The organism is Streptomyces sp. NPDC059355 (genome assembly GCF_042752335.1).
Classification (GTDB): Bacteria; Actinomycetota; Actinomycetes; order Streptomycetales; family Streptomycetaceae; genus Streptomyces.
Map to the genome: position 1 here is coordinate 1 of NZ_JBHYXN010000035.1, position 57671 is coordinate 57671.

Below are 57671 nucleotides of genomic sequence, written 5' to 3' on the forward strand. Positions count from 1 at the left end.
ATTTCGAACCCGGAAGCTAAGCCTTTCAGCGCCGATGGTACTGCAGGGGGGACCCTGTGGGAGAGTAGGACGCCGCCGAACAATCATTGTAGAAAAGCCCCGTACCGGGTATCCGGTACGGGGCTTTTCTGCGTTTAGGGGCCCGTTCGGCCTGGAAGTGATCCGGCTCCGCTTTCTTCACCAGTCGGCGGGGTAGCTCTTGAGGCTGATGGTGTCGAGCGTCCAGCGGCTGGTGGTGACGGTGTCCCCGAACGTGGCCTTCGGGGACTTTGGCCGAGCCCGTGAGCGGATCGCCCATGTTCGTGTCGTTGAGGGCCATGACCTCGGGTGTCTGGGCCATGCGGCGCAGCTGCTCGGGGGTGAGGCCGGCCATGGTGAATCGGGAGTCTAGAGGCGGCCGGCGGCCTTCAGGGACAGGTAGGCGTCGGCCAGGGCCGGGGCCAGGGCGTCCGGGGTGGCGTCGACGACGTGGACTCCGTGGCGGGACAGCTGGTCCGCGGTGCGGCGGCGGGTGGCCTGGGACTGGGTGCCGGCCGCGGCCTCGTAGACCGCGTCGAGCGTGCCGCGGGACCGGGTCATCTCCTCGACGCGGGGATCCGCCACCGAGGCCAGCAGGACCGTGTGGCGCTGGGTGAGGCGGGGGAGGAGCGGGAGCAGGCCTTCCTCTGTCGGGGCGGCGTCCAGGCTCGTCAGGAGGACCACCAGGGACCGGCGCGGGGCGTTGCGGAGGATGGTGGAGACCAGCGTGCGGGCGTCGGTTTCGACGAGTTCCGGTTCCAGCGTGGCCATGGCGTCGACGAAGGCGGGCAGGACGTCGCCGGCCGCGCGGCCCTGGACCTGCGCGCGGGTGCGGCGGTCGTGGGCCAGCAGGTCGACGCGGTCACCGGCGCGGGAGGCGAGGGCGGCCAGCAGCAGGGCCGCGTCCATGGCCGAGTCCAGGCGGGGGGCGTCGCCGACGCGGCCCGCCGACGTACGGCCGGTGTCCAGGCAGATCAGGATGTGCCGGTCGCGTTCCGGACGCCAGGTCCGTACGGCGACCTTGTGCCGGCGCGCGGTGGCCCGCCAGTCGATGGAGCGGGTGTCGTCGCCGGGGACGTAGTCGCGGAGGCTGTCGAACTCGGTGCCCTCGCCGCGGGTCAGGACGCTCGTACGGCCGTCCAGTTCGCGCAGGCGGGCCAGGCGCGAGGGGAGGTGCTTGCGGCTGGTGAAGGGCGGCAGGACCCGGACCGTCCAGGGGACGGTGTGCGTGCCCTGGCGGGCGAGCAGGCCGAGCGGCCCGTACGAGCGGACCGTCACGCGGTCGGCCCGCCGGTCCCCGCGGCGGGTGGGGAGCAGCCGGGTCGTGATCCGGCGGCGTTCCCCGGCCGGGATCGCGAGCGTGTGCCGGGAGGCGCCGGTCTCGGTGCCCGGGAGCCAGCTGCTGGGGGGCCAGGCGTCGCGGATCCGGGCGCGCAGTGGGCGGGTCCCCGGGTTGGCGACGGTGAGGTGGACCTCGGCGGGCTCGCCGAGGCGGACGGAGGTGTCACCCGAGCGGGTGAAGGTGAGGCTTCGGACCGGGGCCGCGAGGGCGTAGTCGACGGCGCAGGCCAGGGCGAGGGTGCCGTTGACGGCGAGCATCCCCGTCCAGCTCGGTTCGAGGATGCCGACGGGGAGGCTGCCGAGGGCCGCCAGCAGGGCGGCGCGTCCGGTGAGGGCCATCAGCGCGGGACGGGGACGTGGGACAGGATCGCGGTGATGACGGCGTCGGCCGTGACCCCTTCCATCTCGGCCTCCGGGCGGAGCTGGACGCGGTGGCGCAGGGTCGGCAGTGCGAGGGCCTTGACGTCGTCGGGGGTGACGTAGTCGCGGCCGGTGAGCCAGGCCCAGGCCCGGGCGGTGGCCAGCAGGGCGGTCGCGCCGCGCGGGGAGACGCCGAGGGTGAGGGAGGGCGATTCGCGGGTGGCGCGGCAGACGTCGACGACGTACCCGGCGATCTCCGGGGAGACGGACACCTTGGCGACGGCCTCGCGGGCGGCTTCGAGCTCGGCCGGGCCGGCGACGGGGCGCAGGCCCGCGGCGTGCAGGTCGCGGGGGTTGAAGCCGGCCGCGTGCCGGGTCAGTACGCCGATCTCGTCCTCGCGGGAGGGGAGGGGCACGGTGAGCTTGAGCAGAAAGCGGTCGAGCTGGGCCTCGGGGAGGGGGTAAGTGCCCTCGTACTCGACGGGGTTCATCGTGGCGGCGACGAGGAACGGCTCGGGCAGCTTGCGCGGGGTGCCGTCGACGGTGACCTGGCGCTCCTCCATGGCCTCGAGGAGGGAGGACTGGGTCTTGGGCGGGGTCCGGTTGATCTCGTCCGCGAGGAGGAGGTTGGTGAAGACCGGGCCGTTCTGGAAGGAGAACTCGGCGGTGCGGGCGTCGTAGACGAGCGAGCCGGTGACGTCGCTGGGCATCAGGTCCGGGGTGAACTGGACGCGCTTGGTGTCGAGTTCGAGGGAGGCGGCGAGGGCCCGTACGAGGAGGGTCTTGGCGACGCCGGGTACGCCTTCGAGGAGGACGTGGCCGCGGCACAGGAGTGCGACGACGAGACCGGTGACGGCCGAGTCCTGGCCGACGACGGCCTTTCCGATCTCGGTGCGGATCGCTTCCAGGGAGGAGCGGGCGCTGTCCGTGGTGGCCGTCATGAGGTGCGGACCTCTCTTTCGAGGACGTCGAGGTGGTCGGCGAGCGCGACGAGCGCCGCGTCGGTGGCGGGAGTGGTGCCGAAGAGGAGGGCGGTCAGGTCCTGCTGCCGATCCGTCAGGCGACCGGACACGGCGGGGAGCAGGGCCGCGGGGTCGTGGGCCTGGGCGGGCGGTACGCCGACCAGGGCGGCCAGGCGTTCACGGGCGGCGGCGCGCAGCACGGTGGCGGCGCGGTCGCGGGCGTCGGCCCTGCGGTAGAGGCGTGCGCGGCCCTCGGTGGTCTCGGAGGCGCGGATGGCGACGGGCAGCTTCTCGGTGACGAGGGGTCCGAGTCGGCGGGCGCGCCAGAGGGCGGCGAGGGCGGCGGCGACGAAGAGCTGGAGGAAGGCCCAGCTCCAGCTGTGGGGGAGGAGGTCGAGGAAGCTCTGCTCCCGGGCGGGGTCCTCGTCCTGGACGTCGGTGAGGGAGGGCAGGTACCAGACGAGGTCGGGGCGGGAGCCGAGGAGTTGGAGGGCGAGGGAGGCGTTGCCCTCGGAGGCGAGCTTCTTGTTGAGGAGGATCGTCTCGGAGCCGAGGAGGACGGTGTCGCCGCCGGTGGTGCCGGTGGGGAGGACGAGGAGGGTGGGGTGGCCGCCGCTGGGGTAGCAGGCGGTGCCGGTGGCTCCGTCGGTGGTGTAGCGGTGGTCGCCGCCGGTGCCGGCGCGGCCGGCCGAGACGGCGGCGGGCAGGGCGCAGCCGGGGTCGAGGTCCTGGTCGAAGGCGGTGCCCTTGGTGCGGGCGGCGGGGGCCAGGTCGGGGAGGCTGAGGCTGCCGGGGGCGAGCAGGACGGTGCGGCCGCCGGAGAGGTCGATGGCGGAGCGGATGGCGCGCAGCTGGCTCTCGCCGAGCCGGTCGGGGTCGGTGACCAGCAGGGTGGTGCCGGGGCCGGCCGCGGCGGCGGCTTCGCGGGCGGTGGTGACGACGCGGGTGGTGACTCCGCGGGCCTGGAGGAGCTCGGCCACGGCCCGGCTGCCGTCGGGGTCGGCGGAGCGCGGGTCGAGCCGGCCGTGCCGGCTGCCGGATGCGAGGGCGGCGAGCGTGACGGCGGCGACGAGCAGGACGCCGAGGCAGATCAGGAAGCCGCGGCCCCGGCGCCACAGGGCGCCGGGTGTGGTGCCCGTGGCTGCCGTCCGGGTGGCTCGGTCGGGGGCTGCGCCCGGGGGCGGGGTGTCGGCCGTGGGCGCGCCGCGGCGGGCGCCGGGCGGCGCGGGGGTGTTCGCGGCCGGGCCGGGTGCGACGTGGGCGGTGTCCGGGGTTCTCGGGTCGTGGGTGCTCGGGTCGGGGGCCGTCATGACGGGGTGCCCGTCAGGAGGGGCTTCGTCCGGGTCAGGGCGAGGTCCAGGGTGCGCAGGTGGGCGTACATCTCGGCGTTGGCGGTGCGGCCGCCGTACGTGACGTCGTCGAAGGTGCGGGCCGCCGTGCGGAGGGCTTCGGCGTGGTCCGGGAGGGAGGCGGCGGCTTCGGCGGCGGCCTCGTCGGCGGTACGGCCGGGGCGCGGGTCGAGCACGGTGCGCTCCTCCAGGGAGCGGACGACGGCCCGCATGCGTTCCTGGACGGCGGCGGTCCAGCGGCTCTCGGCGGCGTACGCCTCGGCGGCGGTGCGGTGGTCGGCGGCGCTGCGCAGGCCGTTGCCGAACAGGGCGGCCGTGCCGGTGGCGGTCCGGCGGGGGGAGCCGAGCCGCCACCACAGGGCGGCGATGCCGAGGGCGACCAGGGCGGCGATCGCGACCAGGCCCAGGGTGCCGCCGGGGGTGGCGCCCGAGGCGTGGTCGAAGAGGTTGCCGACCCACTCCCAGAACCGGTCCAGGGCGCGCTGGAGCAGCCCCGGGTCGTCCTGGTGGTACAGCGGCTTGGACAGCTCGCGTTCGGCCGCCTCGCGGGCGGGATCGCGCGGTGTCGTCACCGGTGGTTTCTCCGCGGTGGGCAGGAGCGCCGCGGAGCGTGTGATGAGGCCCCCCGTACTCATCATCGGCGCATCAGCCTCCGGTCGGCGGTGCGGCCGGGTGCGAGCCGTAGTTCTCCAGGCCCGCCGCCCGGGCGAGCTCCAGGTCGAGGGCTTCGCGGCGGATGCGCTGGTCGACGTACAGGAGGACGGTGACGCCCGACTGGATCGGCATGGTGATGGTCTGGGCGATGACGGCGCCGACCGACGAGAGGATGAGCGCGGCCCAGCCGGTGGCGGCGGTGCCGTTCTCCAGGCCCGTCACTCCGCCGTCGGCGAGGCCGATCGCGAGCCCGACGGCCGCCAGCGGCCAGACGATGATGGCGGAGACGAAGGTGGTGATGAGGCCGGTCAGGGCGGTGATGCCGAAGATGCGCCACCAGGAGCCCTGGACGAGCCGCGAGGAGCGGCGCAGCGAGGTGGCCACGCTGCTCTTCTCCAGCATCAGGGCGGGCGAGGCCAGGCTGAACTTGATCCCGAGCCAGAGGATGAGCGGGAGGGCGGCGACGCCTCCGAGGAGGCCGAGGCCGAGGCTGCCCAGGGCGATGCCGGGCAGGAGCAGGACGCCGACGAGGACGGCGCCGCCGATGCCGAGCAGGAGGGTCAGCCCGAGCAGGCGGAGCAGCTGGGGGCGGGCCTCGCGCCAGGCGGTGCCGATGGTGGAGCTGTGGCCGAGCACGGCCCGGCTGAAGATCATCGTGAGCATGGCGGTGGCCACGATGGTGCCGATGAGCTGGATGAACGCGTTCGCGACCAGGGTGAGCATGCTGCCGCTGAGGGTGTCGACGAGTTCGCGCAGGCTCGCCTCGTCGCCGGAGGTGACGGGCAGGTCGGAGAGCGTGTACTTCTGCACGACCATGCTGATGACCTGGACGACGGTGGCCACGACCAGGGTGATCGGCAGGACCGAGCGCCAGTGGCTGCGCATGGTGGCGACGGCGCCGTCGAGGATCTCGCCCAGGTCCAGGGGGCGCAGCGGGATCACGCCGGGCTTGGCGGCCGGGGGCTTGCCCCACTGGCCGGGGGCGCCGGGGTGGCCGTAGTGGCCGCCCTGCGGGCCCTGTGGGCCGCCGTACGATCCCCAGCCCGTGCCTGTGCCCGGCTGAGGCTGCTGGGGCTGCTGGGGCGGGGTCTGGGGTGCCCGGGGGCTGCCGGGGCTGGACCACTCGCCGGGCGGCGGCTGCTCGGCGGACCACTTCGGCCCGCCGGCGGGGGGCTGCTGCGCGGGCGCCTGCGCGCCCTCGGTGCCGCCCTGGCCGCCGGGTGTGCCCGGCTGCTCGCCGTCGGACGGGGAGGGTCCGGGCGCGGCCCAGCCCGGGGAGTCGTTCATCGTCGCTCCTTCACGTGCACTGCGGGGGCGGGGGCGCCAGGGGGTGTCTTGTGGGCCGGGCCGGGCCCGCGGCGTCCGGTGCCTCGCCTCGCCGCGTTCTCGTCGGTCGCCGACGCTCCGCGTCGACTCCCTCCTCCGCCTTGCGATCCACGACACCGGACGTTGCTCCCTGATCCGGCCCGACCCACAAGACACCCCCTGTTCGGCTGCCATCGTGCCACGTGGGAACGTTGAGCGGACCGGCTGTCCCCCCGGATCTCCGGCGGCCCGCGCCTTCAATTGTCGCCCGGATACGGGGCAGACTGGTTGCGCTGGTCGCCACGCAGGTCCGAGGGGCGATTTCCAGCCCTTTTGGCTGTGGGACAGCTCACCGCCGGGTAACGATTGGCTAATGGGATGATGTCAAGCATGAAGGGACGAGTCCTTGTCGTCGACGACGACACCGCGCTGGCCGAGATGCTCGGCATTGTGCTGCGTGGAGAAGGTTTTGAGCCGTCGTTCGTAGCGGACGGTGACAAGGCGCTGGCTGCCTTCCGGGAGGCGAAGCCGGATCTCGTGCTGCTCGACCTCATGCTGCCCGGACGGGACGGCATAGAGGTCTGCAGGCTGATCCGGGCCGAATCAGGCGTGCCGATCGTCATGCTCACCGCCAAGAGCGACACGGTGGACGTGGTCGTGGGCCTGGAGTCCGGGGCCGACGACTACATCGTCAAGCCGTTCAAGCCGAAGGAGCTGGTGGCCCGCATCCGGGCCCGCCTGCGCCGGTCGGAGGAGCCCGCGCCCGAGCAGCTGGCCATCGGTGACCTGGTCATCGACGTGGCCGGGCACTCGGTCAAGCGCGACGGCGCCTCGATCGCCCTGACCCCGCTCGAGTTCGACCTGCTGGTCGCCCTCGCGCGCAAGCCCTGGCAGGTGTTCACCCGCGAGGTGCTGCTGGAGCAGGTCTGGGGCTACCGGCACGCGGCGGACACCCGCCTGGTGAACGTGCATGTGCAGCGGTTGCGCTCCAAGGTCGAGAAGGACCCGGAGCGCCCCGAGATCGTCGTGACGGTGCGCGGTGTCGGCTACAAGGCCGGACCGAGCTGACGTGCCGCCCGGCAGGCCCCACAGCGGCTCCCGCCGAGGAGTCCTGAGGGGAGGCCGGCAGCTTCGTCAGATGGCCGACGGAGCGCCGGGCGGCCCGGTGCTGCGGTTGTTCGTACGCCTCGTACGACGACCGCTGCTTCCGGCTGTCCGGCTGTGGCGGCGCAACATCCAGCTGCGCGTGGTCGCCGCGACGCTCCTGATGTCGCTGGCCGTGGTCCTCGCGCTGGGTTTCGTCGTGATCGCCCAGGTCAGCAAGGGGCTCCTCGACGCCAAGGAGGAGGCCGCGCAGAGCCAGGCGGCGGGCGGTTTCGCCGTCGCGCAGGAGAAGGCCAACACGCCCTCGGCCGTGGACGGGCCCGACGCCACCGACAACAAGGTCGGGCGGGACGCCAGTACCTGGATGAACTCGCTGGTCAAGCAGCTCGCCAGTGGCGGCCAGACCGCCTTCGAGGTGGTCGCGCTCGGCGCCGGCCCCGACGCCGGCGGGCAGCCGAGCGGGCCGTTCGTCTCGGGCGTCAAGGGCGCCCGCGCCTCCGGGAACGTGGACCCGACGGCGAGCGTTCCCGCGGCGCTGCGCCGGGACGTCAACCACGCGACCGGCACCTTCAAGACCTTCTCGCAGATCCGGTACACCGCCGGGTCCGGGGACAAGGCGCCCGAGCCCGCGCTGGTCGTGGGCAAGCGGCTCACCGACATCAACGGGGACCCGTACGACCTGTACTACCTCTTCCCGCTCACGCAGGAGGAGGAGTCCCTCAACCTCATCAAGGTCACCATCGCCACCGCGGGCGTGTTCGTGGTCGTGCTGCTCGGTGCGATCGCCTGGCTCGTCGTACGGCAGGTCGTGACGCCCGTGCGGATGGCCGCCGGGATCGCCGAGCGGCTCTCGGCCGGGCGGCTCCAGGAGCGGATGAAGGTCACGGGCGAGGACGACATCGCCCGTCTGGGCGAGGCCTTCAACAAGATGGCGCAGAACCTCCAGCTCAAGATCCAGCAGCTGGAGGACCTGTCGCGGATGCAGCGCCGGTTCGTCTCCGACGTCTCGCACGAGCTGCGCACGCCGCTGACGACCGTACGGATGGCAGCGGATGTCATCCACGACGCCCGGGTCGACTTCGACCCGATCACCGCCCGCTCCGCCGAGCTCCTCGCGGGCCAGCTCGACCGCTTCGAGTCGCTGCTCGCGGACCTGCTGGAGATCAGCCGGTTCGACGCGGGCGCCGCGGCCCTGGAGGCGGAGCCGATCGACCTGCGGGACGTCGTACGCCGGGTCATCGACGGCGCCGAGCCGCTCGCCGAGCACAAGGGCACCCGGATCCGGGTGCTGGGCGACACCCAGCCCGTCATAGCGGAGGCCGACTCCCGGCGCGTGGAGCGGGTGCTGCGCAATCTCGTCGTCAACGCCGTGGAGCACGGCGAGGGCCGCGACGTGGTGGTCCGGCTCGCTTCGGCGGGCGGGGCCGTGGCCGTGGCGGTGCGGGACTACGGGGTCGGGCTCAAGCCCGGCGAGGCCACCCGCGTCTTCAACCGCTTCTGGCGGGCCGACCCGGCACGGGCGCGTACGACGGGCGGTACGGGCCTGGGCCTGTCCATCGCCGTCGAGGACGCGCGGCTGCACGGCGGCTGGCTGCAGGCGTGGGGCGAGCCGGGCGGCGGTTCGCAGTTCCGGCTGACCCTGCCGCGGACCGCCGACGAGCCGCTGCGCGGGTCCCCGATCCCGCTGGAGCCGGAGGACTCCCGGGCCAACCGGGCCAGGGCCGCTGCCGAGGCGGCGGGCTCGCAGGCCTCCCCGAAGGCGCAGCAGGGCCCGGGCCGCGGCGACCGGTCGCCGATACCGCCCCGGTCGGCGGTGGCCGGTGCGCTGCCGGTGCCCGCGGACCCGACGGCCCTGCCGGGCAGCGGGGCCCGGGTCGTGGCCCGCCCGGCCGATCCCGATCAGGCGGCGGCGGACCAGGTGGCGGGCGAGCGCGCCGCCGGCGCCGAGCAGTCAGCATCAGCACAGGAGGATGGCGCAGGTGGACGCTGAGCCCGCACGGGTGCGCAGGGACGGCCGCCGCCGCCGGTGGCGGACGGTGCGGGCGTACGCCTTCGGAGCGGCCGGGCTGCTGCTGGCGGGCTGCGCCTCCATGCCCGACCACGGCGAGATCCGCGAGGTGAAGGCCTCGCAGGGCGTCGACTCGCAGGTGCGGGTGTTCGGGGTGCCGCCGGCCGACAAGGCCGGTCCGGCCGACATCGTCGACGGCTTCCTGGAGGCCATGACCAGCGACGACCCGCAGCTGCAGACCGCCCGCAAGTACCTCACCGAGGAGGCGGCGAAGAACTGGAAGCCCGGTTCCGCCGTCACCGTGCTCTCCGCGGGCATCGACCGGTTCTCCGTGGGCAACGAGAAGGACGCGCCGGGCCCCCGCTGGAAGATGACCGGCAAGAAGCTCGCGACGGTGGACGAGCGCAGCGCCTACCAGCCGGAGCCCGCGGGCCGCCGCTACGAGGAGTACCTCCAGCTGGTCCAGGAGAACAAGCAGTGGCGGATCGCGACGCCGCCGAGCGGCCTCGTGCTCAGCGAGTCCGACTTCCAGCGCATCTACATGCCGGTCAACAAGTACTACTTCGCGGGCGGCGCCCTCGTCGCCGACCCGGTGTACGTGCGCCAGCGCAGCGACCCCGACTCGCGGATGGACCCGACCACGCAGACCGTGCAGTCGCTGCTGGCCGGCCCGTCCAAGTGGCTGGGGCCCGTGGTCACTTCGAGCTTCCCGACCGGCACCGAGCTGCGGGAGGGCACCAAGTCCCTGACGTACGACGGCCAGAACGTGCTGAAGGTGCCGCTCAACGACAAGGTCGACAACGTCGCGCAGCCGCAGTGCGAGAAGATGGCCGCGCAACTCATGTACACCGTGCAGGATCTGACGTCCTCCCGGATGGCGCGGGTCGAGCTGCTGCGCTCGGACCGTTCCTCGCTGTGCTCGGTGACCGAGCCGACCGCGGCGGGGATCGCCCACCGGCCGCAGGGGCCGGAGTACCAGTACTACGTCGACGGCGAGGGCCGGTTCGTCCGGATGAAGCTCGACGTCACCAGTGAGGACCAGCAGTACAAGCCGGAGCCGGTGCCGGGGCCGCTGTCGCCCAGCGCCGGGAACCCCGGGTCCAAGGTGGGCTCCGCGGCCGTCTCGTACGACGAGAAGCGCGCGGCCGTGGTCTCCGAGGACGGGCACGGGCTGTACCTGGTGAACCTGACGACGGCCGGGCCCATGCCGCAGCCGGTGCTGACCGGCAAGGGCGCCAAGCCGAACGGGCTGGGCACGCCGAGCTGGGACGCGGCGGGCGACGTGTGGATCGCGGACCAGGATCCGGCGGATCCGGCGCTGTACCGGGTGCCGGGCGGGACCGGGATCCCGCAGAAGATCGACGTGGCCGGGCTGGACGGTGGGCGGATCACCGCGCTGAAGGCTTCGCCGGACGGGGTGCGGATCGCGCTGCTGGTGCAGTCGGGGAACAGCAAGAACCTGTACATCGGGCGGATCGAGCGGCCCGAGGGCAAGGGGGACGCGGCGCCGGTGTCGGTGCGCGAGCTGCGCCCGGCGGCCCCGCAGATGGCGAGCGTGACGGCGCTGAGCTGGGCGCCGCGCGGCCGGCTGCTGGTGGTGGGCCGGGAGAACGGCGGGGTCGTGCAGGCCCGGTACATGCTGGCCGACGGCTCGATGGTCGCGGCGAGCCTGCCCGGGGCGACGGGGCTGGACGCGGTCGCGGCGACGGAGGACGAGAAGAAGCCGGTGGTCGCGCACTCGGACGAGGACGGGATCGTGTGGCTGCCGCCGGGGGCGCAGTGGCGCACGGTGGCGCCGGGCGGCCGGGCCCCGGTATACCCCGGCTGACCTGCCCTTTTCATCGCCGCTTTCGCGGTGCGCCGCACGTTGTCCACAGGGGTGGCGGGGTGCGCGGGCGGCCCGGCACAGTGGACGGATGCGGGGGTGGTGGCAGGAGCTCGCCGGGCTGGTCCTGCCGGCCGGCTGCGGAGGCTGCGGGGTTGCCCGGGTGCTGCTGTGCCCCGGCTGCGCGCAGGCGCTGAGCGGGGCCGCGGCGGGCCGTGTGCGGCCCTCTCCGCGGCCCGCGGGGCTGCCCGCGGTGTATGCGGCCGCCGCGTACGAGGGCGCGGTACGGGAGGTCGTACTGGCGCACAAGGAGCGCGGGGCGCTGCCGCTGGCCGGGCCGCTCGGCGCCGCCCTGGCGGTGGCCGTCGACAGGGCGGCCGGCGCGGGCGGGGGTGCCGTGGCGGCGGCGGAGGAGCTGGTCCTCGTCCCCGTGCCCTCGGCGCGCCGGCAGGTGCGGGCGCGCGGGCACGATCCGGCGCGCAGAACGGCTCTGGCGGCCGCGGCGCGGCTGCGGCGGGCCGGTGTCCCCGCGCGGGTGGCGTCCGTACTGCGCCAGCTCCGGCCGGTGGCCGACCAGGCGGGCCTGGGGGCCCGGGAGCGCCGGGAGAACCTCACAGGGGCGCTGGGGGTGCGCGGCGGGGGCTGGCAGCCGTTTCCGGCCACGGCGCGGATCGTGCTGGTGGACGACCTGATCACCACCGGAGCCACGCTCGCGGAGGCGGCCCGGGCGCTGCGGGCGGCGTCGGTCGGGCCGGTGGCGGGGGCGGCCGTGGTGGCCGCTCCGGCAGGATCCTTCGTAGGAAATCGGTCGACAACCCGTACAGAGCAACGCTCTTGTGAATAGATTTGGAACTGTTGGGGAAGGCGCATCGTTGCAGGTAGTAAGAGAGAACAGCCACCTGAACGGAGGTACGGTCCGGTAGCGGGTGCCGACAACCGGCATGGAGGGATATGTTCGGTTGTAAGGAACTGGCGAGTCCTGGTCACACGCACCGGATCGAGAGGTGAATGTCGCCAAGTCCGTGGCTCCGGTGTTCACCGGGGCCTGGTGCGAAAGGGAGACGCTTCGCCCCATGAGGCGGAGCTATCCGGGAACGGAGTTCTGCGTGGACATCGTCGTCAAGGGCCGCAAGACCGAGGTGCCCGAGCGGTTCCGCAAGCACGTGGCCGAGAAGCTGAATCCCGAGCGGATCCAGAAGCTCGACGCCAAGGTGATCAGCTTGGACGTCGAGGTGTCCAAGGAGCACAACCCGCGCCAGGCCGACCGTTCCGACCGCGTGGAGATCACCCTGCGTTCGCGGGGCCCCGTGGTCCGCGCCGAAGCCGCCGCCACCGACCCGTACGCGGCGCTCGACCTGGCACAGGAGAAGCTGGAGGCGCAGCTGCGCAAGCAGCACGACAAGCGCTACACCCGCCGCGGCAACGGCCGTCTCTCGGCGGCCGAGGTCGCCGACGCGGTTCCCGGCGTGGCCCGGCTCAACGGCAGCGGCCAGCCGGTCACGGAGGAGCCGGGGGACGCGATCCCGACCACTCGGATCGGATCGCTGGAAGTACAGGGCGAAGGCCCGCTCATCGTCCGCGAGAAGACGCACTCCGCGGCACCCATGCCGCTCGACCAGGCGCTGTACGAAATGGAACTGGTCGGCCATGACTTCTATCTGTTCGTCGACTCCGACACCAAGATGCCGAGCGTCGTCTACCGGCGCCACGGCTATGACTACGGCGTGATCCACCTCAATGCCGACGAGGCCTCCAGCTCGGCCGAGCCCGGTGCGGGCGCGGGCGGGGCGCTCGGCGGCTGATGCCGCGTCCTGATTTTCGGTGAAGTGCCCCCGGGGATGCCGCGGCGTCTCCGGGGGCCCCTGTATGACTCGTATGCGCCAGGTGGCCGTCGTGGGCTCCCCGGCGGGTGGCGCGGGCATGGAATCATGGCGGGCAGTCAACCGGCCGGAGTTCCGGTCCGGTTGACCCGGCAGCTCGGTACATGCAGGGGGAGGAACGATGGCGGACAGCTTCGGGTCGGTGCGCGGTGATGGCGGCGGCGAGCCGATCCGGGTGCTCGTCGTCGACGACCACGCCCTGTTCCGGCGCGGGCTGGAGATCGTCCTCGCGCAGGAGGAGGACATCCAGGTCGTCGGCGAGGCGGGGGACGGCGCGGAGGCGGTGGACAAGGCGGCGGACCTGCTGCCGGACATCGTGCTCATGGACGTGCGGATGCCCCGGCGCGGCGGGATCGAGGCGTGCACCTCGATCAAGGAGGTGGCCCCCTCCGCGAAGATCATCATGCTGACGATCAGCGACGAGGAGGCGGACCTCTACGACGCGATCAAGGCGGGCGCCACGGGGTACCTCCTGAAGGAGATCTCGACCGACGAGGTGGCGACGGCGATCCGCGCGGTGGCCGACGGGCAGTCGCAGATCAGCCCGTCGATGGCGTCGAAGCTCCTGACCGAGTTCAAGTCGATGATCCAGCGGACGGACGAGCGGCGGCTGGTGCCGGCGCCGCGTTTGACGGACCGCGAGCTGGAAGTCCTCAAGCTGGTGGCGACCGGGATGAACAACCGTGACATCGCCAAGCAGTTGTTCATCTCCGAGAACACCGTGAAGAACCACGTCCGCAACATCCTGGAGAAGCTCCAGCTGCACTCCAGGATGGAGGCCGTGGTCTACGCGATGCGGGAGAAGATCCTAGAGATCCGCTGAGGTCAGAGGGCCGCCAGCGCCGCCGTGACCGCGGCGGCCTCCTCGGGGGAGCCCGCGCGCTCGACGCGGACGGCGTCGCAGCCCACCCACTCCGCCGCCTCGCGCAGCGCCTGCGCCATCGGGCGTGCCGCCTTGGGGGTGGTCAGGGAGAGCTGCCGGGCCACCAGCGTCGTGCCCTCGCGGGCCGGGTCGACCCGGCCCTGCAGCCGCCCGCCCGCCAGCAGCGGCATCGCGAAGTACCCGTGTATCCGCTTGGGCTTGGGGACGTACGCCTCCAGCCGGTGCGTGAAGCCGAAGATCCGCTCCGTGCGCGGCCGGTCCCAGACCAGGGAGTCGAACGGGGAGAGCAGGGTGGTGCGGTGGCGGCCGCGGGGGGCCGTCGCCAGTGCGGACGGGTCGGCCCAGGCCGGCTTCGTCCAGCCCTCGACCTCGACGGGGACCAGCCCCGAGTCGGCGATCACCGCGTCGACCTGCTCGCCCTTGAGGCGGTGGTAGTCCGCGATGTCGGCGCGGGTGCCCACGCCCAGGCTCTGCCCGGCCAGCGTCACCAGGCGGCGCAGGCACTCGCGGTCGTCCAGGTCGTCGTGGAGCAGGGCGTCCGGTACCGCCCGCTCGGGCAGGTCGTAGACGCGCTTCCAGCCGCGGCGCTCGGCGCAGACCACCTCGCCGGTGTCCAGCAGCCACTCCACCGCGATCTTGGTCTCGGACCACTCGAACCACTCGCCGCCGTTCTTGGCGCCGCCCAGCTCGGTCGAGGTCAGCGGGCCGTCGGCCTTGAGGCGGTCCAGGACCGCCCGCGTCGAGCGCTCCTTGTCCTGCAGGATGTGCCACCGGTGGCCGCGGGCGCGGCGGGAGCGGCGCCGGAACGCGAAGTGCGGCCACTCCTCGATCGGCAGGATGCAGGCCGCGTGCGACCAGTACTCGAAGGCGTGGCCGCCCGACCAGTACGCCGACTCCACCGCCGGCCGGCCCACCGCGCCCAGGCGCGCGTACGGGATCAGCTCGTGCGAGCGGGCGAGTACGGAGATGGTGTCCAGCTGGACGGCGCCCAGGTGGCGCAGGACTCCCCGCACCCTCCCCCCGGCTCCGCCGGGGGTACCCCCGCCCCGGCGGTCGGGCGCCCCGAGGAAGCCCTGCGCGCGCAGGGCGATCCGGCGCGCTTCGTCGGCGGACAGGGACACGGAAGGTGCGAGCGTCATGCCCGCAGCCTAGGGGCGCCCACTGACAGCGGGCAGGTACGGCAGCGAGGGGGCCAGGCCCAGGTCCGCGGGCAGCAGGGCGCCGACCCAGGAGTCCCGCGCGGTGCCGCCGCGGAGCACCGCGGCCCGCAGTACGCCCTCGAAGCGGAAGCCGGTCTTCTCCGCGACGGCCCGGGAGCCCGTGTTGCCGACCTCGGCGCGCCATTCCAGCCGTACGGCGCCGACCTCGGTGAAGGCCCAGCGGGAGACTGCGGCGACGGCCTCGGCCATGTAGCCGCGGCCCCGGTGCTCCTTCGCCGCCCAGTAGCCGATCTCGTACGAGCCCTGCCCGCGCACGTGCACGCCGACCGCCGCGACCAGCGGGCCGTCCGCCCCGAGGCGGACCGCGAAGCTGTACGCGGTGTCCTCGCGCCAGCCGGCGGGGACGGTCTCCAGGACGAAGCCGCGCGCGTGCTCGCGCGAGTAGGGGGAGGGGACCATCGTCCAGCGCTGGATCTCCGGGTCCTGCACCGCGGTGTACACCTCCTCCTCGTCCGCGGGGACGAAGGGGCGCAAACTCAGCCGGGCCGTGTTCAGTGTCGTGGGCTCCATGTACGGATTCTGCGGGGCCGGGGCGGGTCGGGCGAGCAGTTTTCGGGCAAGACGTGTCGGGGACACCGGCACCTTCCGGGTACCTCGTACGTTCTCCTTCTGGGCGCCCGTGCCCTGCGGGATGCGGCGGGCCTCCCGGCGCGGCCGCGTCCTCGCTTACGATGGCCGTTGCGGTGGGGCCCACCCTCCGTGCCCGTGTACGAACCAGTGCCCAGGCCCGACCGGCAAGGAGACAAACCTCGGTGTCCGTCTTCAACAAGCTCATGCGTGCAGGCGAAGGCAAGATCCTGCGCAAACTGCACCGCATCGCGGACCAGGTCAACTCCATCGAAGAGGACTTCGTCAACCTCTCCGACGCCGAGTTGCGGGCGCTCACGGACGAGTACAAGCAGCGCTACCAGGACGGCGAGAGCCTGGACGACCTGCTGCCCGAGGCGTTCGCGACCGTCCGCGAGGCCGCCAAGCGCGTCCTCGGCCAGCGGCACTACGACGTCCAGATCATGGGCGGTGCCGCGCTGCACCTCGGTTACGTCGCCGAGATGAAGACCGGTGAGGGCAAGACCCTCGTCGGCACGCTCCCCGCATACCTGAACGCTCTGTCCGGCAAGGGCGTCCACCTGATCACGGTGAACGACTACCTGGCCGAGCGCGACTCCGAGATGATGGGCCGGGTGCACAAGTTCCTCGGTCTCGAGGTCGGCTGCATCCTGGCGAACATGTCCCCGGCCCAGCGCCGGGAGCAGTACAGCAACGACATCACGTACGGCACGAACAACGAGTTCGGCTTCGACTACCTGCGCGACAACATGGCGTGGTCGCAGGACGAGCTCGTCCAGCGCGGCCACAACTTCGCCGTGGTCGACGAGGTCGACTCGATCCTCGTCGACGAGGCCCGCACCCCGCTGATCATCTCCGGCCCGGCCGACCAGGCCACGAAGTGGTACGCCGACTTCGCGAAGCTGGTCACCCGCCTGAAGAAGGGCGAGCCCGGCGAGCCCCTCAAGGGCATCGAGGAGACCGGCGACTACGAGGTCGACGAGAAGAAGCGCACCGTCGCCATCCACGAGGCCGGCGTCGCCAAGGTCGAGGACTGGCTCGGCATCGAGAACCTCTACGAGTCGGTGAACACCCCGCTCGTCGGCTACCTGAACAACGCCATCAAGGCGAAGGAACTGTTCAAGAAGGACAAGGACTACGTCGTCATCGACGGCGAAGTCATGATCGTCGACGAGCACACCGGCCGTATCCTCGCCGGCCGCCGCTACAACGAGGGCATGCACCAGGCGATCGAGGCGAAGGAAGGGGTGGACATCAAGGACGAGAACCAGACCCTCGCCACGATCACCCTCCAGAACTTCTTCCGCCTCTACTCCAAGCTGTCGGGCATGACCGGTACGGCCATGACCGAGGCCGCGGAGTTCCATCAGATCTACAAGCTCGGCGTCGTCCCGATCCCGACCAACCGCGACATGGTCCGCAAGGACCAGCCGGACCTGATCTACCGGACCGAGGTCGCGAAGTTCGCCGCCGTCGTCGACGACATCGCGGAGAAGCACGAGAAGGGCCAGCCGATCCTCGTCGGCACCACCTCGGTCGAGAAGTCCGAGTACCTCTCGCAGCAGCTCTCCAAGCGGGGCATCCCGCACGAGGTGCTCAACGCGAAGCAGCACGAGCGCGAGGCCTCGATCGTCGCCCAGGCCGGCCGCCGCGGCGCCGTCACGGTCGCCACGAACATGGCCGGCCGCGGTACCGACATCAAGCTCGGCGGCAACCCGGACGACCTCGCCGAGGCCGAGCTGCGCCAGCAGGGCCTGGACCCGGAAGAGCACATCGAGCAGTGGGCGCACGCGCTGCCCTCCGCGCTCGAGCGCGCCGAGGCGGCCGTGAAGGCCGAGTTCGAAGAGGTCAAGTCCCTCGGCGGGCTGTACGTGCTGGGCACCGAGCGGCACGAGTCGCGCCGTATCGACAACCAGCTGCGCGGCCGCTCCGGCCGTCAGGGCGACCCGGGCGAGTCCCGGTTCTACCTGTCGCTGGGCGACGACCTGATGCGCCTGTTCAAGGCGCAGATGGTGGAGCGCGTCATGTCGATGGCGAACGTGCCGGACGACGTGCCGATCGAGAACAAGATGGTGACGCGCGCGATCGCGTCGGCCCAGTCGCAGGTCGAGACCCAGAACTTCGAGACGCGCAAGAACGTCCTGAAGTACGACGAGGTCCTCAACAGCCAGCGCGAGGTCATCTACGGCGAGCGCCGCCGCGTCCTGGAGGGCGAGGACCTGCACGAGCAGGTGCGCTTCTTCATGGACGACACGATCGACGCGTACATCGCGGCCGAGACGGTCGAGGGCTTCGCCGAGGAGTGGGACCTGGACCGGCTGTGGGGCGCCTTCAAGCAGCTCTACCCGCTCAAGGTCACCGTCGCCGAGCTGGAGGACGCGGCGGGCGACCGCGCGGGCATCACCGCCGAGTTCATCGCGGAGTCCGTCAAGGACGACATCCACGAGCAGTACGAGGCGCGCGAGAAGGCCCTCGGCTCCGACATCATGCGCGAGCTGGAGCGGCGCGTGGTCCTGTCGGTGCTGGACCGCAAGTGGCGCGAGCACCTGTACGAGATGGACTACCTGCAGGAGGGCATCGGCCTGCGGGCGATGGCCCAGAAGGACCCGTTGGTCGAGTACCAGCGCGAGGGCTTCGACATGTTCAACGCCATGATGGAGGGCATCAAGGAGGAGTCCGTCGGCTACCTGTTCAACCTGGAGGTCCAGGTCGAGCAGCAGGTCGAGGAGGTTCCGGTGCAGGACGCGGCGCCCTCGCTGACCAAGGAGCCGGCGGGCGCGCGGCCGGAGATCCGGGCCAAGGGCCTGGACGCCCCGCAGCGGCCGGACCGGCTGCACTTCTCGGCCCCGACGGTGGACGGGGAGGGCGGGGTCGTCGAGGGCGACTTCGACGCCGACGAGGCGGGTGACGGCATGACGCGTGCCGAGCGCCGCAAGGCGCAGAAGGCCGCCGGCGGCCGTCGCCGCAAGAAGTAAACCCCGCCCGTACGGGCACCCCCGCCGGGGCCGGACACCACACGGTGTCCGGCCCCGGCGCCGTTTTACGGGGCCGGACGGGCCGGGTGCGTACCGTGCGGACCGTCCCCCGGGCGCCGTCGCTGTGCACATCGTCAAAGTTCACCCCCTGCTTTTGTACAGATCCGGCCCGAGCCAAGCGGGCTGTCGCCGGTGCTTGACTGGAGCCATGGACAAGCGAGTTGAGAGCAGGCGGCAGCAGCCGCAGTTCGAGCTGCGGTGGGGCGGGCTGCACGTGATCATCCACCGCGTGCCCGTCTGGCTCGTCACGCTGGCGACCACGGCCGCCGGCTCCGGGGCCGCTGCCTGGTGGACCGGCCGGTAGGGCCCCCTCACGCCAGTGGGGCCATTTCGATGGCCGCGCAGCGCCAGCGGAGGTCCGGGCCCTGTTCCAGGCGGAAGGCCATCGCCGAGACGCGGTCGCCCGTCGTGATGCGGGCGAAGGCCTCGATGACGCCCGGGCCGGGGTGGAAGCGGCCGCACCGGCGCAGGACCGGGCGCAGGCGGTCGCGCAGGGGGCCCGCCGGGGCCAGCGTGACCAGCTGGTCGTAGGCCGGGCCGACGGTGTGGCCCAGCAGCGAGTGGACGGGGCGCTGGCCGCTGACCACCGCGAGCAGCCGTTCCGCGAACCAGTCGTGCGGGCCGCGCGGGGTGCGGTCGGTGTGGGGGCGGCACTGGTCGTGGCGGCCGGGGGGCCGGCTGGTGTTCCTGGTCCTGGTCATGGCGGTCGTCCCCGAGGAAGTCCGGGCCCGGAGCGGTACCGGGCGGTAACTTGGTAGGGGACTTCTACGGTCCGCGGATACCCTCCGCAAGCATCCGCCCGGGCGCGGGAGGGGTGGCCGCGTCTTCACCTATCCGGGTGGGTGGCCGCGTGCGCCCCGGCCGCTCCCGCGGCGCGCGGCGGCGCGCCGTGGACGGAATCCGGCCGGCGGCCGGCGGTCCGAAGGGGGACCGCAGCCGTCACCCGGCGCAGTCCCGTCAAGTCGTATCCTGAGGGCGTTTCCGACTACCGAAAGCAGCCGGCCATGCGCGTGTACGTCCCCCTGACCCTCCCCGGGCTCGCCGAGGCGCACAAGGCGGGTGAGCTGGGCCCCGCTCCGCTGCGGGCGTACGCCGTCACCCCCGGGCTGCGGGAGTGGTACGTGTCGGACGACCTGGAGGAGCTGGAGTACGCCGCCCTCGGGCGGGCCGCGGCCGCCTCCCTGCGGATGCTCGCCGCCGACGCGGGCGCCCCGCGCAAGCGCGTGGTCGTCGCCGTCGACGTGGACGACAAGGCCGCCGTCGCGACCCCCGGGGCCGACGAGGCCACGCTCGGCCTGGTGACCCTCGCCGCGGCCGTACGGCTGGCCGTGGCCGCCGCGGTGCACGTGGACGCCGACGGCGCCCTGCAGGACGTGACGGCCGCCGCCGCTGCCCTGGAGGCCGCCGACGCCGGGGACGACGACGCGCAGTTCACCGTGGACGGTGCCGAGGACCACGAGCTGCTGTGGTTCGGCGTCCAGGAGATCCCGGGGCTGCTGAAGTGAGCATTCCCCTCGTCCCCGGCGCCCCTGCCGCCGCCCCCCTCCACATAGTGTGGGACTGGAACGGCACCCTCCTGCACGACATCGACGCCGTCATCGCCGCCACCAACGCCTCCTTCGCCGAGTTCGGCTTCGCGCCGATCACGCTGGAGCGCTACCGCGAGCTGTACGTCGTACCGGTGCCGAAGTTCTACGAGCGTCTGATGGGCCGGCTGCCCACCGACGCCGAGTGGGAGGTCATGGACGAGACCTTCCACCGCCACTACTGGGCAGCGGCCGACGCCGCCGGGCTCACCGCCGGGGCCCGCGAGCTGCTGCGCGACTGGCAGGCGGACGGGCTCACGCAGTCGCTGCTCTCCCTCGCGCCCCACGAGAAGCTCGTGCCCCTCGTGCAGGCACACGGGATCGACCGCCACTTCCTGCGCGTCGACGGGCGGATCGGGCCCTCGCACACGAGCAAGGTCGGACATCTTGTACGCCATATGGCGGCCCTGGAGCAGACGGGTGTCACCGCTGCCCGTACGGTGCTGGTGGGGGATGCCGTGGACGACGCCCTGGCCGCACAGCACGTCGGTGCGAGAGCCGTCCTCTATACGGGTGGTTCGCACAGCCGGCGCAGTCTGGAATCGGCAGGGGTCGAAGTCGTCGACACCCTGGCAGAGGCCGTATCCGCTGCTCGCCGCATGGCCGAATAAGTACGCCCAGAATATGCCCCCGTCACTGCGCACATCGTCAAAGTTCGCGACCTGCTTTTGTACAGATCCGGCCCGTGACGGACAGGGGGTCCGGCGAGATAGCCTGGTACCCGTGATCAGCGCGATAGTCATCGGGGGCGCCGCAGCCTCCGGCCTGCGCCCGGCGCACGACCGTGCCCGGGCCTTCGCTGATCCCTGCCGCCGGGAGCCCCAGCCGATCATGGCCAGTTCCCTCCCGGCCGGCTCTCACCACGGCACAGCGCCGATCCCCAGCGGTCACCCCGCGTCGCGGCGCCACGCCATTCCTTCCTTCACCTACGTCACGCAATGGCGCGCGACAGGAGCCAGAGGACATGCAGACCAAGCTGGACGAAGCAAAGGCCGAGCTGCTCGCGCGGGCGGCCCGGGTAGCTGAGCACAGCCCGGCCGGGGGGCTACTTCCGACTGGGTCCGAGCAGGCGGAGCGTCCCGACCGGGACACCACTCTCGCCTACCTCCAGCGCTACTACCTGCACACCGCCCCAGAGGACCTCCTGGACCGGGACCCGGTCGACGTGTTCGGGGCCGCCCTCTCCCACTACCGGCTCGCCGAGACCCGGCCGCAGGGCACCGCGAACGTGCGCGTGCACACCCCGACGGTCGAGGAGAACGGGTGGACCTCCAGCCACTCGGTCGTCGAGGTCGTCACCGACGACATGCCGTTCCTCGTCGACTCCGTGACGAACGAGCTGTCCCGCCAGAACCGCGGCATCCACGTCGTGATCCACCCGCAGGTCGTCGTCCGCCGTGACGTCACCGGCAAGCTGATCGAGATCCTCGGTCCCGACTGCGACGCGCACGGCCCCAAGACCGCGCGCCCCCACGACTCCCTCGTCGAGTCCTGGATCCACGTCGAGACCGACCGCGAGACCGACCGCGCCGACCTCAAGCAGATCACCGACGACCTGCGCCGCGTCCTGTCCGACGTCCGCGAGTCCGTCGAGGACTGGGAGAAGATGCGCGACGCCGCTCTGCGCATCGCCGACGACCTCCCGAACGAGCCGACCGCCCCCGACCTGCGCGAGTACGAGCTCGAAGAGGCCCGCGAGCTGCTGCGCTGGCTCGCCGACGACCACTTCACCTTCCTCGGCTACCGCGAGTACAACCTCGTCGACGGCGACGCCCTGGCCGCCGTGCCCGGCACCGGCCTCGGCATCCTGCGCTCCGACCCGCACCACAGCGGCCAGGAGGACGCCCACCCCGTCTCGCCGTCCTTCAACCGGCTGCCGGCCGACGCCCGAGCCAAGGCCCGCGAGCACCGCCTGCTGGTGCTGACCAAGGCCAACAGCCGCGCCACCGTGCACCGCCCCTCGTACCTCGACTACGTCGGCGTCAAGAAGTTCGACGCCGACGGCAACGTCGTCGGCGAGCGCCGCTTCCTCGGCCTGTTCTCCTCCGCCGCGTACACCGAGTCGGTGCGCCGCGTCCCGGTCATCCGCCGCAAGGTCGCCGAGGTCCTCGACGGCGCCGGCTTCTCGCCGCACAGCCACGACGGCCGCGACCTGCTCCAGATCCTGGAGACCTACCCGCGCGACGAGCTGTTCCAGACCCCGGTGGACAAGCTCCGCGAGATCGCCACCTCCGTCCTGTACCTCCAGGAGCGCCGCCGGCTGCGGCTGTACCTGCGCCAGGACGAGTACGGGCGCTACTACTCGGCGCTCGTCTACCTGCCGCGCGACCGCTACACCACCGGCGTGCGGCTGCGCCTGATCGCGATCCTCCAGGAGGAGCTCGACGGCAGCAGCGTCGACTTCACCGCGTGGAACACCGAGTCGATCCTGGCCCGCATCCACTTCGTCATCCGCGTCCCGCAGGGCAAGGAGCTGCCCGTCCTGACGGACGGCGACGTCGAGCGCATCGAGGCCCGCCTCGTCGAGGCCGCCCGCTCCTGGGCCGACGGCTTCGCCGACGCCCTGGTCGCCGAGGTCGGCGAGGAGCGCGCCGCCGAGCTGCTGCGCAAGTACGGCACCTCCTTCCCCGAGGGCTACAAGGCCGACCACAAGCCGCGCGCGGCCGTGGCCGACCTCTGCCACCTGGAGCGGCTCTCCGCCAGCGACCGCGAGTTCGCGCTCTCGCTGTACGAGCCGGTCGGCGCGGGCCCCGGCGAGCGCCGGTTCAAGATCTACCGCACCGGTGAGCAGGTCTCGCTGTCCGCGGTCCTGCCCGTGCTCCAGCGCCTGGGCGTCGAGGTCACCGACGAGCGCCCGTACGAGCTGCGCTGCAGCGACCGCACCAACGCGTGGATCTACGACTTCGGCCTGCGGATGCCGCTGCCCGCCGGCAACGGCGACGCGCACCTCGGAGACGATGCCCGCGAGCGCTTCCAGGACGCCTTCGCCGCGGTCTGGCAGGGCGACGCCGAGAACGACAACTTCAACACCCTGGTGCTGTCCGCCGGGCTGACCTGGCGCCAGGCCGTCGTGCTGCGCGCGTACGCGAAGTACCTGCGCCAGGCGGGCGTGAACTTCAGCCAGGACTACATGGAGGACACCCTCCGCAACAACGTCCACACCACCCGGCTGCTGGTCTCGCTGTTCGAGGCCCGGATGTCGCCCGGCCGCCAGTCCGCCGGCACCGAGCTCATCGACGCCATGCTGGAGGAGCTGGCCGGGGCCCTGGACCAGGTCGCCTCGCTGGACGAGGACCGGATCCTGCGGTCGTTCCTCACGCTGATCAAGGCCACCCTGCGGACCAACTTCTTCCAGCTCAACGACGCGGGCGAGCAGCACGCCTACGTGTCGATGAAGTTCGACCCGCAGGCCATCCCGGAGCTCCCGGCGCCGCGCCCGGCGTACGAGATCTGGGTGTACTCCCCGCGCGTCGAGGGCGTCCACCTGCGCTTCGGCAAGGTCGCCCGAGGCGGCCTGCGCTGGTCCGACCGCCGTGAGGACTTCCGTACGGAGATCCTCGGCCTGGTCAAGGCGCAGATGGTCAAGAACACCGTCATCGTGCCGGTCGGCGCCAAGGGCGGCTTCGTCGCCAAGAACCTGCCGGACCCGTCGGTGGACCGCGACGCCTGGCTCGCCGAGGGCATCGCCTCGTACAAGATCTTCATCTCGGCGCTGCTCGACATCACCGACAACATGGTCGGCGGCGAGGTCGTGCCGCCGAACGGCGTGGTCCGCCACGACGAGGACGACACCTACCTCGTCGTCGCCGCCGACAAGGGCACCGCGACCTTCTCCGACATCGCCAACGGCGTCGCCGAGTCGTACGGCTTCTGGCTGGGCGACGCGTTCGCCTCGGGCGGCTCGGCCGGCTACGACCACAAGGGCATGGGCATCACCGCCCGCGGTGCGTGGGAGTCCGTCAAGCGGCACTTCCGCGAGCTGGGGCACGACACCCAGACCGAGGACTTCACGGTCGTCGGCGTCGGCGACATGTCCGGCGACGTGTTCGGCAACGGCATGCTGCTCTCCGAGCACATCCGCCTGGTCGCCGCCTTCGACCACCGGCACATCTTCATCGACCCGACCCCGGACGCGGCGACCTCGTACGCCGAGCGCCGGCGCCTGTTCGACCTGCCGCGCTCCTCGTGGGCCGACTACAGCGCCGAACTGCTCTCCGCGGGCGGCGGCGTGCACCCGCGCACGGCGAAGGCCATCCCGGTCAACGCGCAGATGCGCGCGGCCCTCGGCATCGACGCGGGCGTCACCAAGATGACCCCCGCCGAGCTGATGCAGACCATCCTCCAGGCCCCCGTGGACCTGCTGTGGAACGGCGGCATCGGCACGTACGTCAAGGCGTCGACCGAGACGCACACCGACGTCGGCGACAAGGCCAACGACGCCATCCGCGTCAACGGCGGGGACGTCCGGGCCAAGGTCATCGGCGAGGGCGGCAACCTGGGCCTGACCCAGCTCGGCCGCATCGAGTTCGCCCGGATCGGCGCCGGCGGCGAGGGCGGCAAGGTCAACACCGACGCCATCGACAACAGCGCGGGCGTGGACACCTCCGACCACGAGGTGAACATCAAGATCCTGCTGAACGCGGTCGTCGCGGACGGGGACATGACCGTCAAGCAGCGCAACAAGCTGCTGGCGGAGATGACCGACGAGGTCGGCCACCTGGTGCTGCGCAACAACTACGCGCAGAACGTGGCCCTCGCCAACGGCATCGCCCAGGCCCCCAGCCTGCTCCACGCCCAGCAGCGCTTCATGCGCCGCCTGGAGGCGGCCGGACGGCTGGACCGGAACATCGAGTTCCTGCCCACCGACCGGCAGATCCGCGAGCTGCTGGGCGCCGGCAGGGGCCTGACCCAGCCGGAGCTGGCCGTCCTGTTCGCCTACACCAAGATCACGGTGGCGGACGAGCTCATCGCCACCGAGCTGCCGGACGACCCGTACCTGCGCCGGCTGCTGCACGCGTACTTCCCGGCCGCCCTGCGCGCGAAGTTCCCGGAGCAGATCGGCACACACGCGCTGCACCGCGAGATCATCACGACGCTGCTGGTCAACGACACCGTCAACACCGGTGGTTCGACCTTCCTGCACCGCCTGCGCGAGGAGTCCGGAGCCTCCACGGAGGAGATCGTCCGGGCGCAGCTCGCGGCCCGCGAGATCTTCGGCCTGGCCGGGGTGTGGGACGCGGTCGAGTCGCTGGACAACAAGGTCGCGGCCGACGTGCAGACCCGGGTGCGGCTGCACTCGCGGCGCCTGGTCGAGCGCGCCACCCGCTGGCTGCTGAACAACCGGCCGCAGCCGCTCCAGATCACCGAGACGATCGAGCTGTTCTCCGACCGGGTGAGCGAGGTCTGGGCCGAGCTGCCCAAGCTGGTGCGCGGCGCGGACCTGGAGTGGTACCAGTCGATCATGGACGAGCTGATCGGCGAGGGCGTCCCGGAGGAGCTGGCGGCCAAGGTCGCCGGATTCTCCTCGGCCTTCCCGACGCTCGACATCGTCGCGATCTCGGACCGCACCGGCGTGAACCCGCTGGACGTCGCCGAGGTGTACTACGACCTCGCCGACCGCCTGGACATCACCCAGCTGATGGACCGGATCATCGAGCTGCCGCGGGCCGACCGCTGGCAGTCGATGGCCCGCGCCTCCATCCGCGAGGACCTGTTCGCGGCGCACGCGGCGCTGACCGCCGACGTGCTGGCGGTGGGCAACGGCGATTCGACTCCCGAGGACCGCTTCAAGGCGTGGGAGGACAAGAACGCGGCGATCATCAGCCGGGCCCGGACGACCCTGGACGAGATCCGCGGCTCGGACGACTTCGACCTGGCGAACCTGTCGGTCGCGATGCGGACGATGCGTTCGCTGCTGAGGGCGCACGTCTAGTCCTCGCGGAGCGGTGACGCAAGGGCGGCCCGGGCATGTGCCCGGGCCGCCCTTGCGCGTCCCGCCCCCGTACGTCCCGCTGGTCAGCGGCCCGAGGTGAACCTCTCGTACGCGTCGCAGACCTCGGAGGCCGGGCCGTCCATGCGCAGCACGCCGGACTCCAGCCAGATCGCCCGGTCGCAGGTCTCGCGGACCGTGCCGATGCTGTGGCTGACGAGGAAGACGGTGCCGGCCTGCTCGCGCAGCTCCTCGATGCGGGCCTGGCTGCGGCGCTGGAAGTCGGCGTCGCCGGTGGCCAGGGCCTCGTCGATCATGAGTACGTCGTGGTCCTTGGCGGCGGCGATGGAGAAGCGCAGCCGGGCCCCCATGCCGGAGGAGTACGTGCGCATGGGCAGGGAGATGAAGTCGCCCTTCTGGTTGATGCCGGAGAAGTCGACGATGCCCTGGTAGCGCTCGCGGATCTGTTCCTTGGACATGCCCATCGCGAGGCCGCCGAGGACCACGTTGCGCTCGCCGGTGAGGTCGTTCATCAGGGCCGCGTTCACGCCGAGGAGCGAGGGCTGGCCGTGCGAGTAGATCCGGCCGCGGGCCACGGGCTGGAGGCCGGCGATCGCGGCGAGCAGGGTGGACTTGCCGGAGCCGTTGGAGCCGATCAGGCCGATGGCCTCGCCCTTGTACGCGACGAAGGTGACGCCCTTGACGGCGTGCACCTCGCGCATGCCGGGGGCGGGCTTGCGGGAGAAGACCCGGCTGAGGGCGGCGGTGGCGCCGCCCTTGCGGCCGCCTGCGCCGTTCACCTTGTAGACGACGTGGACCCCGTCGGCGATGACGGTGGGGACTCGGGTGTCGCGCGGGTCGACGGCCGCCGCGGCCGGTGCGGCCGGTGCGGTCGCGGATGCGGGGGTGCCTGCGGGTGCGTTCTTGGTGTCAGCCACGGCCGTACTCCTCCTCAGCCTTCCAGAAGTAGATGAATCCGCCGGCGCCCGCGAGCAGGGCCCAGCCGACGGCGATCGCCCACACGTGGTGCGGGAGCGCGTGCGCGTTGAAGCTGTCGATCAGCGCGTAGCGCATGAGGTCGATGTAGACGGCCGCCGGGTTGGTCTTGAGCACGACGGTGACCCAGTACGCGAGGTGGTCCTTCGCGAGCATCGAGTCGATGGACCACATGACCCCGGACGAGTACATCCAGGTGCGCAGGATGAACGGCATCAGCTGGCTGATGTCCGGGCTCTTGCTGCCGATGCGGGCCATGACCATGGCGACGCCGGCGCAGAAGACGGCCATCAGGGCCAGCGCGGGCGCGGCCAGCAGCCACTTCACGGTCGGGGTCTGGCCGCAGGCGAACAGCAGCAGGACGAGCGCGCCCATGGTGACGAGCAGCTGCTGGAACAGCTGGACGACCGTGGACAGGGGCAGGCTGGCGCGCGGGAAGTGCAGGGCGCGGACCAGGCCGAGATTGCTGTGGATGGCGCGGGTGGAGGCGTTGATGGAGCTGCCGATGAAGTCCCAGACGAAGACGCCGGTGATCAGGAACGGGATGTAGTCCGTCACGCCGCGGCTGGCGTTCATGATCATGCCGAAGATGAAGTAGTAGACGGCCGCGTTGAGCAGCGGGGTCACCAGGTGCCAGACCTGGCCCAGCCTGGCCGTGCTGTACGTGGCGTGCATCCGTGCGGTGGCGTACGCGGTCACGAAGTGGCGGCGGCCCCAGAGCTGGCGCACGTAGCTCGGGAGCGAGGGGCGGGCGCCGCTGACGGTCAGGCCGTGTGCTGCCGCCAGATCGGCGAGCGTGGCCGGATGCGTGTCTGCGGGCACGGGGGTCACGGTGGTCACAAGGGTCGCTTTCGACGGGGTCAGGGCGTCGGCTGGCGATGGGACGGGTCCGTATCGTCGCTACGGCGAGACTAGGGGCCGACGCGACGGAACGCAACCGTATCGTCGTGACGAGTGGGTGACGGCGTGCGCGGCTATGCTCGGGGCATGACCTCTGACTCCGCCGCTCCCGCCGCCACCCGCCGTGCCCCCGCCGGGGCCGCCGTCCTGCGCGAGGACGTGACGGAGGCGATCCGGGCCGCGGTGCTGGAGGAACTGGCCGCGGTCGGGTTCTCGCGGATGTCGATCGAGGGGATCGCGCGGCGGGCGGGGGTCGGCAAGACGGCCGTGTACCGGCGCTGGAAGTCGAAGCTGCACCTGGTCCTGGACCTGGTGGGGGCCTTCGCCGTGGACGGCCTGCCGGTACCGGCGACGGGCTCGCTGTACGGGGACGTACGGGCCCTGCTGGAGGTGATGTCACATGTGCTGCGGCACCCGGTGGCCTCGGCGGTGATCCCGGACCTGCTGGTCGAGGCGGCGCGCAATCCGGAGATCGCGGACGCGGTGCGCGGCGCGCTGCTGGAGGGGGAGCGGCGCATGGCGGAGGGGATCGTCTCGGAGGCGGTGGCGCGGGGGGAGCTGGCCGAGGGGACGGACCCGGGGCGGGCGCTGGACCTGGCGATCGGGCCGCTCTACTGGCGGCAGGTGGTCGTACGGGACGCCGTCCCGGGTGCGTACCTCGACGACCTGGCCAGGTCGGTGGTGGCGGGGCTGACCGCCACGTCCGCCTGACCAGGTCGCCGCGCCGCTACGGCCGCAAGCTCGCGGTCAGGGTGGGTTCCCGGACCGGGGGCGGGGCCGCGGGGGTCGGGTGGCGGTCTTCCAGCGGGGTGATCGGGGGGATCGCCGTCGGCTGGTTCAGGAAGACCCGGCGGACCACGCGCTCCGCCGCGTGGCCGTCGTCGTACGAGCAGAAGCGCGAGCGGAACGCCGCGCGCAGCTGCGCCGAGCGCGAGCCCTTCCAATGGCCCGTCGTGAAGATGTCGACCAGCTCGTCCTGCGTGCGGGCGATCGCCCCGGGCGGGCAGGCCCGCAGGTCGAAGTACGTGCCGCGGGCGGCCTCGTAGGCCTCCCAGTCCTCCGCGTGGATCACGATCGGTCGGTCCAGCGCCGCGTAGTCGAACATCAGTGACGAGTAGTCGGTCACCAACGCGTCGGACGCCAGGCAGAGTTCCTCCACCGACGGGTACGCGGACACGTCGACCAGGCGCGGGTGGCGGAGCGGCTCGGCGGCCGCGTCCGCGTACGTCAGGTGCGCACGCGTCAGGATCGTGAAGCGCGGGCCCAGATCGCGCAGCACCCGCTCGAAGTCCAGGTGTTCGGGCCGGCTGCGCCGGTAGTCGCGGTGGGTCGGCGCGTACAGGATCGCCGTCGAGCCGGGCGGGATGCCGAGGCGCTCGCGCAGCGCCACCACCTCGTCCGCGGTGGCCCGGTGGAAGGCGTCGTTGCGCGGGTAGCCGTACTCCAGCGTCGTGTACGAGGACGGGACCGCCTTCTCCCACACCAGGGTGGAGTGGCGGTTCGCGGACAGCAGGTAGTCCCACTGGTCGGCGCCGCGCAGCAGGCCCGCGAAGTCCGTGGTCGGGGTGGCCGCCGGCCGGTCCTGCAGGTCCAGGCCGACCCGTTTGAGCGGGGTGCCGTGCTGGGTCTGGAGCAGGACCTGGCCCGGCCGCTTGACCAGGGCGCGCTCGAAGTTGACGTTCGTGGTGAGGTACGTGGCCCTGGCCAGCGCCGTCCAGTACGCCACCGAGCCCGGGCGGAGCACGGCCGTCTCCGCCGGGAGCGTCGCCGCGTGATGCGGGTCGCAGATCCACGCCGTCCGCATCCGGGGCGCGAGCTCGCGCAGCTTGGCCTCGATGGCCGCCGGATTGCAGGCGTATCCGCCGTGCCAGTACGCGGAGAAGACCGCCAGCTCCGGGCGCAGCGGCAGCAGCCGCTGGCCGCGGTAGTGCAGCCGCAGAGCGCTCTCGCGCAGGCCGTGCCACAGCGACGCCCCCGCGCGCCCGGCCGCCAGCCCGGCCGAGCGCAGCACCGACAGCGTGCGGTACGCACGGCGCGCGCCGAGCCGCATCAGCAGGTGCCGGATCCGGTCGGTGCGCGACAGCGACAGCGACAGCGACGGCGGCGGCGAGCCGGCGACCCGGTATCGGCGCAGCAGCGCGGAGGCCCGCTGGAAGAACTCGGCCCGGCAGGCGCGCGGGAGGCGGCGCGGGTCGGCGTACAGGGCGCAGAAGTGCTCGGCCATCCGCCGGTGCACGGCGGCGCGCCAGCGCTCCAGCTCGGGGCGGGCGGCGAGGTGGCCGAAGACCCGGTCGTACTGGTCGAAGATGTCCAGGTGGCGGCGGCTGGTGGTGGTCAGGATCGAGCCGGTGCGCCGCTGGCGGTAGTGCACGCAGACCCGGTCCAGTACGGCGACGGATTCGGCGGCCAGCAGCGCCGGGTAGGTCCAGGGGGCGTCCTCGTAGAAGCCGGGCGGGAACTCCAGGCCCTCGCGCTCCACGTACTCGCGGCGGTACGCCTTGTTCCACACGACCATCAGCATGCCGAGCAGGGCCGGGCGGTCGGCGAGCCGGAAGCTGGCCGGGCCCTCCTCCGACAGCCGGTGCGCGAGGCGGTTGCGCACGAGCTCCCCGGTCCAGAAGGTGCGCGCGTAGTCGTAGACGAGGACGTCCGGGGAACCGGTGTCCTTGAGCCGGTCGGTGATGGCCTGGAGGGCGCCCGGGGCGAGCGTGTCGTCGCCGTCGAGGAAGAGCAGGTAGTCGCCGCTCGCCCGGGCCAGACCCGCGTTGCGGGCCGGGCCCAGGCCGAGGTTGTGCGCCAGGTGCACGGCGGTCACCCGGGGGTCACGGGCCGCGTACCCGTCGATGATCGAACCGCAGGCGTCCGGGGAGGCGTCGTCGACCGCGATCAGTTCCAGATCCGTGAACGACTGGGACAGGACCGAGTCCAGACTCTCCTGGAGGTACGCCTGCACCTTGTACGCGGGCACGATGACGCTGAACCGGGGCACGGCACATCCATGGGTCGGCGCGGGCATATCACCCAGCAACCCCCGGCGTGGCGATCGGGTTACGCAGCGTGCGGCATTCGGGTTGCTCAGTGTCAACACCGCACGTCAACGGTGTGCGCCGGGCGGCCGTGTGCTACTTGACCGCTCCCGCCATCACCCCCGAGACGAACTGCCGCTGGAAGGCGAAGAAGACGACCAGCGGGACGACCATCGACAGGAACGCGCCGGGCGCCAGCACGTCGATGTTGTTGCCGAACTGCCGTACCTGCTGCTGGAGGGCGACCGTGATGGGCGGGTTCGCCGAGTCCGCGAACACCAGCGCGACCAGCATGTCGTTCCACACCCACAGGAACTGGAAGATGCCGAGCGAGGCGATCGCCGGCCCGCCCAGCGGCAGCACCACCCGGACGAACAGCCGCAGTTCACCCGCCCCGTCGAGCCGGGCCGCCTCCAGCAGCTCGCGCGGGATCTCCGCGAAGAAGTTCCGCAGCAGGAAGACGGCGAACGGCAGCCCGAACGCGGTGTGGAACAGGACAACCCCGGCCGTCGTCTCGAACAGCCCGATGGCGCCGAAGAGTTCCGAGACGGGGATCAGCGCCACCTGTACGGGGACGACGAGCAGCCCGACCACGATCAGGAACAGCCAGTCCCGGCCCGGGAACTCCAGCCAGGCGAAGGCGTATCCGGCGAGCGAGCCCAGGGCGACCACGAGCAGGGTCGCCGGGACCGCGATGGCCACCGTGCTGAGCAGGGCGCCGGTGATGGTGTCGTTGGCCAGCAGCCGCTCGTAGTTGTCGGCCGTCAGCCGGGTCGGGGCGGTCAGCGCCTGCCACCAGCCGCCCTTGTTCAGGTCGGTGGGCGAGAGGAAGGAGGAGATCAGCAGCCCGAGCGTGGGCATCAGCCAGAACAGCGCGGCCAGGACCAGGAACACGCGGACGGCCCCGGCCGCGGCCCCGGCGGCGAGCCGCCCGGCCCGGGCACCGGCGCGCGCGGCGGGGCGGGCACCGTTACGGGCCTGCTGGCGGGCCTGCGCGGCGGCGCTCATCGGGCCCCCTCCTTCCGCAGCCTGCGGATGTTGTAGAGCATGACCGGGAGCACCAGCACCAGCAGCAGCACCGCGATGGCGCTGCCCAGCCCCGGATCGGCGTCGGTGCCGAAGGAGGTCCGGTACAGCTGGAGGGCCAGGACGTTCGCGTCGTCCTGCACCGAGCCCGGCGCGATCACGAAGACCAGGTCGAAGATCTTCATCACGTTGATGACGAGGGTGACGAGCACCACCACCAGTAGGGGCGCCAGCAGCGGCACGGTGATCCGGCGGAACACCTGCCACTCGTTCGCCCCGTCCACCCGCGCCGCCTCCAGCAGCTCCCGCTGTACGGCGGCCAGCCCGGCCCCGATCAGCACCATCGCGAACCCGGCCCACATCCACACGTACGCCCCGATCACCGCCGGGGTCACCAGCGCCGGGCCGAGCCACTCCACCCCCGCGTACGCCTCGCGGAAGTTCGAGGCGGGCAGCCGCAGCCGCGCCCCGTCGGCCTTCGCGGACAGGGTGAAGGTGCCGTCGGCGCGGGCCGTCGCCGAGTCGACCACACGGCCGTCCTTGACCGCTTCGACCCGGATCCCGGCCAGCCCCGACTCGCTCGGGTCGACCGCGTTCGTACGGCCGCCCCCGCCCCGGGTGAAGTCCTGCCAGGCCGTTCCGGTGACCTTGCCGGGCTCGGCGACCGCGTCCCTCGCCGTACGGGTCCCCTCGGGCAGGTCCTCCGGGGCCACGCCGACCAGCGGGAGCAGCACGGGCACGCCCGCCCGTACGGGATCACGTGTCGTGTAGCCGCCCGCGTCGGCCCCGGCCGCCGGGACCAGCGGGGAGTCGCGGCCCGGGCGCGCCTTCGGGAAGGCCGAGGACTCCGCGAAGGTGTCGTGCACCCCGACCCAGACCGCGTTGGCGATGCCCCGGTCGGGGTCGTGGTCGTACACGAGCCGGAAGATGATGCCGGCCGCCAGCATCGAGATGGCCATCGGCATGAAGACGAGCAGCTTGAACGCCGTGCCCCAGCGCACGCGTTCGGTGAGCACCGCGAAGATCAGGCCGAGGGCGGTGGCCGTGGTCGGTGCCAGCACCACCCACAGCGCCGTGTTCTTCAGGGCCGTGCGGATCGTGTCGTCGTGCAGGATCTCGCCGTAGTTGCCAGCGCCCACGAAGGTGTCACCGGAGCGGTCGAAGAAGCTGCGGTAGAGGGAGTAGCCGATCGGATGGACGACGAGGGCGCCGAGCAGCACCAGGGCGGGCAGGAGGAACGCCGCCGCGACGAGGCGGCGGCGCCGGGTCTCGGCGGAGCGCCCCGTCGTGGTGGCCTTGGCTGCCACGGGATCAGTTCCCGTAGGCCTTGGCCGCGTCCGCCTCCAGTCTGGCCTGGGTGCCCGCCACGTCCGACGGGTTCGCCAGGAAGTCCTGGAGCGCCTTCCACTCGCCGGCCCCCGGGGTACCGCCGAAGGCCGCCGGGGCCTGGTCCGACATGTCGAAGCGGAAGTCGTCGCCCGCCGCGATCAGGGACTTGGCGATGTCCCGCTGGATGGGGTTCGGGTACGCGCCGGGATCGACCGACTTGTTCGGGGAGATGAACCCGCCCTCGCGGGCCTGGATCTCGCCGGCGTCCGGGGAGGCCAGGAAGGTCAGCAGCGCCTGCGCGCCCTTCGAGGGCTTCAGCGCGACCGCCACGTCACCGCCCGAGATGACGGGCGCCTTGGCGCCGACCGCAGGGAAGCCGAAGACGAGGGCGTCCTCGCCCACCTTCGCCTCCGTCTGGGCGATGTTCACCGCCACGAAATCACCCTCGTAGACCATCGCGGCCGCCGGGCGGTCACCGCCGGTGAAGGTCTGCGTCACCGACTTCGGGAACTCGGTGGCCAGCGCCCCGCTCGCCCCGCCCGCCAGGAAGTCCTTGCGCCCGAACAGCTCGCCGAGCGTGGTCAGGGCCTGCTTGACGCTGTCGTCCGTCCACTTGATCTCGTGTTTGGCCAGCTGGTCGTACTTCTGCGGACCCGCCTGGGAGAGGTAGACGTTCTCGAACCAGTCGGTGAGGGTCCAGCCGTCCGCGCCGGCGACGGAGACCGCCGGGGTGCCGGAGGCGGAGAGGGTGTCGGCCGCCTCCACCAGTTCCTTCCATGTCTTCGGGGGCTGTACGCCCGCCGCCTTGAAAGCCTTCGCGTTGTACCAGATCAGCGACTTGTTGGCCGCCTTGTAGTACACGCCGTACTGGGTGCCGTCGACCGCGCCCAGCTTCTTCCAGCCGTCCGCGTAGTTAGCGTCGAGCTGCGCCTTGGCCTCCGGGCCGACCGGCTGCACCCACTTGTTCTGCACGGCCGCGGTCAGCGCACCGACCTGCGGGAGCAGCGCCACGTCCGGCGGCTGGCCGCCCGCGATCTTCGTGCCGAGGAAGGTGACGATCGGGTCCTGGGCCGGGACGAAGGTGACCGTGGCACCCGTCCGCTTCTCGAACTCCTTGAGGACCTTCGTGAAGTTCGCCTGCTCCGGACCCGTCCAGACCGCCGCGACCTCCAGCTTCTCGCCGGTCAGCTTCGGTAATTCGACCGGCGGCCTGGCCTTCGGGGAGGACCCCCCGCCCTGCGGCGGATCGGCCTTCTCGTCCCCGCCGTCCCCGCATCCGCCGAGGGCCAGCGCGCCCGCGGCCGCGAGGGCCGTCCAGGCGGCGGCCCGGCTCCTTCTCCGGCTGCCCGTACGGCTACGGTCCTTCGTGCGGCTCGTTCCGTGCCTTCGCATGGCTCTGCCCCCGATGCCCGTGGTGTGCCCGTGGTGTGACTCGTCCCACAAGGTCTACGCCGAGCCGCGTACCCCCGCAATACCGCGTCGAACCGCGCCGCGGCGCTCCGGGACGGCTCAGGGCGCGGGCGGGAACAGCACGGGTATCGCCGAGACCAGGTGCGAGGCGCGGTCCAGGGCGCTCGCCAGCAGAGCCAGGTCGGTGGGGCCGTTGCCCAGCTCGCGCACGGGCCGGCGGGCCGGGGGATCACCCATCCGCTCCCACTCCACCGGCACCACCGTCGGCCGCTGTGTCGCCGTCCGCGGGATCCGGCCGGTCACCCGGCCGCCCTGGAACGGGACCGTGCGCCCGTCCGCGTAGCGCAGCCGACCGCGGCCGGGGCCCGGCTGGTCGGGGGCGTCCAGATCGATCCGGAGCGGGTTCGTCCGGGCCAGCTCGGTGTCGGCCGTACGGTCGGGGCGGGCGCTGGTGGCCACCAGGTGCACCCCGAGCAGGGCGCCGTCGCGGGCCACCGCGTCCAGCGCCCGTACGACGGATCCGGCGGCGGGGCGGCCCGTACTGCCGAGCCCCGGCGCGACCAGCGCGTCGAAGTCGTCCACCAGCACCACCAGACGGGGCAGCGGGCTCGGCCCGGCCGGGTCGGTGCGCACGGCGGAGGCGCGCAGCCGGAGCGTGCCGGTGCGCTGGGGATCGAGGTCGCCGAGGAGCTCGCCGGGACTGGGCTGGCGGGGCGTGACCATGCGGTCGGAGACCTCCCGCCGGGCGTGCCACTCGGCGAACGGCACCCCGTCCAGGAGCTCGGCCCGGCGTTTCAGCTCGGCGCCGAGGGCCTGGGCGAATTCCCGCATGCGGACGGGGTCGGAGGCGACGAGGTGTGCGGAGACGTGCGGGAGCTCGGTGCAGGGGTGGAGCCCGTCGCCGCGCTCGCCGCCGGCCCCGTCGAGGAGGACCAGCCCGAGCCGGTCGGGCCGGGCTGCCGCGGCGAGGGAGGCGGCCACCGAGCGCAGCAGCTCCGTGCGGCCGCTGCCCGCGGGCCCCTCGATGAGCAGGTGCGGGCCGTCCTGGACCAGCTCGGCGCCGACCGGGCCGCGCCGGCCGCTGCCGAGCACGAGCTCGGCGCGGCCGCCGACGCCCTGCCCCTGATCGGTGGCGGCGGCCCAACGGGCCATCAGGGAGGCCGGGGTGGCCCGGGCCAGGCCCAACTCGTCCAGGAGACGTGCGGTGTTCGGGAGTGCTGCGGCGACGGCCGGGCGGGGCCCGGCGGGGGAGGGCTCCGCGCGCAGCGGGGCCAGGGCGCGGGCGAAGCGCTCGGCCCAGGCGGCGGAGACGGCGTCGGCGGTGGCGGTGGTGCCGGGCGGCCACGGCTTGCCGCCGGACACCGTGAACGTCCGTACGGTGGTGGCCACATCACCGCTGAGCAGGGCGGCGGCGCCGCAGGTCCGGAACGCGGGGCCGCTCGCGCAGGCGGCCTCGTACGTCTCCGTGAGCGGGGAGGCCGGGGTGGCGGCCGGAGTCTCGGCGAGCACGAGGAGGTGGATCCCGGCGGCCGGGCCGTGCGGGGCGAGCCGGCCCGTGATGTCGCGCAGTGCGGCGGCGCCGGGGTCGCCGTCGACGACGAGGAGCGTGTACGGGCCCTGGTGGGCCTGGCCGAGGGGGCTCTCGTCGAGGCGGCGGGTCAGCTCGGCGGTGCGGGCGGCGGCCTGGTCGCGGTCGTAGGCGAGGAGCAGCCGGCAGTCCTGGCCGTGCGCGGGCCGTACGTGCGGCAGCCAGCCGAGCCAGCCCCAGTCGGCGCGCCGCTCGGGGAGGCCGCGGGTGCGGTCGGCGGCGAGGAGCACGATCTCCAGCTCGCCGGGCCCGTGCAGGGCGGCGAGCTGGGCGACGACGGAGCGGGCCACCCCGGTCAGCCGGGCGCGGGGCCCGGCGATGCCGAGCGCGCCGGCCTCCTGGAGCGCGACCCGGCTCCCGGCCCCGAGACCGACGTCGAGCCGGCCCCGGCCGCGGGACCACAGCCGCCGGGTGGGCCCCAGCGCGGCGAGCAGCAGGGCGGCCGGATCATCGGCATCGGGCACGGCGGCCGCGACGGCTGCGTCCACGACCCCGGCCTCGTCGAGGCCCTCCCCCCGGACCCACTTCCGGGCCCAGGCCCCGAGCCCCCGCTTCCGCGACCGCTGCCCGCCGCCGGGGCCGGCCGCGCCGCCCCAGGTTCCGCCGGAGGCGCCGGGCTCGGCCGTGGCCCGGCCCGTACCGGGCGCACCGATGCGCATGCCGGCGCCGGACCCGACCCCGGAGGCCCTGCCGGGCGCCGGGCCCGAGGCGGATGCGGGGTCGCCGCCCCACCCGGCGCCGGGGGCGCCGGGGCGGGACGGCGGAGCCGGGTCGGGGCGCAGCCCCGGGCGGTGCTCGTCATGGTCGGGGTGGGGGTGGGGGAACGATCCCCGCGGGCCGGCCGCACCGGGCCCGCTGCCGGTCCCGCCGGTCCCGCCGGTCCACCCGGGCCCGTCGGGGCCGTGCTCCGCGCCGCTCCACGCGTCGCCGGACGGCGCGGCGGGCGCTCGGCCGGAGCCGTCTTCGCCGCTCCACCCCGCGCCGGAGGCCTCGGGTGCGGCGTCGGGTGCGGCGTCGGGCCCGGCCGGGCCGGCCGGGAGGGACAGGTGGCCCTCCAGGTCCGCGACCACCTGGAGCGTGGCCGGGGTGCCGGCGGCCAGGCGGAGCGTCGATTCGCCGATGCGCAGCAGCGCCCCCGGCGCCAGCGACACCGGCCGCGCGCCGACCACCGCGCCGTCCACGGTCGTGCCGTTCGTCGAGTCCAGGTCGGCCACGGCCACCCGCCCGTCCGGCATCACCGTCACCGCGCAGTGCAGCCGCGACACGTCCGGATCGTCCAGCGGGACGTCGGCATCGGCCGCGCGCCCGATCCGGATCGCCCCCGGGTGCAGCAGGTGCACCCCGCCCGCGTCCGGCCCCGCCACCACGTGCAGCTGCGCGCCGTCCGTCCCGCCCGGCAGGACGTCCCCGTCCGGAAGGACACCCGGCACCGGTGCGTGCAGCCCCAGCACCGCACCGTCCACCAGCGGCGGCTCCCCGAGCACCCGCCGCTGGAGGTCGAGCCGCTCCGTACCGGCGTACAGCACGACCGTGCCGCCGGTGTCGGGCCCGCCGACGGTCGCCGCCAGCCCGGAGGCCACGGCGGCGAGCGCGGTGCCCACGGGCGCGGTGACGAGCACGTCACAGCCGGCGGGCGCGGTCTGGTGGCCGCTGCGCGACCCAAGGACGGTCAGCCGGATCTGCATCGCCGTCAGCGGTCCCTTCTGCGCGGTGCGCGGTGCGTGCGCCCGGCAGGGGTACGACGGGCACGGCTGCCCGATCAACCCCCCGCCCGGCACGGCGCGTCGTCCGGTCAGGTCTGCCCGGAACGCGGGCTCCCGTCCCGGCCGTTCCGTACGGGTGCATCCTCGCACCTGTCGCCGACAACACGCCCGGCACCCGGCAATAAATGATCTTGAATGATCACACCTCTGCGCGTGTCGCGTACACGCCCGCGCGTGGGGCCTGGCCGAAAAGTGGAGTGCAGCCGGGGAAAATCGCCCCTGGCATACCCCTCAAACCTCACCCTTCGTACAAATGTGCGGCAACCAACCTCCGGCGCCCCGCGTCTTCCCCGACGACACCCCCTAGAGTGGGCCGGAAAAAAGAAGCACGAAAACGAACCACAGCAGGACGACAGCAGGGAGCGCGAGACGTGCGGCCAGTCGGCAGCAAGTACCTGCTCGAGGAGCCGCTCGGACGCGGCGCCACGGGCACCGTCTGGCGTGCCCGCCAGAGGGAGACCGCCGGCGCGGAGGCAGCCGTCGCCGGGCAGCCCGGCGAGACCGTGGCCATCAAGGTCCTCAAGGAAGAGCTGGCCCAGGACGCGGACATCGTCATGCGCTTCCTGCGTGAGCGCTCGGTCCTGCTGCGCCTGACGCACCCCAACATCGTGCGCACCCGCGACCTCGTCGTCGAGGGTGATCTGCTCGCCCTGGTCATGGACCTGATCGACGGTCCGGACCTGCACAAGTACATCCGGCAGAACGGCCCCTTCACGCCGGTCGCCGCGAGCCTGCTGACCGCCCAGATCGCGGACGCGCTCGCCGCCAGCCACGCCGACGGCGTGGTCCACCGCGACCTGAAGCCGGCCAATGTCCTGCTCGACGAGCGCGGCGGCCAGATGAAGCCGATGCTCACCGACTTCGGCATCGCGCGCCTCGCCGACTCCCCGGGCCTGACGCGCACGCACGAGTTCGTCGGCACCCCCGCCTACGTGGCCCCCGAGTCCGCCGAGGGCCGCCCGCAGACCTCCGCCGTCGACATCTACGGCGCCGGCATCCTGCTCTACGAACTGGTCACCGGACGCCCGCCGTTCGCCGGCGGCACCGCACTCGAAGTCCTGCACCGCCACCTCAGCGAGGACCCGCAGCGGCCGCCGAACGTGCCCGAGCCGCTCTGGATCGTCATCGAGCGCTGCCTGCGCAAGGAGCCGAACGAGCGCCCCAGCGCCGAGAACCTGGCCCGCGGGCTGCGCGTGGTCGCCTCCGGCATCGGCGTGCACAGCGCCCCCTCCGAGGTGGAGGCCGCCCTCGGCGTCGGCGCGCTGCTCGCGCCCGACCCCTCGCCGGCGCCGGTCCCCGAGACGCCGGGAGCCGGCGGCGCCGCCGACCCGACCCAGGTGCTGCCGAGCCGCGCCGCGGCCGCTTCGCCGATGGGCGCGTACGACCCGAACGGCATGACCAGCGTGCTCCCGCCGGTCGGCGCGGCCGACGCCACCTCGGTGCTGCCCGCCACGGGCGGCCCGGGCGGTCCCGGCGCGGACCCGACCTCGGTCATGCCCCCGGTGCAGCAGCCGGACCAGCCGCACCCGTGGCAGTCGCAGATGCGGGCCGCGCGCGACCGCAACGAGCAGACGCAGATGCAGTACCTCGACCCGAGCGAGGACCCCCTGCGCCGGCGCCCGCAGCGGCAGGCGCCCCCGCCGCCTCAGCAGCGGCCCCAGCAGCCCCCGCAGTACCGTCAGGGCCCGCCGCCTCAGCAGTACCAGCAGCAGCCGCAGTACCAGCAGCCCCCGCAGCAGCCGTACTACCAGCAGCAGCCGCCGCCCCAGCAGTACCAGCAGCCGCAGCAGGCCCCGTACCAGCAGCAGCCCCAGCCCCAGCGGCAGCCCCAGCGGCAGGCGCCGCAGCAGCAGCCCCCGCAGGCTCCGCCGCCGCGCGCGCCCCGGGAGCCGCGCGAGCCGCGCCCGCGCAGCGCCAACCCGGTCAAGATCCCGGGCCTGGGCTGCCTCAAGGGCTGCCTGGTGATGATCCTGCTGTTCGTGGTGGCGGGCTGGCTGGTCTGGGAGCTCACCCCGCTCCAGGAGTGGGTCGGCACCGGCAAGGGCTGGTGGGACCAGCTGTGGACCTGGGGCTCCGACATCGTCGACTGGGTCACCGCGCTCGGCGATTCCGCCGGCAGCAGCGGCTCGGGCGGCGGCACGCCCTGAACCGGGGCCCCCTGGCGTCGACTTCGGGGGCTGGGTTGTGGATTTGTCGACTTCCGGGACGTGATTTCGCCCCCAGAAGTGAAGGTCGCCGTGTTCCGGGGCGTGCAACCCCCATCCGGCCGCGTAGCTTTGGTGCGTACGCCAGCCGCTGAGGGAGCAGTCGTGGCACGGAAGATCGGCAGCCGGTACACCGCGCACCAGATCCTGGGGCGCGGCAGCGCGGGCACGGTGTGGCTGGGCGAGGGGCCTGACGGGCCCGTCGCCGTCAAACTGCTGCGCGAGGACCTCGCGTCCGACCAGGAGCTGGTCGGACGCTTCGTCCAGGAGCGCAGTGCGCTGCTCGGCCTGGACCACCCGCACATCGTCTCCGTCCGCGACCTCGTCGTCGACGGCAACGACCTGGCCCTGGTCATGGACCTCGTACGCGGTACGGACCTGCGCACGCGCCTCGACCGGGAGCGGCGGCTCGCCCCCGAGGCGGCCGTGGCGATCGTCGCGGACGTCGCCGACGCGCTGGCGGCGGCGCACGCGGCGGGGGTCGTGCACCGGGACGTGAAGCCCGAGAACGTCCTGCTGGACATGCAGGGGCCGCTGGGTCCCGGCGGCTCGCATCCGGCGCTGCTGACCGACTTCGGCGTCGCCAAGCTGATCGACTCGCCGCGGCGGGCGGCGTCCGGGGCGCCGGGTACGCGGGCCTCGGCCCCGACGACCCGGATCATCGGCACGCCGGACTACCTGGCTCCGGAGATCGTGGAGGGCCTGCCGCCCAGAGCGGCAGTGGACATATACGCCCTGGCCACCGTGTTGTACGAGCTGCTGGCGGGCTTCACGCCGTTCGGCGGGGGCCACCCGGGCGCGGTGCTGCGCCGGCACGTGACGGAGACGGTGGTCCCGCTCCCCGGGATCCCGGACGAGCTGTGGCAGCTGATCGTGCAGTGCCTGGCGAAGGCGCCGGCCTCGCGGCTGAGGGCCTCGGAGCTCTCGCTCCGGCTGCGCGACCTGCTCCCCCTCCTGGCCGGGATGCCGCCGCTGGACGTGGACGAGCCGTACGAACCCGACCCGGATCCGGAGCCGGCGGAGCCGGTGGAGGCCGACGGGCCGGTCCGCCGACGGGGCGTGGTCCCGCTGGTGCCGGGGTCGGCGACCGACTCGAACCGGGACACGCACACCTCGATGCGGGTTCCGGGACCGGACGAGCTGGCCGGGGGCGCGCTGGGCACGGCGCGGGTCCCGCGCCCCGCGGGCGGCCACCGCCCGGGATCGGCCCGCCACCGGGCGGAGACGGCCCGCAAGCGGCGCCTGGCCCTGACGGCCGGGGCCGTGGCGCTGGCCGCCGCGCTCGGCGTGGGCACCTGGCTGGCCGCCTCCGGCGACGAGCCGCCGCCGCAGGACACGAAGCACTCCACCCCGGCCCGGCCCTGAAGAGCGTCTTGCCGATCAGGCCGGTCCCGGGAACCGGCCCCGGGACCGGTTCCCGGGCGGGCTACGCCTCGACGAGTTCCGGGTGCCAGCGGCGGGCCACCGCCGGGTGGGCCCGGGTCCAGCCCTTGAGCTCGTTGCGGCCGTACTCCGCGTGCAGCGGGTTCGACGCGTCGTGCGCGACGCCCGGCGCCGACCGCAGGTACTCGCCCGGCACCGTCTCGATCACCGCGTCCAGCCGCGGGTTGTAGAAGAACGGCACCGAGTACCGCTCCACCGCCCCGGGCGGGCTGACCACCCGGTGGTCCGTGGCCACCAGGTACCCCTCCGTCGCGATCTCCAGCAGCTCGCCCAGGTTGACCACGAACGCCCCCGGCAGCGGCGGGATGTCCAGGAACCCGTCCCCCTGCCGCACCTGCAGCCCGCCCACGCCGTCCTGCAGCAGCAGCGTCAGGAACCCGTAGTCCTTGTGCGCCCCGACCCCCTGGCCGGCCCCGGACGGGGCGGATCCCGGGTAGCGGATCAGCTTCGTGTGCAGGTGCGGCCGGTCCGCGAACGCCTCGTCGAAGAAGTCGGACGGCGCCCCGATCGCGATCAGCAGCTCCCGCAGCAGCCGGTGCGCCACGGCCGCCAGCCGGGCCTGCCAATCCAGCACCACCGGCCGCAGCTCCGGCAGCGCCTGCGGCCACTGGTTCGGGCCCTCCAGCCACAGGTACGCCGGGTCGTCCGGCCCCAGCTCCGGCGCGGGCCGCTCGGCGCCGACGTCCAGCTGGTCGCGCCAGTCGGAGGCCCCGCCGGTCAGCTCGTGCCCGATGCGGGTGTACCCGCGGAAGTGCGGCGAGTTCAGATTGCTCACGGCGAGCCGGTCGTCCTCCGGCAGGGCGAAGAAGGCCCTGGTCAGCTCAAGGATGCGGGCGGTCTCCGGCTCGGTGATCCCGTGCCCGGTGAGGTACAGGAAGCCGGTGTCCCGGGCCACGGCGTGCAGCTTCTTCAGGAAGTCGGGCCGCTGCACCGGGTCGTCGGCCTGGGACAGGTCGATGACGGGGAGGGCCGGAACTGCGGAAGCGGCGGAAAGATCGTTGTGCGCGGACGGCATGACGTCTCCGTTTCGGATGTCACGGGGTCCTGTTCCCCAGAGGTGTCGGGGCAGCGGATGGGGAGGGCCGCCGGCAGGGATGGCGCCGGAGCCGCTTGGGCCGCGTACAGGACCAAGTCGGATCGGGGTGGATCAGGCTTGGGGATGGTCCGGCGGCAGACAGCTCGTCGTCGTGACACGCATGTGGTCCACATGGCGGCGCTTGACGAGGAGCAGATTCATACCGTGAGCGTACGCCCGTTCCCGTGTTCATCAGAACGGGTGAATCGGCCTGGCCGGACAGTGCCGCCCGCGGACCGGCTACGCTGGACCCGTGGCAGTCGTCGATGTTTCCGAAGAGCTGAAGTCCCTCTCCTCGACCATGGGGTCGATCGAGGCCGTCCTGGACCTCGACAAGCTGAGGGCAGAAATCGCCGTGCTCGAGGAGCAGGCCGCCGCGCCGTCCCTGTGGGACGACCCGGAGGCCGCTCAGAAGATCACGAGCAAGCTTTCGCACCTCCAGGCCGAGGTCCGCAAGACCGAGACCCTGCGCGGCCGCATCGACGACCTCGCGGTGCTGTTCGACCTCGCCCAGGAGATGGACGACGCGGACACCCTCGCGGAGGCGGAGACCGAGCTGGTCTCCGTGCGCAAGGCGCTGGACGAGATGGAGGTCCGCACCCTGCTCTCCGGCGAGTACGCCGAGCGTGAGGCGCTGGTCAACATCCGCGCCGAGGCCGGCGGCGTCGACGCCTCCGACTTCGCCGAGCGCCTGCAGCGCATGTACCTGCGCTGGGCCGAGCGGCACGGCTACCCCACCGAGATCTACGAGACCTCGTACGCGGAAGAGGCCGGCATCAAGTCGACCACCTTCGTCGTCAAGGCCCCGTACGCCTACGGCACCCTCTCGGTCGAGCAGGGCACCCACCGCCTCGTGCGCATCTCCCCCTTCGACAACCAGGGCCGCCGCCAGACGTCCTTCGCGGGCGTCGAGGTGCTGCCGGTCGTCGAGACCAGCGACCACGTCGAGATCGACGAGACCGAGCTGCGCGTGGACGTGTACCGCGCCTCCGGCCCCGGCGGCCAGGGCGTCAACACGACCGACTCGGCCGTGCGCATCACGCACCTCCCGACCGGCATCGTCGTCTCCTGCCAGAACGAGCGCTCGCAGATCCAGAACAAGGCCAGCGCGATGAACGTGCTCCAGGCCAAGCTGCTGGAGCGGCGCCGCCAGGAGGAGAAGGACAAGATGGACGCCCTCAAGGACGGCGGCAGCTCCTGGGGCAACCAGATGCGGTCCTACGTCCTGCACCCGTACCAGATGGTCAAGGACCTGCGGACGGAGTTCGAGGTCGGCAACCCGCAGGCGGTGCTCGACGGCGAGATCGACGGCTTCCTCGAGGCCGGCATCCGCTGGCGCAAGCAGCAGGAGCAGACCGCGTAGCGAGAACCGGACGCGCACGCACGAAGGGCCCGGACACCTCAGGTGTCCGGGCCCTTCGTGCGTCTGCTGGCCGCGTCGGTGATCGGGACGCGGACGGGGGCTGCGCCGGGCTAGGCCGTCTGCTGGGCCAGGAGGGCCAGTGCCGCGACGAGGACCACCAGGAGCACGATGAGCGCCATCGGGTTCAGGCCGCCGAAGGGGCCCTCCTGCTGCTGGAGGCGCTCCCGGTTCGCCCGGCACACCGGGCAGCGGCCCTGGCTGACGGGCGCGGCGCAGTTCGCGCACACGAGCCGGTCATACGTCATGCGCTCTCCTCCTCTCGTCCCCTTGAACAACGAACAACGTGAACAACGCCTGAAGGAACGACTCCGTTCCCCTACCACTGTGCCAGCTCCGGCGACATTCGGCGCGGCCCGTCCGGGCAATCACGGACCATCCCGGAACGATCCCCTCCCGGACCAGGGGATATATCGGGCAACTCCGGACGCCGGGCCCCCACCCCCCGCCCGTTCGCGTATGGTCACGCACACCGACTCCGCACACCTACCGGCGACCGTGGTGCACCCGTGATCCGATTCGACAACGTCTCCAAGTCCTACCCGAAGCAGAACCGCCCCGCACTCAGAGATGTCTCCCTGGACATCGCGAAGGGCGAGTTCGTCTTCCTGGTCGGCTCCTCCGGCTCCGGCAAGTCCACCTTCCTGCGGCTGGTGCTGCGCGAGGAGCGGGCGAGCCACGGCCAGGTCCACGTCCTCGGCAAGGACCTCGCCAAGCTCTCCAACTGGAAGGTCCCGCAGATGCGGCGCCAGCTGGGGACCGTGTTCCAGGACTTCCGCCTGCTCCCCAACAAGACGGTGGCCGAGAACGTCGCCTTCGCCCAAGAGGTCATCGGCAAGCCGAGAGGCGAGATCCGCAAGGCCGTCCCGCAGGTCCTGGAGCTCGTGGGCCTCGGCGGCAAAGAGGACCGCATGCCCGGCGAGCTCTCCGGCGGTGAGCAGCAGCGCGTGGCCATCGCCCGCGCCTTCGTCAACCGGCCGGCGCTCCTCATCGCGGACGAGCCCACCGGCAACCTCGACCCGCAGACCTCGGTCGGCATCATGAAGCTGCTGGACCGGATCAACCGGACCGGCACCACCGTGATCATGGCCACGCACGACCAGCAGATCGTGGACCAGATGCGCAAGCGCGTCATCGAACTCGAACAGGGCCGACTCGTGCGCGACCAGTCGCGCGGCGTCTACGGCTACCAGCACTGAAAGGCCCTTGAGACGTCATGCGCGCCCAGTTCGTCATGTCGGAGATCGGCGTCGGCCTCCGCCGCAATCTCACCATGACCTTCGCGGTCATCATCTCCGTGGCCCTGTCGCTGGCCCTGTTCGGCGGTTCCCTGCTCATGCGCGACCAGGTGAGCAAGATGAAGGGCTACTGGTACGACAAGGTCAACGTCTCGATCTACCTCTGCAACAAGAGCGACGCGGAGGACAACAGCGAGAGCGGGAGCAAGGCCTGCGCCAAGGGTGCGGTCACTCCCGAGCAGAAGCAGCAGATCGAGACCGACCTGAAGAAGATGGACCTCGTCGAGACGGTCCACTACGAGTCCTCCGACGAGGCCTACAAGCACTACAAGGAGCGCTTCGGGCACACCGCGCTCGCCTCGGTGATCACCCCGGACCAGATGCCCGACTCCTTCCGGGTGAAGCTCAAGCAGCCCGAGAAGTACAAGGTCATCACGACGGCCTTCGCGGGCCGCGACGGCGTCCAGTCGGTCGCCGACCAGCACACCGAGCTCGACAACCTCTTCACGATGCTCGGCTACCTCAACTGGGCCGCCCTCGGCATCATGCTCATCATGCTGATCGTGGCCCTGCTGCTGATCGTCAACACGGTGCGCGTCTCCGCCTTCAGCCGACGGCGTGAGACGGGGATCATGCGGCTCGTGGGCGCCTCGAGCTTCTACATCCAGGTGCCGTTCATCATGGAGGCCGCCTTCGCGGGCCTCATCGGCGCCGTGTTCGCCTGCGGCATGCTCGGCGCCGGCCAGTACTTCGTCATCGACCACGGCGCCTCGCTGCGCACGAAGATGGAGCTGATCAACTTCATCGGCTGGGACTCCGTGTTGACGAAGCTGCCGTTGGTGCTGGTCATCGGGGTGCTGATGCCCTCGCTGGCCGCCTTCATCGCATTGCGCAAGTACCTGAAGGTGTGACAAGCGCCCCGTGTGAGGTGCGCCCAACCCGCCGTGCCTCCACGGGGCTTGTCCTAGACTCGGCGCCATGCCGGGACTGCCCGCCTTCTGTCTCCGGCCCCGCGACCTGCGTCGCGGGGCCGCTCTGACGTTGGCCTTCATCGCAGCCGTGGGCGCGGCGGCGGGCACCGGCTGCTGGGACCGCGCGGGCGCCGTCGGCGCCGCGGGCGCCGGGTTAGCGGCCGCCGGTACGCAGAACCCCGCGGCCGGATCCGAGGCTCCCCGGGAGACCAAGACCGGGGCCGGGACCGCAACGGCCGACCGCGAGGCCGTCGCCCGCGCCGCGGCCGAAGCCGCCGCCGAGGGCAAATCCGGCAAGAAGGCCGCCGAAGAGGTGGTCAGCCGCAGCGGCGACCGCTGGGGCATGGTCTACGACCAGGGCGAGTACGCCGCCTTCACCGACGACCTCGACGGCCGCTGGACCGGCGTCGGCCTCTGGATCGAGAGCCGCCGGGACGACCGCATCGCCGTCGAGAAGGTCCAGCCGGGCAGTCCCGCCGACCGGTCCGGCCTGCGCGCCGGGGACCGGCTGCTGAGCGTCGACGGCCACGCCGTCACCGGCCTGCGCGTCTGCGACGTGGTCGCCCTGCTGCGCGGCGGCGCCGGCACCCCGGTCGTCCTTCACCTCACCCGGGACGGCGCCGACCTCACCGAGACCCTGCGCCGCGAGCAGCTGCACACCGAGCCCGTGACCGTACGGGAGCTCCCGGGCGGGATCACCGTCATCAAGGTCGCCTCCTTCAGCCGCGGCTCGGGCGAACAGGTCCGGGCCGCCGTCCGTGCGGCCGGACCCGGCACCGGCTTCATGCTCGACCTGCGCGGCAACCCGGGCGGCCTCGTCACCGAGGCCGTGACGGCCGCCTCGGCGTTCCTGGACGGCGGGCTGGTGGCCACGTACGACGTACGGGGGGCCCAGCGCGCCCTGTACGCGAGCCCGGGCGGGGACACCGCGAGACCTCTGGTGACGCTGGTCGACGGCGGCACGATGAGCGCGGCGGAGCTGGTGACGGGCGCCCTCCAGGACCGCGGCCGCGCGGTGGCGGTGGGGACGAGGACCTTCGGCAAGGGCTCGGTGCAGATGCCGACGCCGCTCCCGGACGGATCGGTGGCGGAGCTGACGGTGGGCACGTACCGCACCCCGGCGGGCCGCAGCCTCGACGGCAGCGGCATCACCCCCGACCTGGTGGCGGGCGACGGGGCCGAGGAGCGGGCCCGCGCGGTATTGGGTGGCCTCGGGGTGGGTCCGTAGTGCGAAAATGACCGCACTATGGCTAAGGAAACAGGGCGCAAGCTGATCGCCCAGAACAAGAAGGCGCGCCACGACTACACGATCATCGACACCTACGAGTGCGGTCTCGTGCTCACGGGTACCGAGGTCAAGTCCCTGCGCCAGGGCCGGGCCTCGCTGGTGGACGGGTTCGTGTCGGTGGAGAGCGGCGAGGCCTGGCTCTACAACGTGCACGTGCCGGAGTACAGCCAGGGCACCTGGACCAACCACAGCGCCCGCCGCAAGCGCAAGCTCCTGCTGCACCGCGAGGAGATCGACAAGCTGGACTCGAAGACCGGCGAGACGGGCAACACGATCGTGCCGCTCTCGCTGTACTTCAAGGACGGCCGGGCGAAGGTCGAGATCGCGCTGGCGAAGGGCAAGAAGGAGTACGACAAGCGCCAGTCGCTGCGCGAGAAGCAGGACACGCGCGAGACGAACCGGGTGATCTCGGCCGTGAAGCGCAAGGAGCGCGGTCAGCTGTAATCTCCTGGCATCCCGTGGTCCACTTCGCGTACCATGGCGTCAGCACCCGCCGCTCGCGGTGGGAGCACTTTGTTAACAAAACATGGGGATGATCGGTTTCGACAGCGGATGTCGATGCAGGGGAAGCGAGCCGAGGAAGCGGCAATGATCTCGCTAACCACATGTCGCAAAAAATAATCGCCAACTCCAAGAGCGATAACTCCCGCTTCACCCTCGCTGCCTAATAACAGTGAGCTGAAGCCTCTGTGAGGAGCGTCAGCCCGGAAGTGGTCCCGGTCCGGATCCTGGCGTCAATTAGGGATCTAAACCTCTAGCCCCGGTCACGGGGGTTGGAGGGAAACCAAACAGTGACTGAGCCCGTCGGAGACTTGTCCGTGTGATCTCCGGGGCTGAGAAAAGCGCAGCGGACTGCGCTCGGAGAAGCCCTGCTTCTGCACCGTTGGACGCGGGTTCGATTCCCGCCATCTCCACTCATCCCATGTGGGCGAAGGCCCCGCAGCCACCAGGCTGCGGGGCCTTCGTCATGCCCGAAGCGTCCGCGGCATCAGTAGTGATAGCGCGCCTTGAGCACCTTCACTTCCTTCTCGTCCGCCCGGTACACGAGGCGGTGTTCGTCGTCGATGCGGCGAGACCAGTAGCCGGACAGTTCGCCCTTCAGTGGTTCGGGCTTGCCGATGCCGGTGAACGGGTCGCGCTGGATCTCGCCGATCAGACGGGTGATCCGGCGGGCCATCTTCAGGTCGGAGGAGAGCCAGAACAGGAAGTCCTCCCACGCGGCCGGGTCGAAGTGAACGCTCCTCACTCCTCCCCTCCGGCCAATTGCCGCAGCTCGTCCATGCTCTTGGCGACCGACGCCGCGCCCTCGCGGTCGCGCGCGACGGCTTCCATCAGCCGCTGGGCGTTGGCGGGGGAGCGCAGCAGGTAGACGGTCTCCTGCCAGGAGTCGTAGTCGTCGGCGGACATCAGAACGGCGTCACCGTTCTTGGAGGTGATGCGCACCGGGGCGTGATCGGTGTTGACGCGTTCGATCAGCGGGAACAGGGTCGCCCTGGCTTCACTGGCGCTTATGGACATGGCCGCTCCTCCGGTCGTGGTACGACTTCACGGTACCTGAGTCGTACCGGAAAGTCGTACCGTCTGGCAGATGAGGAGGGCCAGGGCGGCCGCTGCTGCCGGGAGGGCGTAGGGGGTCGTGGGGCCCAGGTGGTCGACCAGGGTGCCCGCCGCGGCCGCGCCCAGGGCTATGCCCGTCAGGATGGCCGTCACCGCCAGGGTCATCGACTCGTTGAGGCGGCCCTCGGGGGCGAGGGCGTGGACGCGGGACATCGCCGTGACCATCGTCGGGGCCGTGGCCATGCCGGCCAGGAGGAGGGCGGCGGCCAGCAGGGGGAGGGATCCGGTGGCCGCCGCCGCCCAGGGGAGGGTCAGGGCCGCGGTCAGGGTGATCAGGCAGGTCCGCAGGGACCGGGGGCGCAGGGTGCCGTAGAGCAGGCCGGCCGCGCAGGAGCCCGCCGCCTGGAGGGCCAGGACCAGGCCGGTGGCGCCCCCCAGGCCGCGGGCGTCGAGGTGGGCGATCGACGTCACCTCCATCGAGCCGAACAGCAGGCCCAGGGGAGCGAAGAGGGCCAGTACGGGCATCAGGGTGCGAAGCGGGGACCTGCCGGCGCGGGGCGGCGATGCCGGGGGCTGCGTGCTGCGCTGGGACGTGAAGAGGAGCATGCCCGCCAGGAGCAGGGCGGCCGCCGTGAGGGTGCCCGCCTCCGGGAAGGCGGCCGAGCAGAGGAACGCCGCCACCACCGGGCCGAGCATGTAGCACAGCTCGTCGGCGGCCTGCTCGAACGACATCGCCGTGTGGTGCGCGGCGGGGGAGCCGCGCAGCAGGTGGGTCCAGCGGGCCCGGGACATGCCGCCGATGTTGGGGGTGGTCGCGGTGGCGGCGTACGAGGCGAACAGGGTCCAGGCGGGGGCGTGCGCACGGACGGAGGCGACCAGCGCCACCGAGCCGAGCACCGCGATCAGCGTCGCCGGAACGGCGACCCGGGCCTGGCCGTACCGGTCGACCAGGCGGGCGGTCCACGGCGCGACCAGCGCGGTGGCGGCCATTCCGGTGGCGGTGACCGCACCGGCAAGGGCGTACGAGCCGCGCTGGCCGGCGATCATCATGACCGCACTGATGCCGAACATGCCCATGGGGAGGCGTGCCAGCAGGTTCCCGGCCGTGAAGGCCCGGGTCCCGGGGTGCGAGAAGAGGCGGGCGTACGGGCCCTGCGCCCGGGGGCGGCGGTGGTGGTGGTGCGGGGCGGGGGCTATCACGAGCGTCGAGCCCGTCACGGTCATCAGCGGCGGCATGATCCAAGGCTCCGGCGCGGGGTCCCCGGGCGTCCAACACCTGTTCAGGAGCCATTCACCCGGTTCCGTTGTTAGTCTCCCTGTGTGATACCCCGTGATGTGGAACCCCGGCTGCTGCGCGGGTTCGTCGCCGTGGCCGAGGAATTGCACTTCACCCGCGCCGCCGCCCGCCTGTACGTCGCCCAGCAGGCACTGAGCCGCGACGTACGGCGGCTGGAAACCGCCCTGGGCGCGGGGCTGTTCGTACGGACCACCCGCGCCGTCGAGCTGACCGCCGACGGCGAGCGGCTGCTGCCCCTGGCCCGGCGGGTGCTGGCCGCGCACGAGGCGCTCGCCGCCGCCTTCGCCGGCCCCCGGGCGCTGCTCGTCGACCTCAACACCGACGGGCCGAGCACCGCCCGCACCGTCCTGGAGCGGGCCCGCGAACTCGCCCCGGACTGCGAGCTGATGGCCCGTTTCGAGAGCGGGCTGACGTACGCCGCGGCCGAGGTCGCCGCCGGGCGCCTCGACGTGTCCTTCGGGTACGCCGACGGCCTGGATCCGAGGCTGCGGGCCCGCCTCGCGCACCGGCCCGTACGGTACGAGCCGCTCGCGGTGCTGCTCCCCGACGGGCACCCGCTGGCCGCGCGGGCCGACGTACCGCTGGACGCGCTGGCCGGGGAGAGCGTGTACGCCGGGGCCGGCAATCCGCGGACCCTGGAGTGGACCGGGCTCGCCCGCGAGCTGCTGGAGGGCCGCGGGATCGCGCTCGCGCCGCCCGCACCCGTGGCCATGGGGAAGGACGAGTTCGGCCGGGTCATGGCCAAGACGCGCAACCCGGTCCTGGTGACCGTGGACTTCCTCGACCTGCCCGGGTCCGTGAAGCGGCCGCTGGTCGATCCGGTGCCGCTGTCCCCGCTGTCGATGGTGTGGCGCAAGGGTTTCAGCCACCCCGGGCTCGACGCGCTGCACCGGGCCGCGGACCTCCTCGCCGCCGGACACGGCTGGCTGGAGGTGCCCCCGGCGAGCTGGCGCCCCGCCGCGCTCACAGGCGGCCCCGGCGGCGGGTGAGTGCAAGGTTTCCCACCGGTCATCCCGCGGGGACCGGGGCCGAAACGCGCCGTTCCTACGGTCGTCACCACGGACACGAGAGCTGTGGAGGCGTGTGATGACCGGTACGACCGCACCGCGCAAGGGGGGCCGCTGGATCGAGCGGTGGGAACCCGAGGACGAGACCTTCTGGAAGGAGTCCGGGGAGCGCATCGCCCGCCGGAACCTGCTCTACTCGGTGCTCTCCGAGCACATCGGCTTCTCCATCTGGACCCTGTGGTCGGTGATGGTGCTCTTCATGGGCCCCGCCTACGGGATCGACCCGGCCGGGAAGTTCTTCCTCATCGGGACGGCCACCTTCGTGGGCGCCCTCGTCCGGGTGCCGTACACCTTCGCCGTCGCCCGCTTCGGCGGCCGCAACTGGACCGTCGTCAGCGCCCTGCTGCTGCTCGCGCCGACCGGGGCCGCGCTGGTCGTCATGGAGCCGGGGACCTCGTACGGGACCTTCCTGGCGGTCGCCGCGCTGACCGGCGTGGGCGGCGGCAACTTCGCCTCCTCCATGACCAACATCAACGCCTTCTTCCCGCTGCGCAAGAAGGGCTGGGCGCTCGGCCTGAACGCGGGCGGCGGGAACATCGGCGTGCCCGTGGTGCAGCTCGTCGCCCTGCTGGTCATCGGGACCGCCGGGGCCGGGCACCCGAGGCTGCTGCTGGCCGTCTACCTGCCGCTGATCGTGGCCGCGGCGACGCTGGCCCTGCTGCGGATGGACAACCTGGCGCCCGTACGCAACGACACCGGAGCCGTCCGCGAGGCGGTCCGGGACGCCCACACCTGGATCATGGCTTTCCTCTACATCGGCACCTTCGGGTCCTTCATCGGCTACAGCTTCGCCTTCGGGCTCGTCCTCCAGACGCAGTTCGGCCGTACCCCGCTCCAGGCCGCCTCGCTCACCTTCGTCGGGCCGCTGCTCGGCTCGCTGATCCGGCCCGTCGGCGGCGCCCTCGCGGACCGGTTCGGGGGCGCCCGGATCACCCTCGCGACGTTCGTCGCCATGGCCGCCGCGACCGGGATCGTCGTCTACGCCTCGGGCGAGGACTCGCTGCCCGTCTTCCTCGTCGGGTTCGTGGCGCTGTTCGTGCTCAGCGGGCTCGGGAACGGCTCCACGTACAAGATGATCCCGGGCATCTTCCAGGCCAAGGCGCTGGCGCGGGGCATGGGCGTCGAGGCTGCGGCCGCGTACGGGCGCCGGCTGTCCGGGGCCGCCATGGGACTCATCGGCGCGGTCGGCGCACTCGGCGGCCTCGGGATCAACCTGGCCTTCCGGGAGGCGTTCTCGACCTCCGGGTCCGGGACGGCCGCCTTCGTCACCTTCCTCGGCTTCTACGCGGCGTGCTGCGCGGTGACGTGGGCGGTATACCTTCGCCGGCCCGCCCCCGCGGTACTCCCGGCGGCCGGGGCCGAGGCGAAGCCGCAGCTCACATCGGTGTAACGGCGGTTTACGGACACGAAATACGGCGGAACCGAGCCTGACACGCCGAGTTGACAAGCTCGGTTCCGTTCTCGCGACATGTGATCGCGCGACGTGATGACGACCCACTGGGCAAGGCAGGTCACCATGGACGACACCCGCACAGTCGCCACCCCTACGGCCGCCCCCGCGGCGGGCCCGCTCGCGGGGTTCACCGTGGGGGTCACCGCGGCCCGGCGGGCGGACGAGCTGATCGCGCTGCTGCGCCGGCGGGGGGCCACCGTCGTGCACGCCCCGGCCCTGCGGATCGTGCCGCTGGCCGACGACAGCGAACTGCTCGCCGCCACCAAGGAGCTGATCGCCTCCCCGCCGGACACGGTCGTCGCCACCACCGCGATCGGATTCCGCGGGTGGATCGAGGCCGCCGACGGGTGGGGGATCGGCGAGGAGCTGCTGGCGCGGCTGCGGGCCACCGAACTGCTGGCGCGCGGACCGAAGGTGAAGGGGGCCGTCCGGGCCGCCGCTCTGGTGGAGACGTGGTCCCCGCAGTCGGAATCCCTCGCGGAGGTGCTCGACCGGATGCTGGCCGCCGGGGTCGCCGGGCGGCGCATCGCGCTGCAGCTGCACGGGGAGCCGCTGCCCGGATTCGTCGAGGCGCTGCGCGCCGGCGGGGCCGAGGTGGTCGTGGTCCCGGTGTACCGGTGGATGGCGCCGGAGGACCTCGCGCCGATGGACCGGCTGCTGGACGCGGTGGCCGCCGGCGCCGGCGCGATCGACGCGGTGAGCTTCACCTCGGCTCCGGCGGCGGCGTCGCTGCTCGCGCGGGCGCGGGAGCGGGGGATGGACGAGGCGGTGCTCACGGCGCTGCGGGGGGACGTGCTGTCGGCGTGCGTGGGGCCGGTGACGGCGCTGCCGCTGCAGGCGCACGGGGTGGACACGGTGCAGCCGGAGCGGTTCCGGCTCGGGCCGCTGGTGCAGCTGCTGTGCCAGGAGCTGCCGGGGCGGGCGCGGGTCCTGCCGGTGGCGGGGCACCGGGTGGAGATCCGGGGGCACGCGGTGCTGCTCGACGCGGAGCTGCGGGCGGTGCCGCCCGCGGGGATGGCGCTGCTGCGGGCGCTGGCCCGGCGGCCGGGGTGGGTCGTGGGGCGGGCGGATCTGCTGCGGGCGCTGCCGGGGGCGGGGCGGGACGAGCACGCCGTGGAGACGGCGATGGCCCGGCTGCGGGGGGCGCTGGGGGTGCCGAACCTGATCCAGACGGTGGTGAAGAGGGGGTACCGGCTGGCGCTGGACGCGGGTGAATGCGCGCCGGTGGACTGACCGGTCCGCCGCCGGGGCGTGCGGGGGCGCCGGCCCCGTACCCCCGTACCCCCGCCCCTCGGACGCCGGCGGGGCTGGATGTGGCGGCCGGGGTTGGCTAGCGTGCCCTGGTGATCATTGACGGGGTGGAGATGCGGGGCGTCGAGGCCGGGGACGCCGCCGGGCTGGCCGACACGCTGACGCGGAACCGGGACTTCATGGCGCCCTTCGAACCGTGGCGGTCCGAGGTGTTCTTCACCGAGGCGGGGCAGGCCGCGCGGATCGAGGCGCTGCTCGCCGAGCGCGACGCCGGGCGCGCCGCCTCGTACGTGCTCGTCGAGGCCGCCTCCGGCGCGCCCGTCGGGATGATCAACCTCGGCAGCATCGTCCTCGGCCCCTTCCGCAGCGGCGGCATCGGCTACTGGGTCGACCGGGCCTGGCACGGCAAGGGGCTGGCCACCGCCGCCGCCCTGGAGGTCTGCCGGATCGCCCGCGACACGTACGGGCTGCACCGCGTCGAGGCCGGAACCCTGGTCGACAACCTGGCCTCCCAGCGGGTCCTGGCCAAGGCCGGGTTCGAGCAGTACGGGCTCGCCCCCCGCTACCTGCACATCAACGGCGCCTGGCGCGACCACCGCCTCTTCCAGCGCCTCCTCCACGACGACCCGCCCCTCTAGGGGGCGTCCCCCCTCTAGGGGGCGTCCCCCGGGGGAGCCCCCGTACGGGGGGTTCCGCATCGACCCGGCGCCCGGCACTCTGAGAAGCACGCGCACCCCTAGGCAAGAGGCGGTGACGGGCATGTGGTTCGACTCCGGGCGGGTGTGCCTGGACCTGGTGGCCACCTTCGCCGCCCCCGCGGGCGCCGAGGAGATCCAAGACGGCGACGAGCTGCGGTTGTGGCTGGCCGGAGCCGGACTCGTGCCCGACCGGACGCCGATCGCCCGGGTGGGCCCCGACTGGGTGGAGGCCTTCCGGGCGCTGCGCCGCGATGTGGGGAGCCTCGTACGGGCCGAGCTCGCCGGGGCCGGTCCCGACGAGGGCGCGCTGGCCCGGGTCAACGCGCTGGCCGCCGGTCCACCCCCGGGACTGTGTGCCGTACAGGACCAAGAGGGTCACCTCGTACGGGAGTTGTGCGGCGGTGTGGAATGCGGTGCGCTGCTCGCCGCCGTGGCCCGGGACGCCGTGGAACTGCTCACCGATCCCGGCGAACGGGACCTGCTGCGCTCCTGCGAAGGAGACGGCTGCACCCGCGTCTACCTGGACACTTCGCGCGGGCACCGGCGGCGCTGGTGTTCCAGCGAGCTGTGCGGCAACCGTGAGCGGGTCGCCCGGCACCGCCGCAGGGTGCTCGCGGCCCGTCCCGGGTAGGTATCGGGTGGCGACCGGACGGCGACCGGGCAGTGATCTTCGCCCGGTCACCGGAACGGGCGTGCGGACAGGGTGCAGCTTCGCGTACGGTTGACGGTCGCCCATGCACGTCAGAAGGGGGCCTTGGTGGCCGCGCAGAATGCCGCTGTCGACAGCACGGCGGATTCCGTCCGCGATCGGGAGATCGCGGTCGAGCAGACGCATCTGGACCAGGTGTACCGCCGCCTCGAGGAGAAGATCGACGAGGCCGAGTTCCTGATGAACGACGCGGCCAAACGCGGTCAGGTCGGTACGCCCGGCGCGCTCGCCGAACGCGACGCGCAGGTCTTCCGGGCGGGTATCCACCTGAACCGGCTGAACAACGAGTTCGAGGACTTCCTCTTCGGCCGGATCGATCTGGTCCTCGGCAAGGACGGGGAGCGCGGGCCCGACGGTGCGTACACCTCCGTCGCGCCGGCCGACGACGCGATCCGCGAGGACCTCACCGCCGACATCGCCGAGACGCTCCACATCGGGCGCATCGGCGTGCTCGACGCCGACTACGCGCCGCTGGTCATCGACTGGCGCGCGCCGGCCGCCGCGCCGTTCTACCGCTCCACGCCCAAGGACCCGGGCCGCGTCGTGCGGCGCCGCGTCATCCGCTCCAAGGGCCGCAAGGTGCTCGGCGTCGAGGACGACCTGATGCGCCCGGAGATCACCGCCTCCCTCGACGGCCGGGAGCTGCCCGCCATCGGCGACGGCGCCCTGATGGCCGCGCTCGGGCGGGCCCGTACGCACTCGATGCGGGACATCGTCTCCTCCATCCAGGCCGAGCAGGACATGGTGATCCGGGCCCCCGCCGCCTCGGTCGCCGAGGTCGCGGGCGGGCCCGGCACCGGCAAGACCGCCGTCGCCCTGCACCGCGCCGCCTACCTGCTCTACCAGGACCGGCGCCGCTACTCCGGCGGCATCCTGATCGTCTCGCCGACCCCGCTGCTCGTCGCGTACACCGAGGGCGTGCTGCCCTCGCTCGGCGAGGAGGGCCAGGTCGCCATCCGGGCGCTCGGCTCGCTGGTCGACGGCGCCGAGGCGACCACGTACGACGAACCGGCCGTGGCCCGTGTCAAGGGCTCCTCGCGCATGCGCAAGGTGCTCCACAAGGCCGTACGGGGCGCACTCGAACTCGGTGACGCCCCCGAGCGGCTGCGCGTCGTGGCCTTCGGGCGGCGCCAGGAGCTGGAGGCCGACGAGCTGAACCGGATCCGGCAGAACGTGCTCAGCGGCACCGCGCCCGTGAACCTGCTGCGCCCGCGCGCCCGCAAGCTGCTCCTCGACGCCCTGTACTCGAGATCCGGCGGGGCCGGCCGGCACAGCGATCCGGAGCTGGCGGCCGAGCTGCGCTCCGCGTTCGACGAGGACATCTCCACCGAGGACGCGTTCATCGACTTCCTCAATGCCTGGTGGCCCGAGCTGATCCCGCGCGCGGTGCTCGCCGCGATGGCCGACGAGCGCCGGCTCGGCCGCTGGTCGCGGCGGGTCCTGAACCCGCGCGAGACCCGCCAGCTGGCGCGCTCGCTGCGCCGGGTGGGCCCGGACGGCAAGGGTCCGCTGTCGGTGCACGACGTGGCGCTGCTGGACGAGCTCCAGCTGCTGCTCGGCGCCCCGGCACGGCCCAGGCGCAAGCGGCAGCTCGACCCGCTCGACCAGCTCAGCGGGCTGGAGGAGCTCATGCCGACCCGCGAGGAGACCCAGTGGGAGCGGGCGGAGCGGATCGCGGCGGAGCGCACCGAGTACGCGCACGTGATCGTCGACGAGGCGCAGGACCTGACGCCGATGCAGTGGCGGATGGTCGGCCGCCGGGGCCGGATGGGCACCTGGACGGTGGTCGGAGACCCGGCGCAGTCCTCGTGGACGGACCCGGAGGAGGCGGCCGCCGCGCGGGACGAGGCCCTGGGATCGCGGCCGCGCCGCCGGTTCACCCTCACGGTCAACTACCGCAACCCGGCGGAGGTCGCGGAGGTCGCGGCCCGGGTGC

General features: G+C 72.7%; 45 protein-coding genes, 1 rRNA gene and 1 other RNA gene (1 of these 47 running past the window's edge). 27 read left to right on the forward strand and 20 right to left on the reverse strand.

Features of this window, described 5'->3' with window-relative positions:
* Positions 1-81: ribosomal RNA gene (rrf, locus tag ACFXGI_RS27845) — 5S ribosomal RNA — on the forward strand; the annotation flags it as partial.
* 306 nt (positions 82-387) lie between these two features.
* Here rrf and ACFXGI_RS27850 read toward each other — a convergent pair.
* Genes ACFXGI_RS27850 through ACFXGI_RS27870 form a run of 5 tightly spaced genes read right to left on the reverse strand, consistent with a single transcriptional unit; the run spans position 388 to position 5971 of the window.
* Positions 388-1698 (reverse strand): DUF58 domain-containing protein, encoded by a 1311-nt coding sequence (locus ACFXGI_RS27850; RefSeq protein ID WP_384712144.1) that lies wholly within the window; start codon positions 1696-1698, stop codon positions 388-390.
* On the reverse strand, positions 1698-2660 hold the full coding sequence (locus tag ACFXGI_RS27855; protein ID WP_384712146.1) for an AAA family ATPase: 963 nt from the start codon (positions 2658-2660) through the stop codon (positions 1698-1700). The genes ACFXGI_RS27850 and ACFXGI_RS27855 overlap by 1 nt, the downstream gene beginning before the upstream one ends.
* Positions 2657-3991, reverse strand: coding sequence for a DUF4350 domain-containing protein (locus ACFXGI_RS27860; protein WP_384712149.1), 1335 nt, complete (start codon positions 3989-3991; stop codon positions 2657-2659). Before ACFXGI_RS27860 ends, ACFXGI_RS27855 begins: the two co-directional genes overlap by 4 nt.
* On the reverse strand, positions 3988-4668 hold the full coding sequence (locus ACFXGI_RS27865) for a DUF4129 domain-containing protein (protein WP_384712152.1): 681 nt from the start codon (positions 4666-4668) through the stop codon (positions 3988-3990). The genes ACFXGI_RS27860 and ACFXGI_RS27865 overlap by 4 nt, the downstream gene beginning before the upstream one ends.
* Before the next feature lie 7 nt (positions 4669-4675).
* Positions 4676-5971, reverse strand: coding sequence for a hypothetical protein (locus ACFXGI_RS27870; RefSeq protein WP_384712154.1), 1296 nt, complete (start codon positions 5969-5971; stop codon positions 4676-4678).
* 396 nt (positions 5972-6367) lie between these two features.
* Between ACFXGI_RS27870 and mtrA the strand changes: the two genes are divergently transcribed.
* The 6 genes from mtrA (at position 6368) to ACFXGI_RS27900 (ending at position 13629) form a co-directional block, all read left to right on the forward strand.
* Positions 6368-7057, forward strand: coding sequence for a two-component system response regulator MtrA (gene mtrA, locus ACFXGI_RS27875; RefSeq protein WP_189973359.1), 690 nt, complete (start codon positions 6368-6370; stop codon positions 7055-7057).
* Positions 7058-7127: 70 nt separating this feature from the next.
* Positions 7128-9083, forward strand: a complete 1956-nt coding sequence (gene mtrB / locus ACFXGI_RS27880; protein WP_384712158.1) for an MtrAB system histidine kinase MtrB — start codon at positions 7128-7130, stop codon at positions 9081-9083.
* Positions 9073-10929: an LpqB family beta-propeller domain-containing protein gene (locus ACFXGI_RS27885; RefSeq protein ID WP_384712161.1), complete on the forward strand. Its 1857-nt coding sequence runs from the start codon at positions 9073-9075 to the stop codon at positions 10927-10929. The genes mtrB and ACFXGI_RS27885 overlap by 11 nt, the downstream gene beginning before the upstream one ends.
* Positions 10930-11017: 88 nt before the next feature.
* Entirely contained in the window at positions 11018-11770 is a 753-nt protein-coding gene (locus ACFXGI_RS27890) for a ComF family protein (RefSeq protein WP_384712164.1), read from the forward strand.
* A 262-nt stretch (positions 11771-12032) separates the two neighbouring features.
* Positions 12033-12728 (forward strand): ribosome hibernation-promoting factor, HPF/YfiA family, encoded by a 696-nt coding sequence (gene hpf, locus ACFXGI_RS27895; protein WP_384712308.1) that lies wholly within the window; start codon positions 12033-12035, stop codon positions 12726-12728.
* A 199-nt stretch (positions 12729-12927) separates the two neighbouring features.
* Positions 12928-13629, forward strand: a complete 702-nt coding sequence (locus tag ACFXGI_RS27900) for a response regulator (RefSeq protein ID WP_384712167.1) — start codon at positions 12928-12930, stop codon at positions 13627-13629.
* Positions 13630-13631: 2 nt separating this feature from the next.
* Here ACFXGI_RS27900 and ACFXGI_RS27905 read toward each other — a convergent pair whose 3' ends face one another.
* Both ACFXGI_RS27905 and ACFXGI_RS27910 read right to left on the reverse strand, forming a co-directional pair.
* Entirely contained in the window at positions 13632-14828 is a 1197-nt protein-coding gene (locus ACFXGI_RS27905; RefSeq protein ID WP_384712169.1) for a winged helix-turn-helix domain-containing protein, read from the reverse strand.
* Positions 14829-14837: 9 nt separating this feature from the next.
* Positions 14838-15419 carry a GNAT family N-acetyltransferase gene (locus ACFXGI_RS27910; protein WP_384712172.1) on the reverse strand — a complete coding sequence of 194 codons (582 nt, stop codon included), beginning with the start codon at positions 15417-15419 and terminating at the stop codon, positions 14838-14840.
* A gap of 242 nt (positions 15420-15661) precedes the next feature.
* On the opposite strand from ACFXGI_RS27910, the gene secA reads away from it, so the two are divergent.
* Both secA and ACFXGI_RS27920 read left to right on the forward strand, forming a co-directional pair.
* On the forward strand, positions 15662-18451 hold the full coding sequence (secA, locus tag ACFXGI_RS27915; RefSeq protein WP_384712175.1) for a preprotein translocase subunit SecA: 2790 nt from the start codon (positions 15662-15664) through the stop codon (positions 18449-18451).
* Positions 18452-18659: 208 nt separating this feature from the next.
* Positions 18660-18815 carry a hypothetical protein gene (locus ACFXGI_RS27920; protein ID WP_384712178.1) on the forward strand — a complete coding sequence of 52 codons (156 nt, stop codon included), beginning with the start codon at positions 18660-18662 and terminating at the stop codon, positions 18813-18815.
* Between the two features lie 7 nt (positions 18816-18822).
* Here ACFXGI_RS27920 and ACFXGI_RS27925 read toward each other — a convergent pair whose 3' ends face one another.
* A complete protein-coding gene (locus ACFXGI_RS27925; protein WP_384712181.1) occupies positions 18823-19212 on the reverse strand; it encodes an Rv3235 family protein in 390 nt (129 codons plus the stop codon).
* A 303-nt stretch (positions 19213-19515) separates the two neighbouring features.
* On the opposite strand from ACFXGI_RS27925, the gene ACFXGI_RS27930 reads away from it, so the two are divergent.
* The 3 genes from ACFXGI_RS27930 to ACFXGI_RS27940 all read left to right on the forward strand — a co-directional run bounded on the left by ACFXGI_RS27930 (position 19516) and on the right by ACFXGI_RS27940 (position 26029).
* Positions 19516-20016: a DUF6912 family protein gene (locus tag ACFXGI_RS27930; RefSeq protein ID WP_384712183.1), complete on the forward strand. Its 501-nt coding sequence runs from the start codon at positions 19516-19518 to the stop codon at positions 20014-20016.
* The gene (locus ACFXGI_RS27935; RefSeq protein WP_384712186.1) at positions 20013-20708 is read left to right on the forward strand and encodes an HAD family hydrolase; all 696 of its coding nucleotides are present in this window, start codon (positions 20013-20015) and stop codon (positions 20706-20708) included. The genes ACFXGI_RS27930 and ACFXGI_RS27935 overlap by 4 nt, the downstream gene beginning before the upstream one ends.
* A 353-nt stretch (positions 20709-21061) precedes the next feature.
* Positions 21062-26029 (forward strand): NAD-glutamate dehydrogenase, encoded by a 4968-nt coding sequence (locus ACFXGI_RS27940; RefSeq protein ID WP_384712189.1) that lies wholly within the window; start codon positions 21062-21064, stop codon positions 26027-26029.
* 83 nt (positions 26030-26112) lie between these two features.
* Here ACFXGI_RS27940 and ACFXGI_RS27945 read toward each other — a convergent pair whose 3' ends face one another.
* Together ACFXGI_RS27945 and ACFXGI_RS27950 are read right to left on the reverse strand one after the other, a co-directional pair.
* Positions 26113-26856 carry an ABC transporter ATP-binding protein gene (locus ACFXGI_RS27945; protein WP_384712311.1) on the reverse strand — a complete coding sequence of 248 codons (744 nt, stop codon included), beginning with the start codon at positions 26854-26856 and terminating at the stop codon, positions 26113-26115.
* Between the two features lie 100 nt (positions 26857-26956).
* Positions 26957-27853 (reverse strand): ABC transporter permease, encoded by an 897-nt coding sequence (locus ACFXGI_RS27950; RefSeq protein ID WP_384712192.1) that lies wholly within the window; start codon positions 27851-27853, stop codon positions 26957-26959.
* A gap of 156 nt (positions 27854-28009) precedes the next feature.
* Between ACFXGI_RS27950 and ACFXGI_RS27955 the strand changes: the two genes are divergently transcribed.
* Positions 28010-28633 carry a TetR/AcrR family transcriptional regulator gene (locus ACFXGI_RS27955; protein WP_384712195.1) on the forward strand — a complete coding sequence of 208 codons (624 nt, stop codon included), beginning with the start codon at positions 28010-28012 and terminating at the stop codon, positions 28631-28633.
* A gap of 16 nt (positions 28634-28649) precedes the next feature.
* Here ACFXGI_RS27955 and ACFXGI_RS27960 read toward each other — a convergent pair whose 3' ends face one another.
* The 5 genes from ACFXGI_RS27960 to ACFXGI_RS27980 all read right to left on the reverse strand — a co-directional run bounded on the left by ACFXGI_RS27960 (position 28650) and on the right by ACFXGI_RS27980 (position 37986).
* A complete protein-coding gene (locus tag ACFXGI_RS27960) occupies positions 28650-30911 on the reverse strand; it encodes a CDP-glycerol glycerophosphotransferase family protein (RefSeq protein WP_384712198.1) in 2262 nt (753 codons plus the stop codon).
* Between the two features lie 133 nt (positions 30912-31044).
* Positions 31045-31956 carry a carbohydrate ABC transporter permease gene (locus ACFXGI_RS27965; protein WP_384712201.1) on the reverse strand — a complete coding sequence of 304 codons (912 nt, stop codon included), beginning with the start codon at positions 31954-31956 and terminating at the stop codon, positions 31045-31047.
* Positions 31953-33281 carry a carbohydrate ABC transporter permease gene (locus ACFXGI_RS27970; RefSeq protein ID WP_384712203.1) on the reverse strand — a complete coding sequence of 443 codons (1329 nt, stop codon included), beginning with the start codon at positions 33279-33281 and terminating at the stop codon, positions 31953-31955. The genes ACFXGI_RS27965 and ACFXGI_RS27970 overlap by 4 nt, the downstream gene beginning before the upstream one ends.
* A gap of 4 nt (positions 33282-33285) precedes the next feature.
* On the reverse strand, positions 33286-34695 hold the full coding sequence (locus ACFXGI_RS27975) for an ABC transporter substrate-binding protein (RefSeq protein ID WP_384712206.1): 1410 nt from the start codon (positions 34693-34695) through the stop codon (positions 33286-33288).
* Positions 34696-34812: 117 nt separating this feature from the next.
* Complete coding sequence (locus tag ACFXGI_RS27980; protein ID WP_384712209.1) at positions 34813-37986, reverse strand: FtsK/SpoIIIE domain-containing protein; 3174 nt, start codon at positions 37984-37986, stop codon at positions 34813-34815.
* 449 nt (positions 37987-38435) lie between these two features.
* Here ACFXGI_RS27980 and ACFXGI_RS27985 point away from each other — a divergent pair, with 449 nt between their 5' ends.
* On the forward strand, positions 38436-40211 hold the full coding sequence (locus ACFXGI_RS27985) for a serine/threonine-protein kinase (RefSeq protein WP_384712212.1): 1776 nt from the start codon (positions 38436-38438) through the stop codon (positions 40209-40211).
* Between the two features lie 162 nt (positions 40212-40373).
* Entirely contained in the window at positions 40374-41633 is a 1260-nt protein-coding gene (locus ACFXGI_RS27990) for a serine/threonine-protein kinase (protein WP_030866660.1), read from the forward strand.
* Positions 41634-41694: 61 nt separating this feature from the next.
* Here the strand turns inward: ACFXGI_RS27990 and ACFXGI_RS27995 are convergent, their stop codons facing one another.
* Positions 41695-42726 carry an isopenicillin N synthase family dioxygenase gene (locus ACFXGI_RS27995; RefSeq protein ID WP_384712215.1) on the reverse strand — a complete coding sequence of 344 codons (1032 nt, stop codon included), beginning with the start codon at positions 42724-42726 and terminating at the stop codon, positions 41695-41697.
* A 313-nt stretch (positions 42727-43039) separates the two neighbouring features.
* Between ACFXGI_RS27995 and prfB the strand changes: the two genes are divergently transcribed.
* Entirely contained in the window at positions 43040-44149 is a 1110-nt protein-coding gene (gene prfB, locus ACFXGI_RS28000) for a peptide chain release factor 2 (RefSeq protein WP_384712218.1), read from the forward strand.
* A gap of 110 nt (positions 44150-44259) precedes the next feature.
* On the opposite strand, the gene ACFXGI_RS28005 is transcribed toward prfB, so the two are convergent.
* Positions 44260-44454: a hypothetical protein gene (locus ACFXGI_RS28005; RefSeq protein WP_229339286.1), complete on the reverse strand. Its 195-nt coding sequence runs from the start codon at positions 44452-44454 to the stop codon at positions 44260-44262.
* Between the two features lie 261 nt (positions 44455-44715).
* On the opposite strand from ACFXGI_RS28005, the gene ftsE reads away from it, so the two are divergent.
* The 5 genes from ftsE to ssrA all read left to right on the forward strand — a co-directional run bounded on the left by ftsE (position 44716) and on the right by ssrA (position 48620).
* Entirely contained in the window at positions 44716-45405 is a 690-nt protein-coding gene (gene ftsE, locus ACFXGI_RS28010; RefSeq protein WP_030161344.1) for a cell division ATP-binding protein FtsE, read from the forward strand.
* 17 nt (positions 45406-45422) lie between these two features.
* Positions 45423-46355: a permease-like cell division protein FtsX gene (gene ftsX / locus ACFXGI_RS28015; RefSeq protein WP_384712222.1), complete on the forward strand. Its 933-nt coding sequence runs from the start codon at positions 45423-45425 to the stop codon at positions 46353-46355.
* Between the two features lie 67 nt (positions 46356-46422).
* Positions 46423-47643: a S41 family peptidase gene (locus tag ACFXGI_RS28020; protein WP_384712225.1), complete on the forward strand. Its 1221-nt coding sequence runs from the start codon at positions 46423-46425 to the stop codon at positions 47641-47643.
* Between the two features lie 18 nt (positions 47644-47661).
* The gene (smpB, locus tag ACFXGI_RS28025; protein ID WP_356413833.1) at positions 47662-48147 is read left to right on the forward strand and encodes an SsrA-binding protein SmpB; all 486 of its coding nucleotides are present in this window, start codon (positions 47662-47664) and stop codon (positions 48145-48147) included.
* Positions 48148-48231: 84 nt separating this feature from the next.
* Positions 48232-48620, forward strand: a transfer-messenger RNA (tmRNA) gene (ssrA, locus tag ACFXGI_RS28030).
* A gap of 71 nt (positions 48621-48691) precedes the next feature.
* Here the strand turns inward: ssrA and ACFXGI_RS28035 are convergent.
* Genes ACFXGI_RS28035 through ACFXGI_RS28045 form a run of 3 tightly spaced genes read right to left on the reverse strand, consistent with a single transcriptional unit; the run spans position 48692 to position 50496 of the window.
* Complete coding sequence (locus ACFXGI_RS28035; RefSeq protein WP_351778350.1) at positions 48692-48949, reverse strand: Txe/YoeB family addiction module toxin; 258 nt, start codon at positions 48947-48949, stop codon at positions 48692-48694.
* A complete protein-coding gene (locus tag ACFXGI_RS28040) occupies positions 48946-49221 on the reverse strand; it encodes a type II toxin-antitoxin system Phd/YefM family antitoxin (RefSeq protein WP_053784891.1) in 276 nt (91 codons plus the stop codon). The genes ACFXGI_RS28035 and ACFXGI_RS28040 overlap by 4 nt, the downstream gene beginning before the upstream one ends.
* 27 nt (positions 49222-49248) lie before the next feature.
* Positions 49249-50496, reverse strand: coding sequence for an MFS transporter (locus ACFXGI_RS28045; protein ID WP_384712230.1), 1248 nt, complete (start codon positions 50494-50496; stop codon positions 49249-49251).
* A gap of 84 nt (positions 50497-50580) precedes the next feature.
* Between ACFXGI_RS28045 and ACFXGI_RS28050 the strand changes: the two genes are divergently transcribed.
* The 6 genes from ACFXGI_RS28050 to ACFXGI_RS28075 all read left to right on the forward strand — a co-directional run.
* Positions 50581-51546, forward strand: a complete 966-nt coding sequence (locus tag ACFXGI_RS28050) for a LysR family transcriptional regulator (protein WP_384712233.1) — start codon at positions 50581-50583, stop codon at positions 51544-51546.
* Between the two features lie 97 nt (positions 51547-51643).
* On the forward strand, positions 51644-53014 hold the full coding sequence (locus ACFXGI_RS28055; RefSeq protein ID WP_384712236.1) for a nitrate/nitrite transporter: 1371 nt from the start codon (positions 51644-51646) through the stop codon (positions 53012-53014).
* A 126-nt stretch (positions 53015-53140) separates the two neighbouring features.
* Complete coding sequence (locus ACFXGI_RS28060; RefSeq protein ID WP_384712239.1) at positions 53141-54310, forward strand: uroporphyrinogen-III synthase; 1170 nt, start codon at positions 53141-53143, stop codon at positions 54308-54310.
* Positions 54311-54441: 131 nt separating this feature from the next.
* The gene (locus tag ACFXGI_RS28065; RefSeq protein WP_384712314.1) at positions 54442-54966 is read left to right on the forward strand and encodes a GNAT family N-acetyltransferase; all 525 of its coding nucleotides are present in this window, start codon (positions 54442-54444) and stop codon (positions 54964-54966) included.
* Between the two features lie 121 nt (positions 54967-55087).
* Positions 55088-55657, forward strand: a complete 570-nt coding sequence (locus tag ACFXGI_RS28070) for a CGNR zinc finger domain-containing protein (RefSeq protein ID WP_384712316.1) — start codon at positions 55088-55090, stop codon at positions 55655-55657.
* 126 nt (positions 55658-55783) lie between these two features.
* Positions 55784-57671, forward strand: the 5' portion of a protein-coding gene (locus ACFXGI_RS28075) for a HelD family protein (RefSeq protein ID WP_384712242.1). The gene runs 419 nt beyond the window's last position; only the first 1888 of its 2307 coding nucleotides appear in the window; it begins with the start codon at positions 55784-55786; its stop codon lies beyond the right edge, outside the window.

Excerpts from the sequence above, each read along its gene's own strand:
- ACFXGI_RS27850 (WP_384712144.1), bottom strand. The coding sequence starts at position 1,698 with ATGGCCCTCACCGGACGCGCCGCCCTGCTGGCGGCCCTCGGCAGCCTC.
- ACFXGI_RS27855 (WP_384712146.1), bottom strand. The coding sequence starts at position 2,660 with ATGACGGCCACCACGGACAGCGCCCGCTCCTCCCTGGAAGCGATCCGC.
- ACFXGI_RS27860 (WP_384712149.1), bottom strand. The coding sequence starts at position 3,991 with ATGACGGCCCCCGACCCGAGCACCCACGACCCGAGAACCCCGGACACC.
- ACFXGI_RS27865 (WP_384712152.1), bottom strand. The coding sequence starts at position 4,668 with ATGATGAGTACGGGGGGCCTCATCACACGCTCCGCGGCGCTCCTGCCC.
- ACFXGI_RS27870 (WP_384712154.1), bottom strand. The coding sequence starts at position 5,971 with ATGAACGACTCCCCGGGCTGGGCCGCGCCCGGACCCTCCCCGTCCGAC.
- mtrA (WP_189973359.1), top strand. The coding sequence starts at position 6,368 with ATGATGTCAAGCATGAAGGGACGAGTCCTTGTCGTCGACGACGACACC.
- mtrB (WP_384712158.1), top strand. The coding sequence starts at position 7,128 with ATGGCCGACGGAGCGCCGGGCGGCCCGGTGCTGCGGTTGTTCGTACGC.
- ACFXGI_RS27890 (WP_384712164.1), top strand. The coding sequence starts at position 11,018 with ATGCGGGGGTGGTGGCAGGAGCTCGCCGGGCTGGTCCTGCCGGCCGGC.
- ACFXGI_RS27900 (WP_384712167.1), top strand. The coding sequence starts at position 12,928 with ATGGCGGACAGCTTCGGGTCGGTGCGCGGTGATGGCGGCGGCGAGCCG.
- ACFXGI_RS27905 (WP_384712169.1), bottom strand. The coding sequence starts at position 14,828 with ATGACGCTCGCACCTTCCGTGTCCCTGTCCGCCGACGAAGCGCGCCGG.
- ACFXGI_RS27910 (WP_384712172.1), bottom strand. The coding sequence starts at position 15,419 with ATGGAGCCCACGACACTGAACACGGCCCGGCTGAGTTTGCGCCCCTTC.
- ACFXGI_RS27920 (WP_384712178.1), top strand. The coding sequence starts at position 18,660 with ATGGACAAGCGAGTTGAGAGCAGGCGGCAGCAGCCGCAGTTCGAGCTG.
- ACFXGI_RS27925 (WP_384712181.1), bottom strand. The coding sequence starts at position 19,212 with ATGACCAGGACCAGGAACACCAGCCGGCCCCCCGGCCGCCACGACCAG.
- ACFXGI_RS27930 (WP_384712183.1), top strand. The coding sequence starts at position 19,516 with ATGCGCGTGTACGTCCCCCTGACCCTCCCCGGGCTCGCCGAGGCGCAC.
- ACFXGI_RS27940 (WP_384712189.1), top strand. The coding sequence starts at position 21,062 with ATGCAGACCAAGCTGGACGAAGCAAAGGCCGAGCTGCTCGCGCGGGCG.
- ACFXGI_RS27955 (WP_384712195.1), top strand. The coding sequence starts at position 28,010 with ATGACCTCTGACTCCGCCGCTCCCGCCGCCACCCGCCGTGCCCCCGCC.
- ACFXGI_RS27965 (WP_384712201.1), bottom strand. The coding sequence starts at position 31,956 with ATGAGCGCCGCCGCGCAGGCCCGCCAGCAGGCCCGTAACGGTGCCCGC.
- ACFXGI_RS27975 (WP_384712206.1), bottom strand. The coding sequence starts at position 34,695 with ATGCGAAGGCACGGAACGAGCCGCACGAAGGACCGTAGCCGTACGGGC.
- ACFXGI_RS27980 (WP_384712209.1), bottom strand. The coding sequence starts at position 37,986 with ATGCAGATCCGGCTGACCGTCCTTGGGTCGCGCAGCGGCCACCAGACC.
- ACFXGI_RS27995 (WP_384712215.1), bottom strand. The coding sequence starts at position 42,726 with ATGCCGTCCGCGCACAACGATCTTTCCGCCGCTTCCGCAGTTCCGGCC.
- ACFXGI_RS28005 (WP_229339286.1), bottom strand. The coding sequence starts at position 44,454 with ATGACGTATGACCGGCTCGTGTGCGCGAACTGCGCCGCGCCCGTCAGC.
- ftsX (WP_384712222.1), top strand. The coding sequence starts at position 45,423 with ATGCGCGCCCAGTTCGTCATGTCGGAGATCGGCGTCGGCCTCCGCCGC.
- ACFXGI_RS28020 (WP_384712225.1), top strand. The coding sequence starts at position 46,423 with ATGCCGGGACTGCCCGCCTTCTGTCTCCGGCCCCGCGACCTGCGTCGC.
- smpB (WP_356413833.1), top strand. The coding sequence starts at position 47,662 with ATGGCTAAGGAAACAGGGCGCAAGCTGATCGCCCAGAACAAGAAGGCG.
- ACFXGI_RS28040 (WP_053784891.1), bottom strand. The coding sequence starts at position 49,221 with ATGTCCATAAGCGCCAGTGAAGCCAGGGCGACCCTGTTCCCGCTGATC.
- ACFXGI_RS28045 (WP_384712230.1), bottom strand. The coding sequence starts at position 50,496 with ATGCCGCCGCTGATGACCGTGACGGGCTCGACGCTCGTGATAGCCCCC.
- ACFXGI_RS28055 (WP_384712236.1), top strand. The coding sequence starts at position 51,644 with ATGACCGGTACGACCGCACCGCGCAAGGGGGGCCGCTGGATCGAGCGG.
- ACFXGI_RS28060 (WP_384712239.1), top strand. The coding sequence starts at position 53,141 with ATGGACGACACCCGCACAGTCGCCACCCCTACGGCCGCCCCCGCGGCG.
- ACFXGI_RS28065 (WP_384712314.1), top strand. The coding sequence starts at position 54,442 with ATGCGGGGCGTCGAGGCCGGGGACGCCGCCGGGCTGGCCGACACGCTG.
- ACFXGI_RS28070 (WP_384712316.1), top strand. The coding sequence starts at position 55,088 with ATGTGGTTCGACTCCGGGCGGGTGTGCCTGGACCTGGTGGCCACCTTC.